This is a genomic window from Stappia sp. WLB 29 (assembly GCF_023507705.1).
Classification (GTDB): Bacteria; Pseudomonadota; Alphaproteobacteria; order Rhizobiales; family Stappiaceae; genus Stappia.
The window spans coordinates 453171-509124 of record NZ_JALBGD010000001.1 but is presented as its reverse complement, the minus strand read 5'-3'; the positions used below and the strand labels follow the sequence as shown (position 1 = coordinate 509124).

Here is a 55954-nt window from a genome sequence, read left to right as displayed (position 1 = left end):
GCGACCAACGCGCCGCTGGAGAAGATCTCGCTCACCCGTCCCTTCGAGATCATGCGCCGTCAGGTAACGGCGGGCGAATACGGGCGCTGCGTCGAGGCCGGAGGCTGCCTTGCCCTCGATGCGCCGCAGGATCCGGAGATGCCGGTCGTCGGCGTCAACTGGTACGACGCGGCCGCCTATGCCGCCTGGTTCAGCCGGGAGACCGGCGAGCGGTGGCGCCTGCCGACCGATAGGGAATGGTCGCTCGCCGCCGGCAGCCGCTATCGCGACGACGCGCTGACCGATGTTGCCGACGCGCAGGATCCCTCGCGCCGCTGGATCGCGCTTTACGAGGCGGAGACCGCACGCGGCGCCGGCGTCGATCCGAGGCCGCGGCCGGTCGGTCATTTCGGCAGCAACGAGCAGGGGCTGTTCGATATCGGCGGAAACGTCTGGGAGTGGACCGACAGCTGCTACCTGCGTCATCGCTTCGATCCGGTCACGGACGCAGAAACCGTCGTCGAGAATTGCGGCATCCGCATCGCGCAAGGCAGCCACCGGGCCTACATGACCACTTTCTTCCGCGATCCGAAGGCCGGAGCCTGCTCGGTCGGTATTCCGCCCGCCAATCTCGGCATCCGCCTCGTGCGCGACGAGCCTGGTGCCCTGCAAAGGCTGAAGACATGGATCGGCCTCTAGGCAGCATCGGGCCAGCCCTTGCGGACAGCGACGACGACGTGTTGTCGCGGCTGGCCCATGTGCTGCATGAGATGGGACTGCCTTGCGACTGCCAGGACCAGGTGGAGCGTGCGGTCTCGCTCTTTGCCGAGCTGGAGGCGCGGCGCGTGCGTCGGCGGTTGATGGAGGCGGCCCGCACCCGTGCGGTGCGGCTTGCGGGCTTCATCGGCTATCTCGACGACCTGCGCGAGGGGACAGGCGAGCAACTCGGTCCCGACGACTGCCTGCTGATCGCCGACACGTTCCGCACCATCGGCCGCACCGCCTCGGAAGGCGCCGCCTGCCTGGAGATGTTGGCAGGACGACTGGAAGCGACAGGCGGGGAAGCGGTCGTCGGGCAGACCTGACGCCCCGCACGGCTCTTGCCCATTCGCGCCGTTCTTTGTCCCGGCACAAAGAGCGCTCGCCGCCTATCGCCTAGGGCTGGGTGTCGCCAGCAACCAGGGGAGGGCTGTCCGGTTGCTCCGGCGACGCCCCTGCTTCTGCTGGCGGACGGAGACCGGCGATGACCTTTCACCCCACCACCTTGCACCGCAAGCCCGGTACCGGCGCTGCGCCCGCCATCGGACCCGGCCAGCCGGTCGTGCCGCAGTCGGTCAGCGGCCGGTTCCGTCGGTTGAAATGGGCGGCCGTCGGCCTGTGCCTCGCGCTCTACTACGTGTTGCCGTTTCTGCGCTACGACCGCGGACCCGGCCAGCCGACCCAGGCGATCCTGTTCGATCTGGCGCAGCTGCGCTTCCATCTCGCGGGCCTCGAGTTGCGTCCGCAGGAGCTCTACCTGCTGACCGGCCTGCTGGTGCTCGCCACCATCGTGCTGGTCCTGTCCAACGTGGTCGCGGGCCGGATCTGGTGCGGCTTCTTCTGCCCCCAGACCGTGTGGACGGACCTGTTCCTGTGGGTCGAGCGGCAGCTGGAAGGCGACCGCCGCGAGAGGCTGCGCCAGCTCTACCTGCCGATGACGCCGGCCCGCGCTTTGCGGCGGGGCGTCAAGCACACGATCTGGCTGGCGATCGCGGCCGGCACCGGCGGGGCATTCGCGCTTTATTTCGCCGACGCACCGACCTTGCTGCGCGAGATCTTCATGGGCGAGGCCTCCAGCGTCGCCTATGGCGCGGTGCTGACCCTGACGCTGACGACTTACACGCTCGCCGGCTTCGCCCGCGAGAAGATGTGCACCTACATGTGCCCCTGGCCGCGCCTGCAGGGTGCCGTCTGGGACGCGGAAGCCTTTGGCGTCGCCTATCGCGACTATCGCGGCGAGGCGCGCATGTCGGCTAAGAAGGCGGCGGCGGCCCGCGCCAACGGCCTGCCGGCCGGCGACTGCGTCGACTGCATGGCCTGCGTCAATGTCTGCCCGATGGGCATCGACATCCGCGAGGGGCCGAACCTTGCCTGCATCAATTGCGGCCTGTGCGTCGACGCCTGCGACACGACCATGCAGAAGCTCGACCGGCCGCGCGGGCTGATCGACTACGAGAGCTGGACCAATATCGAGCGCGGCCGCAAGGGAGAGGCCCGTGTGCCGGTGCGGCTGGTGCGGTCGAAGACGGCGGCGCTGGCGCTCGCCGGCCTTGCGACGGCCGTTGCCATCGTGATGGTGGTGGCGACCCGCACGACCCTGTCGCTCAGCGTTGCCCACGAGCGCAATCCGGTGGCGGTGGAGCTGTCGGACGGGCGGGTGCGCAACGCCTACGAGATCCGCGTCTCGCACGTCGCCGGGGCAGGGGGTACTTTGCTGCTCGGCATCGAGGGCGAGGTCGCCGGCCGTGCCGAACTGCGCACGGCCGGTACGGCCGATCCGCAGGCGGAGGGGATTGCCGTCCTGCTCGACGAGCGGGGCAGCCGGCGGCTGCGCGTGACCGTCACCGCCGAGCCGTCCGCTGCCGGACCGATCGCGTTCCGCCTCACCGACCCGGCGAGCGGGGAGAGCGTCATGGCCTCGGATTTCTTCAAGATTCCATAAGTTTCGCGGACTTTGCGCTGGCACAACGTTGCGGCGCAGCAAGGCGAATATTCCTTCAGACAACGGACCGCGGTGGTCCGCTCAATGGAGACCGAGATGAAACGCACACGGATGTTCGCCTTTGCCCTTGCCACCGTCGCCGCCCTGTCGGGGACCGTCGCCATGGCCGCAGAGCACGAGGTGATGATGCTCAACAAGGGCGCCAAGGGCGTCATGGTGTTCGAGCCGGATCTCATCAGGATCGCCCCCGGCGATACGGTGCATTTCCGCGCCACCAACCCCAGCCACAATGCCGAGACCGTGCAGGGCATGCTCCCCGAGGGCGCCGAAGCCTTCGTCGGCGCCATGAACAAGGACGTCTCGGTCACCTTCACGGAAGAAGGCGTCTACGGGATCAAGTGCAAGCCGCACTTCGCCATGGGCATGGTGGCTGCCGTTGTCGTCGGCGATCCGGTGAACCTCGACGATGCCAAGGCGGTCAAGACGCCGGGCAAGGCCAAGAAGGTCTTCGCGGAGCTGCTCGGCGGCCTGTAAGCCGCCGGCAGCAAAAACGGACGGGCCGGACGGCGCGCGGCCTCCCCCCTCGCGCCGTCCTTGTGGCAGCAGGGCATGAGGAGGCGGGACATGAGCAGATCCCTTCGCGACACCTACTGGCTGACCGGGGGCTTTCGCCCCTTCTTCTTCCTCGGCGCGCTGTCGATGGCTTTGTCGGTGCTGGCGTGGATCCCGATCCTCTCCGGCCACCTCGAGTTGCCGACCGCCTTCCTCCCGCGCGACTGGCACATCCACACCATGCTGTTCGGCGGGGTCTCGGCGATCATCGCCGGCTTTGCGCTGACGGCGGTCGCCAACTGGACCGGCCGGCCGCCGGTGGCCGGCGGCGAACTGCTCGCGCTCGTGCTCCTGTGGCTTGCCGGGCGTATCGCCGTCACGCTCTCGGCGCTGACGGGAGCCTGGGCGGCGATGGCCGTCGATCTCGCCTTTCCGCTCGCGCTGGTCGCCGTCTTCGCCCGCGAGGTGATCGCCGGCGGCAACCTGCGCAACCTGCGCATCGTGGTGATCGTGGCGCTTTACGGCCTTGCCAATGCCGCCTTCCATGCGGAAGCGGCGCTGACCGGCCTTGCCGACCATGCCGCGCGTGCGGGCATCGCCGTGGTGCTGCTCCTCGTCATGCTGATCGGCGGGCGGATCATTCCCGCCTTCACCCGCAACTGGCTGATGCAGCGGCGCAGCCTCGCTCTGCCGGCCGGTTTCACACGGCTCGACGGGGCGGTCATGCTGGTCTCCGCGGCAGCCCTCGCCGTCTGGATCGCGGTTCCGGGTCATCTTGCGACCGCATTGCTGATGCTCGCTGCCGGGCTTGCCAATATCGTGCGCCTGTCGCGCTGGTGCGGGCTGGCGACGCGCAGCGATCCGCTGCTTCTCGTCCTGCATCTGGGCTTTGCCACCGTGCCGCTCGGCTTCGTGCTGGAAGGCCTGTCGATCCTGCTGCCGGGCGTGCTGGAGCCCTCCGCCGCCGCCCATGTGTGGACTGCCGGCACCTTCGGCATGATGACGCTTGCGGTAATGACGCGGGCAAGCCGCGGCCATTCCGGCCATCCGCTGGCCGCCGGCCGGCTGGAAGTGGCGATCTACGCGCTTGTCGCGCTCGGCACGGCCGCCCGTGTTCTGGCGCCCTATGCCGGAAATCTGGGTGGCAACTGGATGGTGCACCTCTTCGCCTGTGCTGCGCTGCTATGGGCGCTGGCCTATCTGCTCTTTGCCGCCGGGTACGCGCGCATGCTGTTGTGGCAGTCGGGCCTGCCGGTGCGCCGACCATGACCGCGGTTGCCGGCGACAGGGTCAGCGAGAGGGCCGGCGGCCCGGATATGACCTGCGCGCTGCCGGTCATCACGCCCTGTGCCGCGCTGCGCCTTGCCGCCTTTCGCTTCTTCGCGATCCTGTTCGCCGCCTATCTGCTGTCCGGTTCGGCCCGTGCGGTGCTGGTCGATCCGGCCGCAGGAGCACTTGTCGGCGCGGCGCTGGAGGCTGTCTGGCTGGTCTCCGCCGGGCTGCTCGGCACCGCCTTGATGCCCTGGGGGCTGCTGACGCCGCGCCGGGCCCTCGCGCTCGCGATGCTGACGGGACTGGGCCTTGGCCTCGGCGATGCGCTGGTGGCGGTCTTCCTGTGCGGGATCCCCGTGCCGCGCCATTTCGCTCGCTTCGCGCAGGTCCATGGCGCCATCCAGGCGGCCGCCTTCCTCACCGCGCTCGTCCTGCCGCTGGCGGTGTCCTTGCAGCGCAGATAAAAATCCTCATGGTCGTGCGGATTTATAAGGTGGAGAGAGCTGGAAACCCGAAGTCCGCATGATCGTGTGGATTTGTTTCCTGTATGAGCGAGTTGTGCTATAAATCCTCACGAACGTGAGGTTTTCCATGAAAATTCCCATCAACGGCCCGCAGGATGTCGGCGCCGTCATACGTGCAACCCGCAAGGCTCAAGGTCTGCGTCAGGACGATGCTGCCGGTAGCATCGGCGTCAGCGAGAACTTCCTGTCCAAGGTCGAGCGGGGCAACCCGTCGGTGAGCTGGGCGAAGTTGTTCGAGGTCATGGACGGGCTCGGCATCCGCATCTCGCTGGATACACCCGTCGACATCGATCCGTTGCCGTCGGCCGGGGGCGGCGCGAAACGATGACCGAACGTTCGCTGGCGGCCTATATCAACGCGCGCAGGATCGGCGAGCTTGTCGACGCGGGAGGCGTGTGGTCCTTCCGTTACGCGGCCAGCTGGCTGCAGTCGCCGGGAAGCTACTTTCTCTCGCCCCACCTTGCTCCGGAAGGCGATCTCGTCACCGACGGGGCCAGCCAGCGGCCGGTTCAGTGGTATTTCGACAATCTGCTTCCGGAAGAGGGGCAGCGAAGCCTTCTGGCCAGCGATGCCAGGATCGACGAGGCCGATGCCTTTGGTCTCCTGGCGCATTACGGGGCGGAATCGGTCGGATCGCTAACGCTCCTGCCGCCCGGCCGCCTGCCGGCAGATACCGGCGAGCGCCGGCCGCTGACCTTCGGGGACCTGTCTGAGCGCATCCGCGGCTTGCCGCGGCTGCCGCTCACCCATGCTGCCCCTAAGCGGATGTCGCTCGCCGGCGCGCAGCACAAGCTGGCGGTCAATTTCGACGGTGAGGCATTCTTCGAGCCTGTCGACGAGACGCCTTCGACACATATCCTCAAGCCCGATCATCCTGACCCGGCCTATGCGCATTCAGCGGCGAACGAGTATTTCGTCATGCGGCTTGCGGCACGCATGCGCCTCCAGGTGCCGCGCGTGGCGAAGCTCTACATTCCCGAACCCGTCTATGTGATCGAGCGGTTCGACCGTGTCAAAACCGGAGCGGGCTGGGAGCGTCTGCATGTCGTCGACGCCTGCCAGTTGCTCAATCTCGACCGCGCCTTCAAATATCATCAGGGCAGCATCGAGCGGCTGGCCGAACTGGCAAACCATTGCCGCAGCGCGGCAGTTGCCCGCAGCCGACTGTTCGAATGGCTGGTCTTCAACGTGCTTACAGGCAATGACGATGCCCACCTCAAGAACCTGAGCTTCCTCGTATCCGGGGCGGGAGTGCAACTCGCCCCGCATTACGACCTGTTGTGTACGGCCGTCTATGACAGCCGTGCCTTCGATCAGGCTGGATGGCCCGACAGGACCACTCTTGCATGGCCTGTTCTCGGTGCCCGCCGGCACGCGGATATCTCTCGTGAAAAGCTTCTGGATGCAGCCGAAGCCCTCGGGCTCGCTCGCCGGACTGGCGAACGTATCCTCGCCTTCCAATCCAGCCGTATATTGGCCGTGGCACAGGAACTTCAGGACGAGATCGAGGCGAAGGACCGGGAGCGATACGCCAACGACCCGAGGGTCCTGACATCGATCACGGCAGAGGCCCGGACAATCCGTGCGGTGATCCACACGATCATCTCGGACACCATACGGCAACTCGGTTGAACGCATGCCCCGAAACGACAAGGCCCCGGACATCGGGTGATGTCCGGGGCCTCGTTTGGCTGTTTTCAGGCCGGGCGATCCGGCCCTTGCCTCAGCTGCAGCCGCTGGTGCTGCCGCAGGTGTCGCACTTCAGGCAGGTGCCGTTGCGCACCATGGTGAAGTTGGCGCATTCCGGGCAGCTCTCGCCCTCGTAGCCCTTCATGCGGGCCTGGGCGATCCGCTCGGCCGCGCTCGGCGCCTGCTGGGCAGGGGCGGGCGTGCTGATCTCGACCCGGGCTGCCGCTTCCGAGCCGCGGGCGAAGGCGGCAGCGACCGCCGTCGTCTGCGCGATCGGCGCATTTCCGAGCTCGGCTGCGATCGCCTTGGTCAGGCTGCCAGCCGGCTCGCCGCCGCCGACCAGGCGGAAGCGCTCGGTCTGGCCGCGGATCAGGCCGTGCGAGACCACACCCTGGTGCCCCTTGCCGCCACGCTCCTCGGCCTCGGCCGAGGCCTTGGCCGACTGGCCGAAGACCTCCGGCGGGACGTGGGCCAGCTCGTGGCGGTCCAGATAGGACACGGCCAGCTCGCGGAACACGTAGTCGAGCACCGAGGTGGCGTTCTTGATCGCGTCGTTGCCCTGCACCATGCCCGCCGGCTCGAACTTGGTGAAGATGAAGGCGTCGACATACTCCTCCAGCGGCACGCCGTATTGCAGGCCGAGCGACACCGAGATGGCGAAGTTGTTGATGAAGGCGCGCAGGGCCGAGCCTTCCTTGTTCATGTCGATGAAGATCTCGCCGAGGCGGCCGTCATCGTATTCGCCGGTGCGCAGGAAGATCGTGTGTCCGCCGATCTTGGCCTTCTGGGTGTAGCCCTTGCGGCGGGTCGGCAGCTTCTCCTGCTGGCGAACGACACGCTCGACGATCCGCTCGACGATCTTCTCGGCGACGATCTCGGCGCGCGCGGCCTGCGGCTGGGCGACCAGCGTCTCGACCGCATCCTCCTCGTCGTCGTCCGCATCGGCGAGCAACTGCGAGTTCAGCGGCTGCGACAGCTTGGATCCGTCGCGGTAGAGGGCGTTGGCCTTCAGCGCCAGGCGCCAGGAGAGCAGGTAGGCCTCCTTGCAGTCGGCGACGGTGGCGTCGTTCGGCATGTTGATCGTCTTGGAGATCGCACCGGAGATGAACGGCTGGGCCGCCGCCATCATGCGGATGTGGCTCTCCACCGACAGGAAGCGCTTGCCGAGGCGCCCGCAGGGGTTGGCGCAGTCGAAGACCGGGTAATGCTCGGTCTTCAGGAAGGGCGCGCCCTCCAGCGTCATGGCACCGCAGACATGGGTGTTGGCGGCTTCGATGTCCTGGCGGGAGAAGCCGAGATGCGCCAGCAGCTCGAACTCCGGATCGTCCAGCTTCTCGGCCGGCACGTTCAGCGCGCCCGTCAGGAAGTCGTCGCCCAGCGTCCAGCGGTTGAACACGAACTTGATGTCGAAGGCGGACTTGAGAGCACCGGCGACCTTGGCCAGCGCCTCGTCGTCGAAGCCGCGCGAGCGAAGCGTCGACGGGTTGATCGCCGGCGCCTGGTCGAGCGAGCCGTGACCGACCGCATAGGCCTCGATCTCGGCGATCTCGCTCTCGGAATAGCCGAGGGTGCGCAGGGCTTCCGGCACCGCGCGGTTGATGATCTTGAAGTAGCCGCCGCCGGCCAGCTTCTTGAACTTCACCAGCGCGAAGTCGGGCTCGATGCCGGTCGTGTCGCAGTCCATGACGAGGCCGATCGTGCCGGTGGGCGCGATGACCGTCGACTGGGCGTTGCGATAACCGTGTTTCTCGCCGAGCTCCAGCGCCCGGTCCCAGGCGAGTTTTGCCCGCTCGACGAGGATCGGCTGCGAGCAGGAGGCATGGTCGAGCGGCACGGGCAGGGTGTTCAGACCCTCGTAGCCGGAGGTCTCGCCATAGGCGGCGCGGCAATGGTTGCGGATGACGCGCAGCATGTGCGGGGCATTGTCCGCATAGCCCGGGAAGGGGCCGAGCTCGCCGGCCATCTCGGCCGAGGTGGCATAGGCGACGCCGGTCATGATCGCGGTCAGGGCGCCGCAGATCGCGCGGCCCTCGTCGCTGTCGTACGGAATGCCCGAGGTCATCAGCAGGCCGCCGATATTGGCGTAGCCGAGGCCCAGCGTGCGGTAGCGATAGGACAGTTCCGCGATCTCCTTGGACGGGAACTGCGCCATCAGCACCGACACCTCGAGCACGACGGTCCACAGGCGGACGCAGTGCTCGTAGGATTCCACGTCGAAATTGCCGTCGGCCTGGCGGAACTGCAGCAGGTTCAGCGAAGCGAGGTTGCAGGCCGTGTCGTCGAGGAACATGTACTCGGAGCACGGGTTCGACGCGCGGATCTCGCCGGAGGCCGGGCAGGTGTGCCAGTCGTTGATGGTGGTGTGGTACTGGATGCCGGGATCGGCCGAGGCCCAGGCGGCATAGCCGATCTGCTCCCACAGCTCGCGGGCCTTCAGCGTCTTGGTGACGCGACCGTCCTTGCGGGCGGTCAGGCTCCAGTCGCCGTCATCCATCACGGCGGTGAGGAAACCGTCCGTCACGCGCACCGAATTGTTGGAATTCTGGCCGGAAACCGTGAGATAGGCCTCCGAATCCCAGTCGGTGTTGTAGGTCGGGAACTCGATCTTGGTGAAGCCCTGGCGCGCGAACTGGATGACGCGCTGGATGTAGTTTTCCGGCACCATCATCTTCTTGGCGGCGCGGATCTCGCGCTTCAAGGCCGGGTTCTTCGCCGGATCGAAACAATCGCCGTTGTCCGCCTCGCAGTTGACGCAGGCCTTCATGATGGCGGTCAGGTGCTTCTGGCAGATCTTCGAGCCGGTGACGAGGGCGGCGACCTTCTGCTCCTCGCGGACCTTCCAGTTGATGTAGTCCTCGATGTCCGGATGGTCGATGTCGACCACCACCATCTTGGCGGCGCGGCGGGTGGTGCCGCCCGACTTGATGGCGCCGGCGGCGCGGTCGCCGATCTTCAGGAAGCTCATCAAACCGGAGGACTTGCCGCCGCCCGACAGCTTCTCGCCTTCGCCGCGGACGCGGGAGAAGTTGGAGCCGGTGCCGGAGCCGTACTTGAACAGGCGCGCCTCGCGGACCCACAGGTCCATGATGCCGTTCTCGTTGACGAGATCGTCCTCGACCGACTGGATGAAGCAGGCATGCGGCTGGGGATGCTCGTAGGCGGTCGCCGAGCGGGTCAGCTCGCCGGTCTGGAAATCGACATAGAAGTGGCCCTGGCTCGGGCCGTCGATGCCGTAGGCCCAGTGCAGGCCGGTGTTGAACCACTGCGGGCTGTTGGGGGCGACCTTCTGGGTCGCCAGCATGTAGCGCAGCTCGTCGTAGAAGGCCTGGGCATCGGCCTCGCTGTCGAAGTAGCCGCCCTTCCAGCCCCAGTAGGTCCAGGTGCCGGCGAGACGGTCGAAGACCTGGCGGGCGTCGGTCTCGGAGCCGTAGCGCTCCTCCTCGGGCAGCTTCTTCAGCGCCTTCTGGTCGGCTTCCTGGCGCCACAGCCAGGAGGGAACGGTGTTCTCCTCGACCGGCTTCAGGCGGGCCGGGACGCCGGCCTTGCGGAAGTATTTCTGCGCCAGAATGTCGGCCGCGACCTGCGAGAACTGGGCCGGAACGTCAATGTTTTCAAGCCGGAAGACGATCGAGCCGTCCGGATTGCGGATCTCGCTGGTGGCAACGCGAAACGCGATGTCGGCATAGGGAGACTGGCCCTCCCTCGTATAACGCCGCTCGATCTTCATCCAAGGCCCCTTTCGTGTCTCCGGCCGCCGGCCGGTCATATTTCGAGAACCCGGCCGTTCGGCCGGCATTGTCTGTCGCGGGCAAGGCCGCATGAATCGATGCCGCGGCCGGACCGCGGGCTTTCCCGTCGCGGATTGGCCGCGAGAGGGCAGGGCGGCCACGCCGCCTCGCCTGCGCATCATTCGATGCGCGGGTTGCCGTCTGCCTGCCTGTTTGAATGCCGCACCCTTTGGACGCGGTCGTTATCTTGGATGATGCCTATATATAGTAGGTCATCTGTCTTGTGTCACGATATATCGACAGCGCAAGGCGCAATTTCCCGATGTCGCGAACCGCCGCGGTCGTGACGCCGAAACCGGGAGACCCGGATACGCTGCTGCAGTTGAAGAGGACGCGGGGCACGCACGGCTTGTCGCCGGCCCCAACCTTGCTGCGATTACCTGACGCCCTGAAACTAGGGTGAATCGTCCGCCGGCGTCAAGCGCTGCGAGCAACCTGTTGTGGCTGCTGGCGTCCGGAGCCCCAAATATAGTGTGTCCGTGTGGATAACGAGGATGAGGGTCGAATCGGCCTTTTGCCGGCAAACGCAGCTCGAGCCCGGCCGGTGCCGGCGTGAGCGCTGCTTGCGGCTTGTTCCCCCACCTTATCCCCGTCGGGCAAGGCGGGCGCGCAGGGCACTTATCCCCGCCGAACCCTTGCAAAACGCGGGGAGGGGATTGCGATCCTCTATCCCCGGCCGCTCCGAAATGGCGGAAAACCGCCATTTCCGTTAAGAGCGATTTTGCGAGATTGCGCAGAATCGTCTCAATTCTTGAGAAATTAGCATCGAACGCGCCGCAATTTTAGAAAGTTTGTCCGAAAATCGTCTTGTCCCGTTCAATCGCGGGGAAATCCGGACGTGGTTCACTGGCATCCTCCGACAGAAGGATGACGCGCTTGGCCCGGATGACGCGGCACTACGCATACGGACTGGATATCGGCGACCTGGATGTCGTGGTCGTCGACGATTCGAAGCCGATGCAGGCGATCCTGCGCTCGACCTTGCTCTCGTTCCGGGTGCGTCGGGTGCGGACCTTCGATACGGCCGAGACGGCGCTGGAGATGATGCGGCTCGACCCGCCCAACTTCGTCATCACGGACTGGCGAATGAAGCCGACGAGCGGGTTGGCGCTGCTGCGCACGCTGCGCCAGCGCAAGATGGCGCCGCTCTGCTTCCTGCCGGTGGTGGTGTGCACCGCCCACGGCACGCGAACGCTGATCGACCGGGTGCTGCGCGACGGGGCCCAGCATGTGGTGGCCAAGCCACTGTCGCCGTCCGGCCTCTACGACCGGCTGATGTGGACGCTGCGCGACGGCCGCCAACTGGTGATGGGCGACGACGGGCGCTATGTCATCGAGGGTGTTGCCGACACGCTCGACGAGAAGGCACGCAAGTGGCAGCAGATCGGCATCGAGCGGGAGATCGTGGCGCCGAAATCCGGGGCGCGGCGCGATCTGGCTGCGACCGCCCAGAAGAAGGATGCGGGCGCAGCGCGCAACGGCTTCGCCACCGTGCGCCCGAAGCGGCCCCAACCGGCCGCCTGAGCCTATCGAGCGCAGGAAAGCCGGTCGCGGGACGCGCCGCCGCATTGCGAAACGGGCAAGGGTGCGCTATGCGAAAGCCAGACAGACAAACCGGGACGCCGCCTTCGATGAAAACGCTGCTGCAATTCTTCACCTGGTGGAACAGCGCGACCTGGGGCACGCGCTTCTTTACCTGGCGCAAGGGCGAGTTCGTCGGAAACGACGAGTTCGGCAATGCCTACTATCGCGAGCGCGGGGGGCGCCGCCGCTGGGTGATCTACAACGGTCTGGCCGAGGCCTCGATGATTCCGCCCGGTTGGCATGGCTGGATGCACCACCGTACCGACACGCCGCCGAGCGAGGTGGACTACACACCGCGCGTCTGGGAGGCGCCGCACCGCAGCAACCGCACCGGCACGCATGAGGCCTACCGTCCGAAGGGCTCGATCCTGACGGGCGAAAGCCGGCCCAAGGTCTCGGGCGACTATCAGGCCTGGACGCCGGAAGGCTGACATTGCTTCATGCGGCAGGTGAAGATCCTGCCGTAACGGATTGAAAAAACGCCGGCCTTCGTGGTCGGCGTTTTCGTTTCTGGGGGGCGGTTGAGGGCGGCCGGTGTGGGGCGGAGGGAAGCGCCATCTCAACGGCTGTCATACCTGCGAAGGCAGGTATCCAGTATCCGCCGGGGCGGATGGTGGCGCGAAGGCAGAAGCCGCTGAAGTCCGGCGGCTGCGCCGGGTGCTCTCTGGAACCGTTCGAGGTTACTGGATCCCGGTCTTCGGCTTCGCCGAAACCGGGATGACATCCTGTGGGTGGGACGAACGACATGCATTCCTTGCCGAGTTGATGACGAGGAGCGAAGGCGGTGCGAGGGGCGCTACCGCTCTGGCAACCAATAGGCCCCGGATCTCGCGATGCTCGTCCGGGGTGACGGCCGAGGGGGGTGGGAGATCGTGCCACTCTCTCGAACCGTCATCTTGGCCGCAGGCGCAGCCGGAGAGCCGGGGGCCATTGGCACCCTCGGCTGGGGGCGCCCCTGCCACTCCCTTCCGTCAGACCGTGCCGCCGAGATCGGCGCCGAGGTCCTGCAGTTCCTTGCCGCCCGCCATCAGGTTCTGCAACTCGTCGATGGTGATCTCGCCGCGCGCATGGGTGCCGAGCGTGCGCCCGCGGTTGAGCACGGTGAAGCGGTCGCCGACCGCATGGGCATGGCGGACATTGTGGGTGATGAAGATGACGCCGAGCCCCTTGGCCCGCACCTGATTGATGTATTTCAGCACCATCGAGGTCTGGGCGACGCCGAGCGCCGAGGTCGGTTCGTCGAGGATCAGCACCTTGGCGCCGAAATAGACTGCCCGGGCGATCGCCACGCATTGCCGCTCGCCGCCGGACAGGGTGCCGACCGCCTGCTGCGGGTCGCGCACGTCGATGCCGATGCGCCGCATCTCCTCGCGCGTCACCGTGTCCGCATGGACCATGTCCATGCGGCGGAACGGCCAGATGCCCTTGAGCGGCTCGCGGCCCATGAAGAAATTGCGGGTGATCGACATCAGCGGGATCATCGCCAGGTCCTGGTAGACGGTGGCGATGCCGGCGTCGAGCGCGTCGCGCGGGCTGTCGAAAGCGACCTCCTGGCCGCCGACGAGGAAGGTGCCCGCCGTCGGCCGATGCACGCCCGAAAGCGTCTTGATCAGGGTCGACTTGCCGGCGCCGTTGTCGCCGAGCAGGCACAGCACCTCGCCGGCATGCACTTTCATCGAGATGCCGCCGAGCGCGATGACCGAGCCGAAATGCTTGACGAGGTCGCGCACCTCGATCAGCGGGACGGCAGGCGCGGGGTCCGAATGTGCAAGAGCTGTCGCGGCCATGGTCAGCGCTCCCCCGTCGCCCGCTTGCGGATGAAGTTGTTGAACAGCACGGCGATCAGCAGCATGCCGCCGAGGAAGACCAGGTACCAGTCCTGGTCGATGGTGGTGTAGGTCAGCCCGATCAGCACCATGCCGAAGATGATGGCGCCGAAGAAGGCGCCGATGGCCGAGCCGTAGCCGCCGGTCAAAAGGCAGCCGCCGATCACCGCCGCGATGATCGCCTCGAACTCCTTCTGGAAGCCGCGGCGGGCATCGGTGGAGCCGGCATCGAGCACGGTGAGGATGGCGACCAGCGCCGCGCACATGGCGGTGACCATGAACAGGACGGTCTTGACCCGGGTGACCGGCACGCCGGAATTGCGCGCCGCATTGGCATCGCCGCCGGCGGCGAAGATCCAGTTGCCGAAGCGGGTGCGCAGCAGCACCCAGGTGGCGATAAGCGCGATGGCCGCGAACCACAGGATCTCGACCGGAACGCCGGTGACCTTGGGCGTGCCGTTTCGGAAAGTGTCGATGTAGTCGTTTGCGGCCAGCCAGGCGAACAGGCTCTCGAAGGCATCGCCCGAAAACAGTTCGAGGATCCAGCCCTCGCCCGCCGCCTCCTTGACGCCGCGCAGCTGGGTAGACCCGTCGGTCGCCCATTTCAGCCCGACCAGGGTGAGGCCTCGCAGGATGAACAGGAAGGCCAGGGTGACAATGAAGGAGGGCAGGCCGGTGCGCAGCACGATCTGGCCGTTGACCGCGCCGATGCCGGCGGCGAAGGCCAGCGTCGCGGCAATGGCGACGATGAGCGGCATGTCCCAGACCACCAGCACCGTGCCGAAGGCAAGGCCGGCGAAGGCGACCATGGAGCCTACCGACAGGTCGAACTCGCCGCCGACCATCAAGAGCGCGGCGCCGATGGCGAGAATGCCGAGTTGGGCGGCAGGCGCCATGAAGTTCATGATGCCGGCGAGCGAGAACATCGCCGGGTTGGCCACCGTGACGAAGAAAAGCGTGACCAGAACCAGCCCGGCCAGCGCGCCGAGCTCCGGCCGGCGCAAAAGCTTCGTCGCAAGCCCCGTCTTCCGCAGCCGCTCGTCGGCGCTGGCGACGGGAGAGGCGCTCGCCTGTGCTTCACTCATCGAACCTGTCCTTCAGATGCCGGCTATCAAGCCGGGGCCGGGCCTGGGCGCCCTGCCGGACTGCTCCGGCAGGGCGGTGTCGGGCGCGGGGATGCCGGATCAGCGAATGCCCTGGGCGGACAGTTCCACCACCTGACCGGCCTTGTCCTTGGTGATCAGGTTCGGACCCGAGGCGACATTGCCGCCGGGCATCAGGCCGAAGCGGGCATGGTTGGCCAGGAACACGACCGGCAGGTAGCCCTGCAGGAACTGCTGCTGGTCGATGGCGAAGGCGGCCTCGCCGTCGGCGACCGCCTGCAGGAAGTTCGCCGACATGTCGAAGGTGGCGACCTTGACCTGCTCGAGCATGCCGCTGTCCTTGACCGCCTGCAGGCTCGGCTCGCCGGCCAGCGCCGCGCCGAGCGCCATGATCGTGTCGATGTCGCCGTCGGAGGCGAGCGCGGCCTTCACCTTGGCCAGGATCTCGGCCGGGTCGTTGGTGGTGGGCAGTTCGGTGACCGAGCCGCCGAAGCCGTCGGCAAAGCCCTTGCAGCGCTGGTCGAGCGAGACGTTGCCGACCTCGTGGTTGACGCAAAGGCCCTTCTTGCCGCCCATCTCGGCCAGCGCCTCGCCGGCCTTCTTGCCCGCGTCGTATTCTTCTTGGCCGACATGGAGCGCAGCGCCGAGCGAGGCCGAGACGTCGGAACCGGAGTTCATCGAGATCACCGGAATGCCGGCGGAGACCGCCTTGCGGATCGAATCGCCGAGCGCGTCGGCATCCGGAATGGAGACGATCAGGCCGGCCGGCTCCTGGTTGACGGCGGCATCGATGAGCTGGGCCATCGCCACCATGTCGAAGGTCTCCGGTGCGCGATAGTCGACCGTGACGCCCATGTCCTCGCCGGCCTTCGCGACGCCGTTCTTCACCACAGACCAGAAGGGATCGGACGCCTGGCCGTGGCTAACCACGATAATGTTGATATCCTGGGCCATTGCCGGTGCAGTGCCGGCAGAGGCTGCCAGGCCGACGACGGCGGCAGCCGCCAGCAGACGAGCGACGAAACGTTTCATGTGTCTTCCTCCCATTGCCCCGCTTGCGGGGACTTTCTCGTCTTCCGCCTCCGCCGGCCGGCACTTCGCCGCCTTTGCGGAACGCGCTTTCCGGCCGCTCGCGCCTCCCGCGCTGCCTCCGGAAAAATCAGAATGACGCATTCCAAAACGCATCATATGGAATTTTTATTCCATTTTTGGCTTGGCGGTGTCAAGCTGAAATCGGCCGTGCCGCTGCGTCGGATGGCGCGGGCCGGAACGCGCGCAAGGAAAACCGGGATCGGGACGAGCAGGGGAGGACGCCGATGAGCGACAAGGATGTCGGCACGGCCGAGGAGGCGGCGCCGCCGCGCGACTATGACGGGTTGCGGGCGCTGCTGATCGAAAGGAAGCCGGCCATGCCCAAGCGGCTGGCGCAGGTCGCCGCGTTTGCGGTCGACCGGCCGGACGATGTGACCTTCGGCACGGTGGCGGTGATCGCCGAGCAGGCCGGCGTGCAGCCCTCGACGCTGGTGCGCTTTGCCCAGTCGCTCGGCTACCAGGGCTTTTCGGAACTGCAAGACGTGTTCCGCGCGCGGCTGCGCGAGCGCTGGCCGGAGTATGACGAGCGGCTGGAAGTGCTGAGGCGGCGCAGCGGCGACAGCAACGGCGCCCATGCGCTGTTCGGCGATTTCGTCGACACGGCGGTCGCCTCCCTGCTGCGCATGCGCAACTCGCTCGCCCCCGACGTGATGGAGGAGGCGGCCCGCGCCATGGCGCGCGCGCGGGTGATCTATCTCGTGGCGCAGCGCCGGGCCTTCCCGGTCTCGGCCTACATGGCCTACGCCCTCTCGAAGCTCGGCATGGCGGCGGTGCTGGTCGACAATCTCGCCTCTCTCGGCCCCGAGCAGGCCTCGGCCGCCGGGCCGCAGGACCTGCTGGTGGCGGTGAGCTTCACCCCTTACGCCTCGCTGACGGTGGATGTGGCCAATGCGGCGGCGGCGCGCGGCGTGCCGGTGCTGGCGCTGACGGATTCGCCGTTTTCGCCGCTGATCCAGTCGGCGAAGGTGGTGGTGGAGGTGGCGGAGGCCGACCTCGGCGCCTTCCGCTCGCTGTCCGGCACGTTGTGTCTTGCCATGGCGCTGTGCGTCGCGGCTGCCGAGATGCGCCGCGACGGGGTGGGCGAGGAGCGCTGAGCCGGCGATCTACCCGGCGGCGGGCCCACCCGTCGGCATGCTCGCCGGGCTGCGGTCGAACTTGGACGCGAGCACGATGGAGGATTGCGAGCGGCGCACGCCGGGGACCACGGCGATCTCGTCCAGCGCCTCGTCGAGATCCTCCAGCTGCGGCGCCTCGACCACCAGGAAGAGGTCGAACTCGCCGGCGATGGTCAGGCAGGTGCGGATTTCGGGAAATGTCGCCAGCCGGCGGATCGTCTCGCGCATCTGCTGCTGCTCGACGGCGAGCATGACAAGGGCGCGCACCGTGGTGCCGGTGTCGGGGCGGGCGAGGACGGCGGTATAGCCGGCGATCGCCCCGGTGCGCTCCAGCCGGGCGATGCGCTCATGCACGGTGGACCGTGCGACGCCGAGTCGGCGGGCGATATCCGCCGTCGGCATGCGGGCATTCATCTGCAGCAAGGCGATCAGCTTGCGGTCAAGTGCGTCCCGGCCTGTGGTCATGACGATCTGTCCATTCTCCCGTCGATCCGCCGGTTATAGCGGCAATACGTCGGAAGGGCAGGGGAAACGTCGGCGCGGGCGGTCAGGCAACGCGGGTGTCGTCGGCCGCGACGTCGGGATCGGTCTCGCAGCGCACGAGGTTGCGTCCTGCGCCCTTGGCGGCGTAGAGCGCGGAATCGGCGCGCGCGATCATCGATTGCGGGGTGTCGTCTCTGCGGAAGGTCGACACGCCGATGGAGATGGTGATGCGGCCGAGATTCTCGCCGGTGGAGCGCTTGACCAGCTCCTTGGACAGGACGGCGCGGCGAATGTGCTCAGCGACGGTGACCGCCTGGCGCAGCGAGGTGTGCGGCAGCAGGATGGCGAATTCCTCGCCGCCGTAGCGGCAGGCGACGTCATGGCCCTTGACGTTCTGCTTGACCGCCAGCGCGACGAGACGCAGCACCTGGTCGCCGGTCTGGTGGCCGTAGGTGTCGTTGAACTTCTTGAAATGGTCGATGTCGGTGAGCAGCAGCGACAGCGGCTCCTGGCTCTGCGCGGCGTCCTTCACCATGCGCTCGATCGTGTGATCGAAATGCCGGCGGTTGCTGAGCGTGGTGAGCTCGTCGGTGAGCGACTCGTAGCGGATCGCTTCCAGGCTCTCCTGCAGCTCCTCGATCTGGCGCCGCGACTCGATGAGCTGACCTTCGAGCTGGCGGTTCGACCCGGCGGTGTTGCGGGTGGCGAGAAGCAGGTGGGCGACGAGCTGCTTGAGCTGCTGCGGGTCCTCCAGCGTTTCCAGCTGAGCCTGCGCGCCCTCCAGCGACTGGCCGTATTCGGTGACGGATTCGACGCTCTGGCCGAGCATGTCGACCATGTCGCGGATCTCGTCGGAGATCTTCTCGCCGACCTCGTCGATGCGGTCGCCGAGCTTCGTCGGCGACAGGAAGCTGTTGTAGATCTGCTGCAGCTGCTCGGTGGTGACCGTGCCCTTGGCGCCGACGATCTCGTTGACCGCACGGTTCAGCGAATGGTTGAAGCCGGCCGCATAGGTGTACCAGAGCTCGTAGAAACGGGGATACGCCGGCAAGACATTCTTGCGGATATACTTGAGGGCGGCGTCACCGTACACGATGGTGCGCTTGTGATCGTCTTCCTGGGCCATGCGATGCTTCCACACGTCTCGGTTTTGTGCCAGGAGGATGCACGCGACCTCGATATCAATGTAGTTTCTATAATTCTCATTTAAGCCTTAAGGCACGGTTAAGCATACCTTAATGCTCCGTCAACGGAATCCGGCTCCAAAAAGCGGTTAATACAGTAAAAACGGCGCGCGCAATCTTTGCGCGCAGATTTCCGCCGTTCTCGCGAGCGCGTGCGGTGTGACGTGCCGGGCGGCATGGACGATGCACGGTTGCATTCTGCACTGGTGGGAAAGAATGGCCCGGCACCTTCTGCCGGACGGCAGGGCCAAAAGAAAAGGGCAGGCGCGAGGCCTGCCCTTTGTCCGTTCGGGTTAAGGCGTTGCCGGCGACTCAGCCCTTGGAGGGGCGAATCTCGCGCAGCAGGAAGGCCGGGACATGATCGCCGAGGCCGATGACCGGCGCGTCGTCGTCCTGCCGGCGGCGGTTGTTGCCGCCGCGCCGGTTGTCGGAGCCGCCCTTGCCGCCGGAGCGGTCACGCGAAGGGCCGGCATTCTGGTCGCGGCGCGGGCCGCGGTCGCGCGGCGCATTGCGCTGCTCGCCGCCGGAGGATGCGGTCTTTTCGGCAGCGGGCTTTTCTGCGGCAGTCTTGCCGGCTGCCGGCTTTGCCTCGGGCGCGGGCTTGTCGGCGCTGCGTGCCGGCTTACCGTCGGCTTTCGCCTCGTCCTTGACGTTGTCCTTGGCCTCGGCCTTCGGCGCGCTGCGGCGCTTGCGGGCGGGACGCTCGGCAGCCTCGTCCGAGGCGTCCGCTTCGGCCCTGCGACTTCTGCCGGTGGAAGAGGAGGAGGAGGAACGGCCGCCGCGGCGCGGGCGGTCCGCCGCCTCCGCGGAGAAGTCGATCTCTTCGTCCAGCCAGGGGATCTTGCGATCGATCAGCTTCTCGATCGACTGCAGGTACTTCTGGTCGCCCGGCGTCACCAGGGTGATCGCGACGCCGCTCCGCCCGGCGCGCCCCGTGCGCCCGATGCGATGGACATAGTCCTCCGCATGAGTGGGGATGTCGTAGTTGTAGACATGGCTGACGGCGGGAATGTCGAGACCGCGGGCGGCCACGTCGCTGGCCACCAGCAGGGTCAGCTCGTTCTTGCGGAACTGCTCCAGCGTCGCCATGCGCGAGCGCTGGTCCATGTCGCCGTGCAGCGCGCCGACGGAATAGTCATGGCGCTGCAGCGAGCGGAACACGGTCTGCACGTCGCGCTTGCGGTTGCAGAAGATGATCGCGTTGGTGAGGTTCTCGGCCTGGTCGATCATGCGGCGCAAGGTGGAGCGCTTGTCGAAGTCCTTGGAGCCGGAGGCGACGATGTTCTGCGTCACGGTCTCGGCGGTGGAGGAGGTGCGGGCCACCTCGACGCGGGCCGGATTGTGCAGGAACGTGTCGACGAGACGCTGGATCTCCGGCGGCATGGTTGCCGAGAAGAACAGGGTCTGGCGCGTCATCGGGATGAGCTTGCAGATGCGCTCGATGTCGGGGATGAAGCCCATGTCGAGCATGCGGTCGGCCTCGTCGATGACGAGGATGTCGACGCCCTGCAGCAGCAGCTTGCCGCGCTCGGTATGGTCGAGCAGGCGGCCGGGCGTGGCGATCAGAACGTCGACGCCGCGGTCCAGCTTCTTGTTCTGGTCGCCGAACGAGGTGCCGCCGATCAGCAGCGCCACGTTGAGCTTGTGGTTGATGCCGTACTTGTTGAAGTTCTCCTCGACCTGGGCGGCGAGCTCGCGCGTCGGCTCGAGGATGAGCGTGCGCGGCATGCGGGCCCTGGCGCGGCCCTTTTCGAGCAGCGTCAGCATCGGCAGGGTGAAGGAGGCGGTCTTGCCTGTACCGGTCTGGGCGAGACCCAGCACGTCGCGTTTCTGCAGCACGTGCGGGATGGCAGCAGCCTGAATGGCGGTGGGTTCGGTGTAGCCGGCCGCTTCAACGGCAGCGAGCACTTTCTCGCTCAGTCCAAGTGAGGAAAAGGACATATGACCTTGATGGTATGACAGGGACGAAAGCCATGACCCGACAGCGTCCTGGGGGGCTGGCACTTTGGCGCGCACACTACAGTTTCAAAATAAATTGTCAATGACACACAGTCGCAGGACGGTTCTCGGCAAGAATTTCGCTCAGGATCGCCCGGCGCGGCGCGGGTCAGTTACTTGCCGGCTGAAACAGGTAACCAGCAGCATCGTCGTTTTCCAGAAACAGCTCGTAAGTGGTGTCGCCCATGTCGACGAAGGCGACGACGCCGTGCGGGTCCGCCTCGCTGCGCAGCCCGGCGACACGTGCCCCCAACTCGCCCGCCTCGGAAACCTCGACCGGGGCCTTGCCCTCGCGCAGCACGAAGAGCCGGTCGCGCTCCGCCTCGCGGGCCACGACGAAGGCCGTGCCGGAGCCGTCCGGTCCGGGCAGCCGGGTCAGGCCCTGCAGCGCGGCCGGCAGGGCGGCGACGATGTCGGAGACCGGATCGGCGCGAACGGGATGGGCGGGCAGGGCGAAGAGCGAGACGGCAAGGCCGGCGGCGAGTGCAAGACGTGCGGTCATGGTGGGGTCCTCTTGCGGTTTGGCGTCCTGCCGTGCGGGGTGGCGATACGGATGTCAGGCGGGAGCGGCAACGACCGGCAGGGCCAGGGTCGTGCCCTCGTAGAAGTTCCGGTAGTCGGCGGCATAGCGGCGGCGCACGGACAGGCGCAGCGCCGGTTCGATCTCGGCCACCAGCGCGGCAATCGTCTCTCGATGCGGGTCGCGAATGCCCGGCAGCGGGCCGATATCGACGCCGCAGGCATGTGTCAGCTCGGCGCGCAGGGCCTGCCAGTCGGCCTCGCCGGTCTCGTGGCGCAGCACGCGGGAGGGCAGAAGGCGGGCCTTGTGCGTCAGGATCGCGGTCTGGGAGCGATAGGCGTTGGGGCTCTGCCAGTCGGGCATGGCGCAGACGCGGGCAACGAAGCCGGGAAAGTCGTCGCCCGGACGGAAGGCGCGGTCGGCACCGGGGGGCGGCGCGGCTTCCGTACGCATGCGGTGGAAGCAGGCGGCAAGGCGGGTGAGCGGATCGCGCACCACGGAAAAGACGAGGGCGCCGGGATGGCGGCGCACGAGTTGGCGCCCGGACAGGAGATTGAGCCCGTCGGCCCAGGAGGCGAGGGTGCCGGTGGCATAGGAGGCGCAGGCGTCCTCGCCTGCATCGGCGCCCCAATCGTCTGCTGTCTCGTCCTCGCAGAAATCGTCGGTATCGAACGGTTCGCCACCACTGCCGGCGGTCAGGCGCAGCAGGGCCTGGCGGATGTCCTCGCTCGCCGCGTTGGGGCAGCGGCCATAGGCCAGGCCGAGATGCGGCAGCACGAGGAAATTATGGTCCCGCAGCGGCCGGCGGCGGCGGAGATAGGCGTGAAGTATCGCCTTCAGCACGGCTGCGACGTCCTGTGACTGGGCCCGTGGGCCGCAGATGCGGTCACGGGCCTTGTTGCGGGGCACCTTCCGGCCATGCCGGGGTCTCGGGGGGGCCGGATTACGGGGTCTTCTCCAGCAATACTGCAGCAACTGTATGGCCGAAAGACGGTTTGGGACTTTCCCGTCTGCCGGCCCGGCCGCAGGGCAAGAACCTGCAATCTAGATGTCGAGTTCCTCGGCGAAGCGGGCATTCTCCTGGATGAACTGGAAGCGCGCCTCGGGCTTGTTGCCCATCAGCCGCTCCACCGCCGAGCCTGTTCCTTCCGGATCGGCGGCGCTGATCTCGACGCGCAGCAGGCTGCGTTTGTTCGGATCCATCGTCGTTTCCTTGAGCTGGGCGGGAAGCATCTCCCCGAGGCCCTTGAAGCGGCCGATGTCGACCTTGGCATTGCCCTTGAACTCGCGGGCGAGCAGCGCGTCCTTGTGGGCATCGTCGCGCGCATAAAGGGTGCGCCCGCCCTGGGTCAGCCGGTAGAGCGGCGGATTGGCGAGGTAGAGATGGCCGTTGCGGATGAGCTCGGGCATCTCGCGGTAGAAGAAGGTGATCAGCAGCGAGGCGATATGGGCGCCGTCGACGTCGGCGTCCGTCATGATCACCACCTTCTCGTAGCGCAGGTCGGCGTCGCGGTAGGTCTTGCCGGTGCCGCAGCCGAGCGCCTGGATCAGGTCGGCGAGCTGCTGGTTTGCGGCGAACTTGTCGCGCCCGGCGCTGGCGACGTTGAGGATCTTGCCGCGCAAGGGCAGGACGGCCTGGTTGAGCCGGTTGCGGGCCTGCTTGGCGGAGCCGCCGGCCGAATCGCCTTCGACGATGAACAGCTCCGAGCCGGCCGCCTGGTTGGAGGCGCAGTCGGCGAGCTTGCCCGGCAGGCGCAGCTTGCGCACCGCGGTCTTGCGGGCGACGTCCTTTTCCTGGCGCCGGCGCAGCCGCTCCTCGGCCCGGTCGATCACCCATTCCAGCAGCTTGTTGGCCTGGTTCGGCGAGGCGGTGAGCCAGTGGTCGAAGGCATCGCGCACGGCCGTCTCGACGATGCGGGTGGCCTCCGATGTCGCCAGCTTGTCCTTGGTCTGGCCGACGAATTCCGGCTCGCGGATGAACACGGAGAGCATGGCGCCGGCGGAGGTGACGATGTCGTCGCCGGTGATGACGGCGGCCTTCTTGTTGCCGGTCAGCTCGGCATAGGCCTTGAGGCCGCGCAACAGGGCATAGCGCAGACCCGCCTCGTGGGTGCCGCCCTCGGGCGTCGGCACGGTGTTGCAGTAGGAATTGATGAAGCCGTCGCCGGCGAACCAGGTGATGGCCCATTCGACGGCGCCGTGGCGGCCGGTATCTTTGGTGCGGCCGGCGAAGGTGTCGTCGATGACCCGCCGCTCCTTGCCGAGCGCGTCCTGGAGGTAGTCGCGAAGCCCGCCGGGGAAGTGGAAGGTCGCCTCGGCCTCGACACCCTCGCGCGTCGCGACCTCCGGGTCGCAGCGCCAGCGGATCTCGACGCCGGAGAAGAGATAGGCCTTGGAGCGGGCCATCTTGAACAGGCGCGCCGCCTTGAAGGCCGCACCCTTGCCGAAGATCTGCTCGTCGGGAACGAAGCGCACCAGGGTACCGCGCCGGTTCTGGACGTCGCCGACGCATTCCAGCGGGCCGGCCGGCACGCCGCGGCGGAACACCTGGCGATAGAGCTTGCGGGCGCGGGCGACCTCGACGGTCAGCTCCTGCGACAGGGCGTTGACCACGGAGACGCCGACGCCGTGCAGGCCGCCGGAGGTCTCGTAGACCTTGCTGTCGAACTTTCCGCCCGCATGCAGCGTGGTCATAATGACCTCGAGCGCGGACTTGTCGCGATGCTTGGGATGGGGATCGATCGGAATGCCGCGGCCGTTGTCGACGACGGTCAGGCTGCCGTCGGCGCCCAGCGTCACCTCGATCCAGCTGGCATGGCCGGCGACCGCCTCGTCCATCGAGTTGTCGATGACCTCTGCGAAGAGATGGTGCAGGGCGCGCTCGTCGGTGCCGCCGATATACATGCCGGGCCGCCGGCGCACCGGCTCCAGCCCCTCGAGCACCTCGATATGCTCGGCCGTGTAGTCGGAGCCGTCGCCGCGCTCGGCGCGCGGGGACGCGCTGCGGCGGGCGGCCGGGGCGCTCGGGCTCGGCGCCGGGCGGGAAGCCGGGTCGGCCTGCGGACCCTTGCCGGCGGGGGCGGCCATGCCTTCAGTGTCGAAGAGGTCGTCGTTGGTGGTCATGCTCTGTCCGGTCGGGGGCGCCAGGCTGCGCCCGAATCAACTGCGATTCTGCCAAGTGCGATGGATTCGGCCAAGGATCAAGCCTTCAGTCCTCCGCAGACAACCGTTTTTCAACGGATCGCCTGCATGATGGGCATCGTGGGCGTGAGGGGCGACCGTCAGAGAGCGGCGGCCCGTGCAGGAGGTAAGCGTCATGAATATCATTTCGTCCAGTCATGTAGCGCGTCGGGCCGACCTGGTGGCAGCGGGTGCGCTGCTCGTCTCGGCGCTGCTCAACATTCTCGTGGCCTGAGGGGCAAGCGGTGCCGGGCACCGGCCTTGTCGTTTGTGACGAGTCTGCAACAGTGTTGCCGGACTCGTGCAACGGGCGCGCGATCAGGGCAGCTGTGCCGCGTTTCGGCCATCTTTTAACGGCCACCGTGAGCCGTGCCCGATGCCGGTGGTCGCGATTGCGGCGACGGGATGACGGACACGGTCCTACTCTTGCCCAGTTGCCGGTCTAGGCTCCGGAACATCAGGGAAGAGAGGGCCCGCAAGGCGGCAGATGGCGACTGGCAGGTTCGCCGCAGGCTGGAAGCGGGCACTCCGGGAAGGTCACTTTCCGGATGAGGATCAAGGGGCAAAACAAGGGGGGGACGTGGCGCCGAGATGCGCTGCGCAACCTGACGGACCCGCCCGGTGCAAAGGTGTTCGAGCCTTGACCGACCGGTCGACGGATCCGCGAAGAAGGGACAGGACGCTTGCGCGAAAGGCGGGCTTTCAAGATGCGACAGGGCCGCGGCTGCGACCGGCATACGAAGGCGTGCGACCCGGCGCGGGCGCGAGGTGGTCAATGATACGGATCATCGGTTCAGGCCTGGCGTATGCCGTTGTCCTGGCGCTGGCAGCGCCGGTCACGGTACAGGCACAGGAAACGGCTGCGGAAGCCGCCGCCAAGCTGTCGGGTGCGGCCCCTGCCTCGCAGGACCTCTCGCCGGGCGAGGCGCTGCGCGTCGGTACGCAGTTCTACTATGCCGGCGAGAAGGAGCGGGCGCTCGATTCCCTGCGCTTTGCGGCCGAGCAGGGCCATCCGCTCGCTGCGTGGAAGCTCGGGCGGATGTATTCGCGCGGCGACGGCGTCCAGGAAGACGACATCAAGGCGTTCGAGTATTTTCGCCAGGTCGCCTCGAAATATGCCGACGACAGCCCGAGTTCGCCGCGCGCTCCGTTCGTTGCCAGCGCCTTCGTCGAACTCGGCTCCTACTATCTCACCGGCATCAACAACAGCGCGATCGAGCCGAACGTGGCGCGGGCGCGCGAGATCTTCACCTATGCCGCCTCCTATTTCGGCGATGCGGATGCCCAGTTCCATCTCGGCATGCTGTATCTCGACGAGCCGGAGCGCGACCCGCACATGGCCGCGCGCTGGCTGAAGCTGGCCGCGCAGAAGGGCCACCTGATGGCGCAGGCGCGGCTCGGCGAGCTGCTGTCGAACGGCGAGTTCGGCGGCAACGAGAACCGCACCGCCGGGCTGATGTGGCTGACGGTCGCCCAGCGCCGGGCGCATGGCGATGAGGCCGCGTGGATCGGCGAGGCGCAGGAGCGCAGCTTCGGCCTTGCCTCCGAGAAGATGCGCCGCCGTGCCGCAGCGATGGCCGACAACTGGCTGTCGAAGAACGGCGCGGTGGTCGCCGAGAAGACGCAGTAAGGGCGGGACGGGTTTCCTACGGCAGATTCGAAGGCGGGCAGGGGATTTCCCTGCCCGTTGTCGTTCGTGCGCTCGTTTCCGCCGAGCAGCAAGACGGGGGCAGACGGGGCTTCACGGGACTGCGGCCTGCCGCTGCCGCCGCTGCCGCAGCGTCAGGAATGCTCGCGAAAGCCCGGTGCCTGTGCTAGGCTTTTTCATGCGCAGGACCTGGCTGCCCCGCATCCGTATCAGACGGGCCCGTGACGGGCGGGCGGCGCCGGCTCTTCCGGGAGTCGCCGCAGGCAACTGGTTTGCGCGGCGTTCTCCCTCGCTCCGTCCTGTGTTTCTGTCGGCGTTCTGCCTGCCGAGCCTGGCCTCCGCCATGCTCCTGGTGCTGGCGTTCGCCGGCCCCTCCGCGGCCGTCGAGATCGTTTCCGGCGGGGAGAAGGAGAGGGCGGGCGCGGACACCATCGCCGACGGCAGCGCCGCCCTTGGCGGACCGGACTGCACCTGCCGCTATTTCGGGGTGAACTACCGGCTCGGCGAGACGGTCTGCCTGCGTAGCCCCGAGGGGCCGCGCCTTGCCCGCTGCTCGATGGTGCTCAACAACACCACATGGGAAACGCTGGACCGCTCGTGCCCGACTTCTGCCCGCGCGCCGATGACGCTCGCCGCAGCACCCCTGTGCCTGCCGGGCGGATAGGTGCGGGTTTCCGCCACCGCTCCGGGAACGAATAGGCCGCGGATCTTGCGATGCTCGTCCGGAGTGACGGCCGAGGGGATGCGAGGCCGTGCCTTCCCCTCGACTGTGATCCCGGGCAAGGCGAAGCCGACTCGGGATCCAGAGGTACCCTCAGCGAGTGCGAGGCGGACGGCGGGCCCAGCCCCTCAAGCGGCGAGGCGGACCCAGACGGGGACGTGGTCGGAGGGCTTTTCCCAGGCGCGGACATGGGCGTCGATGCCGGCGCCCTCGAAGCCGTCGGTCGCCTCCGGCGACATCAGCACGTGGTCGATGCGGATACCGTTGTTCTTCTGCCAGGCGCCGGCCTGGTAGTCCCAGAACGTGTAGACGTCCGCGTCCGTGTTGACCGCGCGCACCGCCTCGGTGAAGCCGAGGCCGACAAGCGCGCGGAAGGCCGAGCGGCTCTCCGGCTGGAACAGGGCGTCGTCCACCCAGTTCTGCGGATTGCGCGCGTCGATCGGCTGCGGGATGACGTTGTAGTCGCCGAGCAGCAGGAAGCGCTCCTCGTCGGCGAGGCGCGCACGGGCATGGGCGATGAGCCGCTGCATCCAGGCGAGCTTGTAGGCAAACTTCTCCGTGCCGAGCGGGTTGCCGTTCGGCAGGTAGAGGCAGCCGACGCGCAAGGGGCGGGCATCGCCGTCCTTTGTCTCGATCCGCGCCTCGATGTAGCGGGCCTGCTCGTCGCCGTCGTCGCCGGGCAGGCCGCGCACGACCTCGCTCACCGGGCTGCGCGAGAGGATGGCGACGCCGTTGAAGCCCTTCTGGCCGTGGGTCTCGACATGATAGCCGAGCGCCTCGAAGGCCTCGCGTGGGAAGCCCTCGTCGACCGACTTGATCTCCTGCAGGCAGGCGACGTCGGGCGCCGCCTCGCGCAGCCAGGCAAGCGTTACGTCGAGGCGCGCCTTGACGCCGTTGATGTTCCAGGTGGCGATTTTCAACGGCGTGGTCCCGTGATGCGTGGCGAAAGGGATCGCCGTCAGATGGCGAAGCTGGTGCCGCAGCCGCAGCCGGCGGTGGCGAGCGGATTGCGGATCTGGAAGGACTGGCCCATCAGGTCGTCGACGAAATCGATGACCGCGCCTTCCATGTATTGCAGCGAGACGGGATCGATGAGCACGCTGGCACCGTCGCGGGCAAGGACGATGTCGCCCTCTTCCTGCTCGGTGACCAGGTCGTATTTGTACTGGAAGCCGGAGCAGCCGCCGCCTTCCACCGAGACACGCAGGCTGGTGCCCGCCGGCTCGGACGACAGGATGCGGGCGATGCGGCGCACGGCGGCGTCGCTCAGCTCCACGCCCTGTGCCGTCGATGCAATGTGATCGGCCATGGTCGTCACTCTCTTTCGGGCCGCGGCGTTCTCCACGGTGGGAGCGCTGGCGGCGCTTGCGGTTTGCGGAAGGCCGCCGGCCTTGCGGCTCTTCGGCTTTCCGGCCCGCACAGTCGGCATCTTGGGGCGAAAGGGTGCGCGGCCTCTCGGTCTTCGCGCAAAATTCCGCCGCTCGCTCGCATGCCGCCCTGTGCAAGGCGTTACCGAATAGGTATGAACAGCGCGAGCATGCGTCAACAGTCTCGCATGGATGGCGCCGCAGTGCGAGCCCGCGACCGATGCCGGCGGGCGGCGTGCGAGACGCCTTCGCAACGACCCGGGGAGCCCTCATGACCGCACCGCTTGGCTATGGAGCCCAGCCGCGCGCGCCCTACGCCACCGATCCCGACCGCAGCGTGGGCCGGCTCGTGCCCGAGCCGGAAAGCCCGACCCGCACACCGTTCCAGCGCGACCGCGACCGGATCATCCATTCGACGGCGTTCCGGCGGTTGAAGCACAAGACGCAGGTCTTCGTCTATCACGAGGGCGACCACTTCCGGACCCGGCTGACGCATACGATCGAGGTGTCGCAGATCGCTCGCTCGCTGGCGCGCGCGCTGAGGCTCGACGAGGACCTGGCCGAGTGCCTGGCGCTGGCGCACGACCTCGGCCACACGCCCTTCGGCCACGAGGGCGAGGACGTGATGGACGCCTGCATGGCGCCCTATGGCGGCTTCGACCACAACGCCCAGTCCCTGCGGATCGTGACGCTGCTGGAGCGGCGCTACGCCGAGTTCGACGGGCTGAACCTGTCGTGGGAGACGCTGGAAGGCCTCGTCAAGCACAACGGCCCGTTGACTGCGGCCGACGGCACGCCGCTCGGCAAGTTCGCCAAGACAGGGCTGCCCTTCGCTATCGCTCAGCACGCGCTGAAGCAGGACCTGCGGCTCGACACCTGGCCGAGCGCGGAGGCGCAGGCCGCGGCGATCGCCGACGACATCGCCTATGACGCACATGATCTCGACGACGGCCTGCGCGCCGGGCTGCTGTCGCTGGACCAGCTCGGCGAGGTGCCGTTCTTCGCCGATATCCTGGCCGAGGTCGATGCCCGCTATCCGGGGCTGGAGGAGGCGCGGCGCATCCACGAGATCGTCCGCCGCTCGATCACCCGGATGGTGGAGGACGTGATCGGCGAGGCGGTGCGGCGGCTGGAGCGGCTTGCCCCGCAAAGCGTGGAGGACATCCGCCGGGCCGGGGAGCCGGTCGTGACCTTCTCGCGCGAGATGGCCATGCGGGAGAAACAGGTGAAGGCGTTTCTCTTCGCGAATCTCTACCGGCACGAGTCGGTGCTGGCGGTGCGCCGGGAAGTGGCGGCCGTCGTGCGCGAGCTCTTCGCCGCCTACATGGAAGACGCCGGCAGGATGCCGGAGGAGTGGCGACGCGGCCTCGACGAGGCCGATGCCGACCGGCGCGCGCGGCGCGTGTGCGACTTCATCGCCGGCATGACCGACCGTTTCGCCATCGAGGAACACGGGCGGTTGTTTGACCGCACTCCCGTTTTGGGATAGGTCGCCGCCGACCGTTTCGCTCGTTTTGCGCCAAGACACCGAAAGACCGACATGAACATCTTCAGCCACTATGCCGACCTGGTCCGGGCGGCAATCCGCGAGCTGCATCCGGGCGACGACGTCAGCGCCGAACTGTTGCAGCGCTGCGTGGTCGAGCCGCCGCGCGACAGCGCCCACGGGGATCTGGCCACCAATGCCGCGATGGTGCTGGCCAAGCCGCTGAAGACCAATCCGCGCGCGCTCGCCGAGCAGTTGGCCGCGCGGCTGGCGGAAAACGACGACATCGTCAGCGCCGAGGTGGCGGGGCCGGGCTTCATCAACCTGCGTCTCACCGAGGGCGTGTGGGCCAAGGTGGTGGCCGCGATCCTGGCGGCGGGCACGGATTACGGCCGCTCCACCATGGGCGGCGGGCTGAAGGTCAACGTCGAATACGTGTCGGCCAACCCGACCGGGCCGATGCATGTGGGCCATTGCCGCGGCGCGGTGGTGGGCGATGCGCTCGCCTCGCTGCTCGACTTCGCCGGCTACGACGTCACCCGCGAATATTACATCAACGATGCCGGCTCGCAGGTCGACACGCTGGCGAGCTCCGCCTTCCTGCGCTACCGCGAAGCGCTCGGCGAGGATATCGGCGCGATCCCGGAAGGGCTCTATCCGGGCGACTATCTGGTGCCGGTCGGGCAGATGCTGGCCGAGAAATATGCCGACCGCCTGCTGGCGATGGACGAGCGCGAGCGCATGGTGCTGGTCAAGGATGCCACCATCGACGCGATGATGGACCTGATCCGCGCGGACCTGGCGCTGCTCAACGTGCGGCACGAGGTGTTCTTCTCCGAGCGCACGCTGCATGCGCGCGACGGCGCCAACGGGTCGCAGATCGACCGGATGCTGGACGAGTTGCGCTCGCGCGACCTCGTCTACGAGGGCACGCTGCCGCCGCCGAAGGGCCAGCTGCCCGACGATTGGGAGGACCGCGAGCAGACGCTGTTCCGCGCCACCGATTTCGGCGACGACATCGACCGGGCGCTCAAGAAGTCCGACGGGTCCTACACGTATTTCGCGGCGGACGTTGCGTATTTCCTGTCGAAGTACGAGCGCGGCTTCAAGGAGATGATCTTCATCCTGGGCGCCGACCACGGCGGCTACGTCAAGCGGCTGGAGGCGGTCGGACGCGCCATCTCCAGGGGCGAGGCCAAGGTGATCGTGCGGCTGTGCCAGCTGGTGAAGCTGTTCCGCGCCGGCGAACAGGTGACCATGTCGAAGCGCTCCGGCGAGTTCGTGACGCTGCGCGACGTGGTGGAGGAGGTGGGCCGCGACCCGGTGCGCTTCATGATGCTGTACCGGAAGAACGACGCGCCGCTCGACTTCGACTTCCAGAAGGTGACCGAGCAGTCGAAGGACAACCCGGTCTTCTACGTGCAGTACGGCCATGCCCGCTGCCGCTCGGTGCTGCGCCAGGCCGGCGAGGAATTCGGCGCGGAGGCGGTTTCGCCGCAAGCCCTTGAAGGGGCTGACTTCTCACTGCTGACCGATTCGGGCGAGCGCGACATCGCCGCCAAGCTCGCTGCCTGGCCGCGGCTGGTGGAAAGCGCAGCGGAAGCACACGAGCCGCACAGGGTGTCGTTCTACCTGCACGAACTGGCCAGTGCCCTGCATTCGCAATGGAATAAAGGCAAGGATTCGCCGCAATTACGTTTTATTAACGCTGAAGATCGACAAACAACACTGGCCCGCCTGGGTCTCGTACATGCAATCTCCCTGGTTCTTGCCTCCGGCCTTGGCATTCTCGGCGTGGAGGCTCCGGAGGAGATGCGATAGGGCGGGATGGATCGCCGGTGCGCAAGGCGCGCCGCAGTCAGCGGAGAAGTCCCTAGCACCATGTCCAGTCGCTCGAACTATCCGGTCCAGGGCCAGCGCGGCGATCGATACCAGGCGGATGCTGGCCAGTCCGGGGACAATGCCGGGTTCGAAGAGGATCCGCTCGTCGAGCTGGCGCGCATCGTCAGCGAGGGCAATGCCCGCTACCGTCCGGTCGCGCTCGGCGCCGAGGGCGAGGCGCCGGCCGTCCAGGGCAGTGGCCAGGGCAGCTACGACGCCTCGCGCGACCTGATCGACCACGAAGCGTGGGCGCGCGAGCTCGAGGCCGGGCTGTCCGACGATTTCGGCACCTATGCTCCCGAGACCTACGAGAAGTCCCAGGACTACCAGGGGCAGGACTATCAGGATCAGGCTTACGCAGGTCAGGCCTACGAAGACCCGCATGAGGGCTATCCGCAGGACGAGGCGGAGGCGCTCGCCGACGACAGCTTCCCGCAGGATCGCCGCGAGGCGGAGACCTTGGCCCCGCAGCCCTATGTGGACGAGGTCTATGCCGACCGCGCCCTGGTCGACGAGGGGCTGGCCGATCCGCAAGACCCTTACGCCCGCCAGCCCTATGCCGAGGACGGCTACACGGACGAGAACTATGCCGAGCCGGATGCGGCAGAGGCACAGCCGCTCGATGCCTATGCCCGGCGCGCGGCCGAGGTGCGGGCGGCGCCGGCCTATGCCCCGGCGCAGCTGTGGGCCGGGTCTGCCACCCAGACGGACGATGCCGGCTATTACGACGAAGACGCCGCAGACGATTTCGCCGATGAGCTTGCCGCGGAAGAGGCTGCTGCGCCGGATCCGCTCGCCTCGCTGGAGGACGAGTTGCTCGGCGCGTTGCGCGGCCCGCGTGCCGCCGAGCCGGCCTGGGGGGCGGGCGCTGCGGCCGAGGCCGCGTCCGACGACTATGCCGAAGAGGGTGCCGCCGAGGGCGATTATCAGGACGACGAGTACGAGCAGGACGGTTACGAGGCGCGCCGGGACGAGGACGACGACGATCTGCTCGGCCTCGGCGCTGTGTCCGGTGCGCGTCACTACGGCACGGCTGCCGCAACTGGTGCTATGGCGGCAGGCGCTGCCTCGCCGCGCTATCGCGACGAGTACGACGAGGCGGTCGACGACATTTTTGTCGGGGAGACGGAAGCTCCGCCGCCGCCGGGCGGCTACGACCTCGACGAGGTGGCGCAGGCCATGCGCGAGGGCGATCCGCAGCTCGGCGGCCACGGCGTGCTGCCGCCGCATTCGGAGCGTGAGCAGGAGGCGGCCGAGCCGGCCGCGAAGTCGAAGCGCGGGCTCTATGTTGCAGCCGCCGTGCTCGGTGTCGTGGTGCTGGGCGGCAGCGTTTTCGCGCTGACCAACCTGGGCGACGACGAGATGTCCGGTCCGCCGCCGGTGATCACCGCCGACGGCGAGGACCTGAAGGTCTATCCCGACAGCCAGACCTCCTCGAGCGACGGCCAGAACAAGCTGATCTACGACCGCGTCGGCAGCGACGGCGACGAACGCCTCGTGCTGCAGGACGAGACCCCGGTGGCCTCGCTGCCGCCGGCTCCGCTGACCGGAAACGATGATGCGGACGGCTCCGGCGTTTCGTCCGGGCCGCGCAAGGTGCGCACGGTGGTCGTTCGTCCCGACGGCACCATCATTTCCGGCGATGCGCCGGGCCGGACCGCGCCGGGCGCTGCAACCGCGCCGGCAACCGACACCGCGACGACGCCGGCCGGCGATACCGCGCGCATTCCCGGCACCGGCCCCGAGGAGCCGGCAACGGCGAACGGACAACCGACGACCGACGCCAATGGCGTGCGCCAGGTCTCGACCATGCCGATCACCAACGGTGCGGGCGAGGGGGCGCAGAACCAGCTGACCTCGACGCTGGATGCGGCCGGACAGGCGGCGAACGGGGCGGCGAACCAGCTGTCGGGCGACGTTTCGACCCAGACACCAGACCAGACGCCGGGCCAGACGCCGGAACCGGCAGCCGCGAATGGCGGCACCGAGACCGCGGGCACCGATCCGATGGCTCCCAACGTGCCTCGCACCAAGCCGGACGATATCGATACGCTGGCGGCCAATGCGGCGGCCCCGAGCCAGGCGGAACCTGCCCGCAACACGCAGGCGCCGCTCGACCTGACGGCGCAGGCCCCGCGCGTGCCCGCGCCGACAGCTCCGGCCCAGCCGCAGCAGCCGTCGGCAACGCAGGCCTCCGCCCCGGCGACCGGCTCGATCCCGGCCGGCACCTATATCGTGCAGGTGTCGTCGCAGCGGACCCAGGAACAGGCACAGGCGGCCTTCGGCGACCTGCAGCGGCGCTACGGCGCGGTGCTCGGCGGCGTCTCGCCGGTGATCGAGCGCGCGGATCTCGGCGACCGCGGCACCTTCTACCGGGTGCGCATCCCGACCTCCTCGCGCGACGATGCGATCTCGCTCTGCGAGCGATTGAAGTCGGCCGGCGGCGACTGCTTCGTGCGCCGGAACTGACGGGCCGCGCCCTTGCGGCGAGAGGATAGAATTGCAAGCGGGCGGACCGGACGACGGGCCGCCCGTTTTCGCGACACGCGAGCCTTCCACCCAATGACCGGCGCTTTGAGGCGGCCGGGAAGACACGGGATTTTCAGCCGATGACCAAGGCCTTCATCACCGGGTGTGCCGGCCACGGCTTGAGCGAGGAGGAGCGGGCGTTCCTGGCGCGCGAGCAGCCCTGGGGCCTGATCCTGTTCGGCCGCAACTGCCAGTCGGGCGAGCAGATCGCCGCGCTGTGCGCCGAATTCCGTAAGTGTGTCGGCCGGGAGGACGCGCCGGTGCTGATCGATCAGGAGGGCGGACGGGTGCGCCGCCTGCGCCCGCCGCTGGTCGGCGACTATCCGGCCGGGGCGATCTACGGGCAGCTGCTTGCCACCAACCGCGAGGCGGGCCTGCGGGCCGCGTTTCTCGGCGGCCAGCTGATCGGCACGGATCTTCGGGAGATGGGCATCACCGTCGACTGCGCGCCGATCCTCGACGTGCCGGTGGCCGGGACGAGCCAGGCCATCGGCGACCGCGCCTATGCTGCGGAGCCAGAGGAGGTCGCGGCCATCGGCCGGGCCTTTGCCGACGGCCTGCTGGCGGCCGGCGTGCTGCCGGTGATCAAGCACATGCCGGGCCACGGCCGGGCGACGGTGGACAGCCACTATCACCTGCCCGTCGTCGAGGCGGGACTGGCCGAGCTGCAGGAGACGGATTTCGCGCCGTTCCGCGCCCTTGCCGACCTGCCGCTCGGGATGACCGCCCATGTCATCTTCACCGCGGTCGACCCCGAGCGCCCGGCCACCCAGTCGGCGCCGGTGATCGAGGAGATCGTGCGCGGGGCCATCGGCTTCGACGGGCTGCTCATGAGCGATGACCTGTCGATGAAGGCGCTCGGCGGCGAGGTGGGCGAGCGGGTGCAGCTGCTGTTTGCCGCCGGCTGCGACATGGCGCTCCACTGCAACGGCGAGATGGCGGAGATGGTCGCGGTGGCCGGCGCGAGCCCGGAATTGTCGGGCAGGGCGCTGGAGCGGGCGCAGGCCGCGCTGCGGGCCATGCCGCAACCGGCGCCGCTCGACCGGCGGGCTGCGCGCGCCGAATTCGACGCCTTGCTGGCGGAGGCGCGCGCTCTGTCCTAAAAGGGAACCCTGACAAAGTCCGGCCCGGCAACCGATCCGGGCGGTTCGGGCGAGGCAGCTGGGGGCAGGGGTGCAGGACACCTTCTTCGAGGATCCGGATCCGGCAAGCGTCGCGGCAGACCGCGCCTTGAGCGATCCGGCGCTGGTGGTGGATGTCGACGGCTTTGAAGGGCCGCTCGACCTGCTGCTGACGCTCGCCCGCAAGCAGAAGGTGGATCTCGCCCGCATCTCGATCCTGGCATTGGTCGAGCAGTATCTGGAATTCGTCGCCGAGGCGCGGCGGCTGCGGCTGGAGCTGGCGGCCGACTACCTGGTGATGGCCGCCTGGCTCGCCTACCTGAAATCGCGGCTGCTGATCCCCGAGCAGAAGGAAGAGGACCAGCTCACCGGCGAGGAGATGGCGGCAGCGCTGGCCTTTCGCCTGCGGCGGCTGGAGGCGATGCGCAAGGCGGCGGAAAAGCTGATGAATCGCAACCGGCTGGGCCGGGACATCTTCGCAAGGGGACGGCCCGAGGCGGTGTCGATTGCCCGGCGCAGCGCCTGGTCGGCGACGCTCTACGACTTGCTGATCGCCTATGCGGCGCAGCGCCAGCGGACCTCTGTCACCTCCGTCCAGGTGCGCCGCCGCACCGTCTGGTCGCTGCAGGAAGCGCGCGACCTGCTGATGCGGATTGTCGGATTGCATATGGACTGGATGCCTCTGGATGCCTATCTGTCGAAGTATATCGGTGATGGCAGCAAGGCGAGCACCGTGCGGGCCAGCACCTTTTCGGCAAGTCTCGAACTCGTGCGCGAGGGAGAGCTTGAATTGCGCCAGGCAGAGCCGTTCGCCCCGCTCTACCTGAGACGCAGGCCCGATCCGGGCGATCGCGGACCCCTTGAAGGTTCGCCAGCGTCGGAAACCGGCGAAGAGAACGAGGCGTGACGTGACGAGCGGCCGGGAGCAGGCAGCACAGGGCGAGAATGCAGTGCGGGACGAAACGGACGGCGAGTTGCCGCTCGACGACCTGCAGGCAATGCCGGAACCCTCGCCGGAAAGCGGACTGCGCATGGCGGAAGCGCTGCTCTTCGCCTCGCGCGACCTGCTCAGCGTCGAGGAGATCGCGGCAAGGTTGCCGGCCGGCACCAATGTTCGCGCTTTGATAGACACGCTTCGCCGCGCCTATGCGACCCGCGGCGTGAATGTTGTGGAAATCGGCGGAAAGTTCGGGTTTCGCACGGCCGAGGATCTCGCCTATCTGCTGGCGCGTGAGCAGGTGGAGGATCGCAAGCTTTCGCGCGCCGCGCTGGAGACGCTGGCGATCATCGCCTATCACCAGCCGGTGACGCGGGCCGAGATCGAGGAGATCCGCGGCGTGTCGACCTCGAAGGGCACGCTCGACGTGCTGATGGAAACCGGCTGGATTCGCATGCGCGGCCGGCGAAGGACGCCGGGACGGCCGGTGACCTACGGCACCACGGAAGGCTTCCTGGAGCATTTCATGCTGACTTCGGTCGGCGACCTGCCGGGGCTTGAGGAACTGAAGGGCTCCGGCCTGCTCGACAGCGCCGTGCCGGCCGGGTTCACCGTGCCGGTGCCTGACGATTCCTCCGACCTGCGGGACGAGGAAGACCCGATCGACGAGGCCGAATTGTTCGATTTGATGCAAGACGAAGACGAGCCGCACCATGACCGCGACGATTGACGCAAGGCAGGCCGAGGCGCCGGTCCGGCGCTGGGGCACGCGCGGCACCGCCGGTGCGACCATCGCGGCGCGGCTGAGCTTTGAAGCCGTGAGCCATTCCTACGGTCACCTGGCGGCCGTGCGCTCGGTCTCGCTGACGGTGGAGCCGGGCGAGGTGCTGTGCCTGCTCGGCCATTCGGGCTGCGGCAAGACCACCTTGCTGCGCATCGCCGCCGGGGTCGAGCGCCAGTCGTCGGGGCGGGTCCTGATCAACGAGCGGGAAGTGGCCGGGCCGCAGGCGTTCCTGCCGCCGGAGCGGCGCGGCGTCGGTCTGATGTTCCAGGACTATGCGCTGTTCCCGCATCTGACGATTGCCGAGAACGTCGCCTTCGGGCTGACGCATATGGGCCGGGCCGAGGCGCGCCAGACGGCGCTGACGGCGCTGACTCGGGTGGGGCTCGCCTCGCATGCGGGCGATCACCCGCACGCCCTGTCGGGCGGCGAGCAGCAGCGCGTGGCGCTGGCCCGCGCGATTGCGCCGCGGCCCGGCGTGCTGTTGATGGACGAGCCGTTCTCCGGCCTCGACCGGCGGCTGCGCGACACGGTGCGCGACGAGACGCTGGCGGTGCTGCGCGAGACGCGGGCGACCTGCGTGATGGTCACCCACGACCCGGAAGAGGCGATGCGCATGGGCGACCGCATCGCCCTGATGCGCAAGGGCCGGCTGGTGCAGGTCGGCAGCGCCGACGATCTCTACAACCGTCCCGTCGATATGTTCGCGGCGCGCTTCTTCTCCGAGCTGAACGAGCTGGAGGCGAGCGCCGGCGACAAGGAGGTGGAGACGGTGTTCGGCCGCTTCCCGGCCGAGGGCATCGCCCGCGGCATGGATGTCGACGTCTGCGTGCGCCCGCAAGGCATCCTGCTCGGCGAGCCGGGCGAGGGGCAAGTCGGGCGCATCATGCGCCGGCGGTTCATCGGCGAGGTCGATCTCGTCGAGGTGGCGGTGGAGGGGCTCGACCTGCCGCTCCACGCAAGGATTCGCGACGGCGGACGCTTCGCCGTCGGCATGGATGTCGGGGTGCGCCTCGATGCCAGAGACGTGATCGCCTTCCCGCGCGAAAGCGGGGAATAGGGCCGCAAGGGTCCGGTTGCGGTGGCGACCGCTTTGTTGCAATAGTGCCGCGCCGGAGCGCGTGCACCGGAAGACCAGGGAGTTGGGCGTATGGGTATCAGCATTTGGCAGATCCTGATCATCGCGGTGATCGTTGTTCTGCTGTTCGGCCGCGGCAAGATCTCCGAGCTCATGGGCGACGTCGCCAAGGGCATCAAGAGCTTCAAGAAGGGGCTCAACGAGGACGACGAGGCCGAGACGGACACCGCCGCCAGCCGCAAGACGATCGATCACAAGGCCGACGAGACCGTGGTTACCAGCAAGTCCGAGGACAAGTCCCAGGCGGGCTGAGCGCCGGGACGAGCCGGACGCGTGGCGCCATGCCGCCCCTTCGCGGGCGGCGTGCGGATGCGGCCATTGACCCTTCGAATGCGGAAGACGGATCGACATGTTCGATATCGGCTGGACGGAACTGCTTGTTGTCGCGGTCGTCATGATCCTTGTCGTCGGGCCGAAGGACCTGCCGCGGATGCTGCGTACCTTCGGCCAGACGATCGGCAAGGTGCGGCGGATGGCGGGCGAGTTCCAGTCGACCTTCAACGAGGCGCTGCGCGAGGCCGAACAGCAGGCCGACATCGCCGACATGAAGAAGCAGGTCGAGAAGGCGGCGAATTTCGATCCGCTCGGCGACATCAAGAAATCCATCGAGACGGATCGCAAGCCGCCGAAGCCGGCCGAGGCCAAGACCGCCGACACGGCGGCGGCCGAGCCGGCGGACGAGGCGGGCGGAAAAGGCACGACGCCGGCGGGCGCATCCGAGACCGGTACCGGGCCGGCTGCGCAGCCGCAGGCGACCCAGGCTTCGGCGGCGGGGGCCCCGGCAGCAAAGACCCCGGCGACACCGGGTTCCGCAACGCCGGGCGAGAGCGGCACGGCCAACACGGCGAGTGACAGGACGGCATGAGCCAGGAAGACATCGACGCCTCGAAGGCGCCGCTCATCGAACACTTGATCGAATTGCGCAGCCGGTTGCTGAAATCGGTGGTGGCGACGCTCCTTGCGTTCATCGTGTGCTTCTACTTCGCGCAGGACATCTACAACATCCTGATCATCCCTTACGAGAATGCCGCCGGGCATCCCGTGGAGATGATCTATACGGCGCCGCAGGAGCTGTTCTTCACCCAGCTGAAACTCGCCTTCTTCGGCGCGCTGTTCATCGCCTTTCCGGTGATCGCCGGCCAGCTCTACATGTTCGTGGCACCGGGGCTCTACAAGCACGAGCGCGGCGCGTTCCTGCCGTTTCTCTTCGCGACGCCGGTGCTGTTCGCCGTCGGCGCGTCGCTGGTGTTCTTCATGGTGATGCCGCTGGCCATGGGCTTTTTCCTGTCGATGGAGCAGGACGGGACGGGCGGCACGGCCAAGATCCAGCTGATGGCGCGGGTGAGCGAGTATCTCGGCCTCATCATGACGCTGATCTTCGCCTTCGGCCTGGTGTTCCAGCTGCCGGTGCTTCTGACGCTGCTCGGACGCGTCGGGCTGGTTTCGGCCGAGGGGCTGAGGTCCAAGCGCAAGTACGCCATCGTCATCGCCTTCATCGCGGCGGCGGTGCTGACGCCGCCGGATCCGATCAGCCAGATCGGCCTTGCACTTCCCACACTGCTTCTCTACGAAGTGTCGATCATCTGCGTCAGGCTGGTCGAGAAGAAGCGGGCCGAGCGGGAGGCCGCCGAGGCGGAGACCTGATCCGGGCCGCGACCGACGACCCGCCATTCCGGCGCGCCGGCAGCAATCCCGGGGTTTCTCATGTTCGACATCAAGTGGATCCGCGACAATGCCGCGGCTTTCGACCGCGCCATGGACCGGCGCGGACTGGAGCCGCAGGCGGCGCGGCTGATCGCCATCGACGACCGGCGGCGGGCGCTCGTCGCCGATCTGCAGCAGGCGCAGGAGCGCCGCAATGCCGCCTCGCGCGAGATCGGCAAGGCCAAGGCCTCCGGTGACGAGCAGGCCGCGCAGGCGGTGATCGACGAGGTGGCGAGCCTCAAGGCGAAGATCCAGCAGGGCGAGGAGCAGGAGCGGCAGATCGATGCCGAGCTGCAGGCCGCCCTGTCCGTGCTGCCCAACATGCCGCATGACGACGTGCCGGACGGCGCGGACGAAAGCGACAACGTCGAAGTTCGCCGCGTCGGCACGCCGCGCACGCTCGACTTCACCCCCAAAGAGCATTTCGAGATCGCCGGCGCGCTGCCGGGCCTTGCCTTCGAGCGGGCCGCGCGCATTGCCGGCGCGCGCTTCGTCATGCTGCAGGGGCGTCTCGCCCGTCTGGAGCGGGCGCTCGGCCAGTTCATGATGGACCTGCAGACCGGCGAGCACGGCTACATGGAAGTGTCGCCGCCGCTCCTGGTGCGCGACGAAGCGCTCTACGGCACCTCGCAGCTGCCGAAGTTCGCCGAGGACCTGTTCAAGACCACCGACGGGCGCTGGCTGATCCCGACCGCCGAGGTGCCGCTGACCAACATGGTGGCCGGCGAGACGCTGGACGAGGCGGACCTGCCCTTGCGCGTGACCGCGCTGACCCCGTGCTTCCGCTCGGAAGCGGGCTCTGCGGGGCGCGACGTGCGCGGCATGTTGCGCCAGCACCAGTTCTGGAAATGCGAGCTGGTGTCGGTGACCCGCCCCGAGGACTCGCTGGACGAGTTGGAGCGGATGACCGGTTGCGCCGAGGAAGTGCTGAAGCGGCTCGGCCTGCCGTACCGGGTGATGGCGCTGTCGGCCGGCGACATGGGCTTCGGCGCGCGCAAGACCTACGACATCGAGGTCTGGCTGCCGGGGCAGAACGCCTATCGCGAGATTTCCAGCTGCTCGGTCTGCGGCGACTTCCAGGCGCGGCGCATGAACGCGCGCTTCCGCCCGCAGGGCGAGAAGGGCCTGAAGTTCGTGCACACGCTGAACGGCTCGGGTATCGCAGTCGGCCGCGCGCTGATCGCGGTCCTTGAAAACTACCAGAACGCGGACGGCAGCATCACGGTGCCCGAGGCGCTGAGGCCCTATATGGGCGGCATCGAGACGATCGAGGGGCTTTGATGCGCATCCTGCTGACGAACGACGACGGAATCCACGCAGCCGGCTTTGCCGCGCTGGAGCAGATCGCCGGGGAACTGAGCGACGACGTGTGGGTGGTGGCGCCCGAGACCGATCAGAGCGGCGTGGCGCACTCGCTGACCCTGCACGACCCGCTGCGCCTGCGCGAGATGGGCGAGCGCCGCTACTCCGTGCGCGGCACGCCGACCGACTGCGTCATCATGGGCGTGCGCGAGATCCTGACCGACAAGCGGCCGGACCTGATCCTGTCGGGCGTCAACCGGGGCCAGAACGCGGCCGACGACGTGACCTATTCCGGTACCATCGCCGGCGCCATGGAGGGCACGCTGATGGGCATCCGCTCCATCGCGCTGTCGCAGGGCGTCGCCTGGTCGAAGGGCGCGCGGGCCGACTATTCCTGCGCGATCTCTCACGCGCCGAAGCTGATCGAGCGCCTGCTCGGCTTCAGCTTCCCGCCCGACACGCTGCTCAACCTCAACTTCCCGCCTTGCGCGCCGGACGAGGTCGAGGGCATCGAGGTGACGCGGCAGGGCAAGCGCAAGGTGAGCGAGCTCGGCGTCGATGCGCGCACCGACGGGCGCGGCGTGCCCTATTACTGGCTCGGCTTCCGCAACGCGGATGAGGATCCGCCGCGCGATACCGACCTGTCCGCTCTGGTGCACAACCGCATTTCGGTGACGCCGCTGAAGCTGGACTTGACGGCGCACGACCTGCTCGGCGAACTGAAAGACCTGCTGGGCTGAGAACGCGCGTTGCGTTCCCGGCCAGCGATGGCCGAGGGAGGGGCTGGTGAGCGACAACGGCGAGGGTCCGGACGACGGCGAGGACATGCGCAACGCCGCCGAACGGCAGGCCGAGGCCGACCGTGAGGCGACGGCAGCGCTCATCCTGCGCCTGCGCTCGCAAGGCATCCGCAACACAAGGCTGCTCTCCGCCATCGAACGGGTGCCGCGGCGCCTGTTCCTGTCCGCGGCCATGCAGCGGCATTCGGGCGAGGACACGGCGCTGCCGATCGAATGCGGCCAGACCATCTCCCAGCCGAGCCTCGTGGTGCGGATGACCGATGCGCTGGACATCGGCCCGGCGCACAAGGTGCTGGAGGTCGGCACCGGCTCCGGCTTCCAGGCAGCGATCCTCGGCCTGATGGCGGGGGAAGTGCACAGCATCGAGCGCTATCGCACCCTTGTCGACCTGGCACGCGAGCGACTGGCCTCGCTGCGCATCACCAGCGTGCGCGTGCATCACGGCGACGGGCTGGAGGGGCTGTCCGAGCATGCGCCCTACGACCGGATCATCGTGACGGCCGCCGGACCGGAGATCCCCAAGGTGCTGCTCGATCAACTGGCCGAGGGCGGCAAGCTGATCATGCCGCGCGGACCCAAGGGCAGCGTGCAGGAACTGGTGCTGGTGGAGAAGCAGGGCGGGCGCGTATCGGAAAAAGTGCTGGCCGAGGTTCGATTCGTGCCGCTGGTGGAAGGGACGGCGAGCCGGCTGTAATCGGCGGCCGGCGCTGCGTGCGGGCGGCAGGGCGCGTCCGGAGGTTCCGCCATAAAACGCAAATTGGTTTACGGGCGGCGCGCGACTTTAAGTCTTTATCAACGTTACCGGCATTTAATCGACATCATGATTTCAGGTGTCTTCAGTCCGAGTAGCGCCATGACAACGCAGGTTCTTCGCCCTTCTTCCCGACTGCTTACGCAGACCGCCGTCGTGATCGTGCTCGCCGCGCTCGCGGGAGCCTGCAGCGGCGGCGTCGAGCGGTTCGAGGATCCGATCTTCACCGGCAATACCGATAATCAGCGCGCGATGCTGGGCAGCGGTTCGCAGCCGAGCTTCGACAGCGTCGCGGCCGGGCCGCGCCAGTCCACCGGCGCCGTCCAGCGTTCGACGCTGCCGCCGCCGACCGGCGCGAACCAGCAGGTCTCGACCGGCTCCATCGGCTCTGCGCGGACCAGCACGCCGGCGACCTCCGGCACCTATGCCGGCGTGCCGGCAGCCACGAGCGCCCCGAGGGCGGTTTCCGCGCCGACAGCGCCGTCCGGCGAGGTGCGTAACGTGCGCGGCTGGACCACGGCCGGTGCGACGCAGGTCACCGCACGCCAGGGCGACACCGTCGCCAGCCTGTCGCGGCGCTACGGCATTCCCCAGCATGTGCTGGGCGAGATCAACGGCACCGACGCCAACGGCAGCTTTACGGCCGGCCAGCGCGTGACCATCCCCACCTATTCGCAAGGCGCGCCGAACATCGCCTCGGCGGCGCCCGCGCAGCCGACGACGCGCCTGCCGGCGGCCGGCGGCTCGCCGAGCGTGACCGGTTCGATCCCGGCCGGGGCCGGCCTTGCCGGCGCACCGCGTCCGCAGGCCAAGCCCGGCGCGCAGGTTCGCGTCGCCTCCCTGACCACGCCGCAGCCGGGCAGGGGTGTCGTCACCTCGCCGAAGAGCAAGCCGGCGGCACTGTCCAGCCGGCCGACCCAGCCGGCAGCATCCGCTCCGACGACCCCGGCGCGCCCTGCCGTGGTGCGCGACGAGCCGGCGCCGACCGCGCCGATCGCCGTGTCCCGCGAGACCTCGCCGGAGCCGGCGGCAACCGGCGAACGGCGCTTCCGCTGGCCGGCGCGCGGGCGGATCATCTCCGAGTTCGGCCCCAAGCCGGGCGGCGCGCATAACGACGGAATCAACCTGGCCCTGCCGGAAGGCACCGAGATCAAGGCGGTCGAGGACGGCACGGTGATCTATTCGGGCAACGAGCTGAAGGGCTTCGGCAACCTGGTCCTGGTGCGCCACGACGACGGCTGGGTCTCCGCCTATGCCCATAACAGCTCGCTGCTGGTCAAGCGCGGCGACGGGGTGCAGCGCGGCCAGACCATCGCCAAGGCCGGCTCCAGCGGCTCCGTGAGCCAGCCGCAGCTTCATTTCGAGCTGCGCCGCGGCAACAAGCCGGTCGACCCGATGAAGTATCTCGCGAGCCTGTAAGGGATTTCGCCTTCGCCGCGACATTAAGGCGGGCAAAAACGTTGCAGCGGACGCGCCCACCCGGCGCGTCCGTTTTCGTTTTCCACAAGCGGCGAGGGCGGGAGGCAAAGGCTCATTGCACAATCGTCACATGAGCGGCCGCTTGCGCTTGACTTGACGCGCGGCTCGCCGTACATCACCGCCACTCCCGGCGACCAAGCGTCGCCAAGAGGTGAGCGGGTGTAGCTCAGTTGGTTAGAGTGCCGGCCTGTCACGCCGGAGGTCGCGGGTTCGAGCCCCGTCACTCGCGCCACTCACCTTTTACGGGAGCCTTTCGCAGCGATGCGAAGCGGGCGAGCGGGTGTAGCTCAGTTGGTTAGAGTGCCGGCCTGTCACGCCGGAGGTCGCGGGTTCGAGCCCCGTCACTCGCGCCACTCACCTTTTACGGGAGCCTTTCGCAGCGATGCGAAGCGGGCGAGCGGGTGTAGCTCAGTTGGTTAGAGTGCCGGCCTGTCACGCCGGAGGTCGCGGGTTCGAGCCCCGTCACTCGCGCCACTCGCCCCCTTTCTTTCTCCTGAAAGTCCAGACTTTTCCAGACCGGACGCCAAGGCGACGGACAGGCCTTCGGGCCGCGTCTTCGCCTTGCGCAGCGCGTGGTCCTCTGTCCTGTGCACAAGCGCGGGGGCCGACACATTGTCGCACCATTTGCGTGGCGGGCTCGCGTTCGCAAGGTTTCGGGCCAAGATTTCGGGCTCGCGCGGGGAGGGGACATCGATGGCACGGATCACGGGTGCGGCACTGGCGGTTCTGGTTCCGGTCATGGGAGCGGCCGCTGCGCCGGCGCAGGCCGGGGTCCTGTGCACGATGGTGATCGAATCGCAGACCCGCTCCGTTCTGCTGGAGGAGGGCGACTGCGCCGCGCGCGTGACGCCGGCCTCCACCTTCAAGGTGCCGCTCGCGGCCATCGGCTACGAGGAAGGCGTGCTGGACGGCGCGCATTCTCCGGTCTGGACCTGGGCCAGGGGCGAGGTCGACTGGGGCGGCGATGCCTGGCGCGGCGATGTCGATCCCTCGCACTGGATGGAGCATTCCGTCGTCTGGTACTCGCAGCGCATGGCAAGGCAACTCGGCCGTGCGGTGCTGGAGCGGCACACAAGCGCGCTCGGCTTCGGCAATGCCGACTTCTCAGGCGATCCGGGGGAGGACAACGGGCTGGAGCGGGCCTGGATCGCCTCCTCGCTGACGGTGTCGGGGCGCGAACAGGCGCTGTTTCTCACCAAGCTCCTGAACCGCACGCTGCCGCTGTCGCAGAGCGCGCAGGCGCAGGCGGAGGCCCTGCTGCCGGCGCACGAGGCGGGAGCGGGGTGGATGCTGACGGGCAAGCCGGGCGGAGCCTATCCGCGGCGCGCGGACGGCAGTTTCGACCGCTCGCGCGGCTATGGCTGGTTCGTCGGCTGGGCCGAGGCGAAGGGCGAGGGCGAGGGGCGGCGGCTGGTCTTCGTAAGGCTGGTGCAGGACGAGACGCGCGAGCGCGGCTCGCCGGGCCGACGCGCCCGCGCGGCCTTCCTCAAGGAATGGCCGGCCATCGCAAAGCGCCTGCCCACGGGCGGTCCGCCGCTTTCGGGCAATAACTGACGCAGGGGCCTTTCGCGCCTGCAAAAAACCGCTTTCGATTACACCGTCGTCGGACTTGCGTTGCGTTTGTGCGTGGGCTAAGCGTGCCCCATGGGCACTGGCGGGAGCGTGCCTCCACGCGCATCCGCCGCAATCGCCGGGATAGAGGGACCGGCTGCGCGTCGCGCGGCCGGACACGCTGCATGGAACACAGGGTTCCGGCAGCGATAATGGCCCGGCGGAAGGACATTAGGACATGGAAGAGCTCCTGAGAGATTACGTTCCGATCCTCGTCTTCATCGGGGTATCGCTCGTCATCGGCCTCGCGCTTTTGATTTCGCCGTTCCTGCTCGCCTACAAGAATCCCGATTCGGAAAAGCTGTCGGCCTACGAGTGCGGCTTCAACGCCTTCGACGATGCGCGCATGAAGTTCGACATCCGCTTCTACCTGGTCGCGCTGCTGTTCATCATCTTCGATCTCGAAGTGGCGTTCCTGTTCCCCTGGGCGGTCGCGTTCGGCGACCTCGGCTGGTACGGCTTCTGGTCTATGATGGCCTTCCTCGGCGTGCTGACCGTCGGCTTCATCTACGAATGGAAGAAGGGGGCCCTGGAATGGGACTGACGTCGCAGCAGCCGCTCATTGCAGAGGCTCCGAAGGGCATCCTGGATCCGGCAACCGGCAAGCCGGTCGGCGCCAACGATCCGTTCTTCATGGAGATCAACGACGAACTGGCCGACAAGGGCTTCGTCGTCACCGCGACCGACAACCTGATCCAGTGGGCGCGCACCGGCTCGCTCATGTGGATGACCTTCGGCCTCGCCTGCTGCGCGGTCGAGATGATGCAGATGTCGATGCCGCGCTACGACGCCGAGCGCTTCGGCTTCGCGCCGCGGGCCTCGCCGCGCCAGTCGGACGTGATGATCGTCGCCGGCACGCTGACCAACAAGATGGCTCCGGCCCTGCGTAAGGTCTACGACCAGATGCCGGAGCCGCGCTACGTCATCTCCATGGGCTCTTGCGCTAATGGCGGCGGCTACTACCACTACTCCTATTCGGTGGTGCGCGGCTGCGACCGGGTCGTCCCGGTCGATATCTACGTTCCCGGCTGTCCCCCGACGGCCGAGGCGCTGCTCTACGGCGTTCTTCTGCTTCAGAAGAAGATCCGCCGCACCGGAACGATCGAACGCTGAACGCCGCCCGCGGAGTGCCGGCCCGGCCGGCATGACTCCCGCAAGCGACTAGACGGGTCAGGATCATGGACGAGACGCTCGCCGAGCTTGGCGAACATATTCAGGCGCATCTGGGCGATGCCCTCGACGGCTACAAGGTCGAGTACGGGGAACTGACGCTGCTCGCACGGGCTTCCGAGATCGTCCAGGTGGTGCGGTTCCTGCGCGACGACTCCAGCTGCCAGTTCGTCAACCTGACGGATCTGTGCGGCGTCGACTGGCCGCAGCGGGACAACCGCTTCGACGTGGTCTACCACCTCCTGTCGCCGAAGCAGAACCTGCGCATCCGCGTGAAAGTGGCGACCGACGAGGAGACGCCGGTCCCCTCCATCATCGACGTGTTCGCCGGTGCGGAGTGGTTCGAGCGCGAGACCTACGACATGTACGGCGTGCTGTTCTCCGGTCATCCGGACCTGCGCCGGATCCTGACCGACTACGGCTTCGACGGTTATCCGCTGCGCAAGGATTTCCCGCTGACGGGCTATGTCGAGGTTCGCTACGACGACGAGAAGAAGCGGGTGGTGTACGAGCCGGTGCGGCTCACCCAGGAATTCCGCGACTTCGACTTCATGTCGCCTTGGGAGGGTGCGGAATACATCCTGCCCGGCGACGAAAAAGCCAAGACCAATTGAGGCAGCCGATGGCAGAGGCTCAGGTCCGCAACTTCAACATCAATTTCGGTCCGCAGCATCCGGCGGCGCACGGCGTGCTGCGTCTGGTGCTGGAGCTGGACGGCGAGGTGGTGACGCGCGTCGACCCGCATATCGGCCTGCTGCATCGCGGCACCGAGAAGCTGATCGAGCACAAGACCTACCTGCAGGCGGTGCCCTATTTCGACCGGCTCGATTATGTCGCGCCGATGAACCAGGAGCACGCCTTCGCGCTGGCGGTCGAGAAGCTGCTCGGCATCACGGTGCCCAAGCGCGGCCAGCTGATCCGCGTGCTCTATTCGGAGATCGGCCGGCTGCTGTCGCACCTGCTGAACGTGACGACGCAGGCGATGGACGTCGGCGCGCTGACCCCGCCGCTGTGGGGCTTCGAGCCGCGCGAAGAGCTGATGGTCTTCTACGAGCGGGCCTGCGGCGCGCGCATGCATGCCGCCTATGTGCGGCCGGGCGGTGTGCATCAGGACCTGCCGAAGGAACTGCTCGACGATATCTGGGACTTCTGCGATCCGTTCCTGCAGACGCTGGACGACATCGAGGGGCTCTTGACCGACAACCGCATCTTCAAGCAGCGCAACGTCGATATCGGCGTCGTGTCGCTGGAGGACGCATGGGCGCGGGGCTTTTCCGGCGTTATGGTGCGCGGCTCGGGCGCGGCCTGGGACCTGCGCAAGTCGCAGCCCTATGAGTGCTATGCCGAACTCGATTTCGACATCCCGATCGGCAAGAACGGCGATTGCTACGACCGCTATCTCATCCGCATGGAAGAGATGCGCCAGTCCGTGCGGCTGATGAAGCAGTGCCTGGAGAAGCTGACGGTGGAGAAGGGGCCGGTCTCGTCGCTGGACGGCAAGGTGGTTCCGCCCAAGCGCGGCGAGATGAAGCGCTCGATGGAAGCGCTGATCCACCACTTCAAGCTCTACACCGAAGGTTACCGCGTGCCGGAAGGCGAGGTCTATGCGGCCGTCGAGGCGCCGAAGGGCGAGTTCGGCGTCTATCTCGTCGCCGACGGCAGCAACAAGCCCTATCGCTGCAAGATCAAGGCCCCCGGTTTTGCCCATCTGCAGGCGATGGATTTCATGTGCCGTGGACATCAGCTGGCCGACGTGTCGGCGGTGCTCGGCTCCCTCGATATCGTGTTCGGAGAGGTGGACCGGTAATGGCCGTTCGTCGCCTTCACCCTGAGCAGCCCGAGAGCTTCGCCTTCACGGCGGCCAATCTGGAATGGGCCAGGAACATCATCGCGCGCTACCCGGACGGCCGTCAGGCCTCCGCGGTGATCCCGCTGCTGTGGCGGGCGCAGGAGCAGCACGACGGCTGGCTGCCCGAGCCGGCGATCCGCTATGTCGCCGAAATGCTCGGCATGCCGGACATCCGCGTGCTGGAGGTCGCGACCTTCTACACCATGTTCCAGCTGGCCCCGGTCGGCAAGAAGGCGCATATCCAGGTCTGCGGCACGACGCCGTGCCAGCTGCGCGGTTCGGAAGACTTGATCCGGGTCTGCAAGTCGAAGATCGCGGCCCATGCGCACGAGCTGTCGGCCGACGGCGATTTCTCGTGGGAAGAGGTCGAGTGCCTCGGCGCCTGCGTCAACGCGCCGATGGTGCAGATCTTCAAGGACACCTACGAGGACCTGACGCCGGAGAGCCTGGAAAAGCTCATCGACGACATTTCCGCCGGGCGCGAAGTGACGCCGGGCCCGCAGAACGGCCGGCGCTTCGGCGCGCCGGAGGGCGGCCCGACCACGCTGACCGGCCTTTCCGACAAGACCCGCGGCGGCGACCCGGTCCCGCATGTGGTCAAGGGCGCGGAAGCGGCCTCGCATGCCTTTGCCGGCGCCTCGATCAATGCCGGCGGCAGCGACTATAACGGCGTCCCGGCGGCTGCCGAGGCGACCGGCACCACCAAGAAGGCGCCGGCCCCGCGGGCCGGCAAGCCTGCCGATCTCGCCAAGGCCGAGGCCAAGCCCGAGACGAAGACCAAGCTTCCGGACGCTCCGGCGGCGAGCGAGGCCGGCCCGAAGCCGTCCGAGGCCGGCAAGCCGGTCGCCGCGGTCAAGAGCCACGAGAGCCCGCAGACCAGCCTGGACCTTGCCGGCGGCGTTGCCGGCGAGACGCGGCCCGAGCTGCTGGAAGGCGCGCGCGGCGGCAAGGCCGACGACCTGAAGCGGATCAAGGGCGTCGGCCCGAAGATCGAGGGCATCCTCAACGAACTCGGCGTCTACCATTTCGACCAGATCGCCTCCTGGAACGAGGAGAACAAGGCCTGGGTCGACACGCGGCTGAAGTTCAAGGGGCGTATCGATCGCGAAGACTGGATCGCGCAGGCCGAGGTGCTGGCGTCCGGTGGCGAAACCGATTTCTCCAGGCGCGCCGACAATGGCGACGTGCCCACGAGCAAGTCCTAAGGGAAGGGGATCGCGATGCTGCAGGATCAGGACCGGATCTTCACCAATATCTACGGCCTGCACGATTGGGGCCTCGACGGCGCGCGCCAGCGCGGCCACTGGGACGGCACCAAGGGTCTGCTCGACAAGGGCCGCGACTGGATCATCAACGAGATGAAGACGTCGGGCCTGCGCGGGCGCGGCGGTGCGGGCTTCCCGACGGGCCTCAAGTGGTCGTTCATGCCGAAGGAATCGGACGGTCGTCCGGCCTATCTCGTCGTGAATGCGGACGAGTCCGAGCCGGGCACCTGCAAGGACCGCGAGATCCTGCGCCACGACCCGCATACGCTTGTCGAGGGCTGCCTGATCGCCGGTTACGCGATGGGCGCCATCGCCGCCTATATCTATGTGCGCGGCGAGTTCATCCGCGAGCGCGAGCGCCTGCAGGCGGCCATCGACCAGGCTTATGAGGCCGGGCTGATCGGCAAGAACAACAAGAACGGCTACGACTTCGACATCTATGTCCATCACGGCGCCGGCGCCTATATCTGCGGCGAGGAAACCGCGCTGCTGGAGAGCCTGGAAGGCAAGAAGGGCCAGCCGCGCCTGAAGCCACCGTTCCCGGCCAATGTCGGCCTCTACGGTTGCCCGACGACGGTGAACAACGTGGAGTCCATCGCCGTTGCCCCGACCATCCTGCGCCGGGGCGCTGCGTGGTTCTCGGGTCTCGGCAAGCCGAACAATGCGGGCACCAAGCTGTTCTGCGTCTCCGGCCACGTGAACCGTCCCTGCACGGTCGAGGAGGAGATGGGCATTCCCTTCCGCGAGCTGATCGACCGCCATTGCGGCGGCATCCGCGGCGGCTGGGACAACCTGCTCGCCGTGATCCCGGGCGGCTCCTCCGTGCCTTGCGTGACGGCGGAGAACATCATCGACTGCCCGATGGACTTCGACAGCCTGCGCGGGCTCGGCTCGGGCCTCGGCACGGCGGCGGTGATCGTGATGGACCGCTCTACCGACATCATCAAGGCGATCGCCCGCCTCTCGTATTTCTACAAGCACGAGAGCTGCGGCCAGTGCACGCCGTGCCGCGAGGGCACGGGCTGGATGTGGCGCGTGATGGAGCGCATGGTGGCCGGCAATGCCGCGAGGGAAGAGATCGACATGCTCTTCGACGTCACCAAGCAGGTGGAAGGCCACACGATCTGCGCCCTCGGCGATGCGGCCGCATGGCCGATCCAGGGCCTGATCCGCAATTTCCGGCCGGTGATCGAGGAACGCATCGACCAGTACGTGGCCAAGAGCCGCAAGCCGGCGCAGTCGCTGGCAGCGGCACAGTAAGGCGGCCAGAGAGATGGCCGCAGGAAACAGGACGACACGTTCGCGCGCAAAAAGGGCGCTGCGGGCAAGCCGCGAGGGCAGCAAGGCATGAACAAGACGATCTTTGTCGACGGCAAGGAGATCGAGGTTCCGCAGGACTACACGCTGCTGCAGGCTTGCGAGGCGGCGGGTGCCGAGGTGCCGCGCTTCTGTTTCCACGACCGGCTGTCGATTGCCGGCAACTGCCGCATGTGCCTCGTGGAGGTGAAGGGCGGACCGCCGAAGCCGGTCGCATCCTGCGCCATGAACGTGCGCGACCTGCGTCCCGGCCCGAACGGCGAGGCGCCGGAAGTCTTCACCAAGACCCCGATGGTCAAGAAGGCCCGCGAGGGCGTGATGGAGTTCCTGCTGATCAACCATCCGCTCGACTGCCCGATCTGCGACCAGGGCGGCGAGTGCGACCTGCAGGACCAGGCCATGGCCTATGGCGTCGACGCATCCCGCTACGCCGAGAACAAGCGCGCCGTCGAGGACAAGTATATCGGTCCCCTGGTGAAGACGATCATGACGCGCTGCATCCACTGCACGCGCTGCGTCCGCTTCACCACGGAAGTCTGCGGCGTCGCCGACCTCGGCCTGATCGGCCGCGGCGAGGATGCGGAGATCACCTCCTACCTGGAGAACGCGCTCTCGTCCGAGATGCAGGGCAACGTCGTCGACCTGTGCCCGGTCGGTGCGCTGACGCACAAGCCCTATGCCTTCCAGGCCCGTCCGTGGGAGCTGAAGAAGACCGAGACCATCGACGTGATGGATGCGGTCGGTTCTGCGATCCGCGTCGACACCCGCGGCCGCGAGGTCATGCGCGTGCTGCCGCGTCTCAACGAAGCGGTCAACGAGGAGTGGATCTCTGACAAGACCCGCTACATCTGGGACGGCCTGAAGACCCAGCGCCTCGACCGCCCGTATGTGCGCGTCGACGGCAAGCTGCGCCCGGCCAGCTGGGGCGAGGCCTTCGCCGCCATCGCCTCCAAGGTGAAGGCGTCGAGCCCGGAGAAGCTGGCGGCGATTGCCGGCGACCTGGCGAGCGTCGAGGAAATGTTCGCGCTGAAGAGCCTGATGACGGCGCTCGGTTCGGCCAATATCGACTGCCGCCAGGACGGGGCCGCGCTCGATCCGGCGCTCGGCCGCTCCTCCTATCTGTTCAACGCGACCATCGAGGGGATCGAGGACGCGGATGCGGTGCTGATCATCGGCTCCAACCCGCGTCTCGAGGCGCCTGTGCTGAACGCGCGCATCCGCAAGCGCATGCGCATGGGTCCGCTTCCCGTCGGCGTCATCGGCCAGCAGGCCGACCTGACCTATCCGTCGACGTATCTCGGCGCCGGCGCCGAAACACTGGCCGATCTGGTGGCCGGCAAGCACGGCTTTGCCGACGTTCTCAAGAACGCCGAGCGTCCGCTGATCATCGTCGGCCAGGGCGCGCTGTCGCGCGCCGATGGCGCGGCGGTCCTGTCGGCCGCTGCTGCGCTCGCCCGTTCGGTCGGGGCGGTCGGTGCCGACTGGAACGGTTTCTCGGTGCTGCACACCGCGGCTTCGCGCGTCGGCGGCCTCGACATCGGCTTCGTGCCGGGCGAGGGCGGCAAGGGCGTCGCCGAAATCCAGCAGGCGGCAGGCGAGGGCGCGATGGATGTCGTGTTCCTGCTCGGCGCCGACGAGATGGACATGGGCGCGTTCGGCTCGGCCTTCGTGGTCTATGTCGGCACCCATGGCGACCGCGGCGCGCACCGCGCCGACGTGATCCTGCCGGGTGCCACCTATACCGAGAAGTCGGGCACCTGGGTCAACACCGAGGGCCGCGTGCAGCTCGGCGACCGTGCGGCCTTCCCTCCGGGCGAAGCCCGCGAGGACTGGGCGATCCTGCGGGCGCTGTCGGCGCAGCTGGGTTCGGCGCTTCCGTTCGACTCGCTGCAGGACCTGCGCAAGGCGCTCTATGCGGCGCATCCGCTGATGGCCGGCATCGACGGCATCGAGAGCGACGGCGGCGCGGGCACTGCGAAGGCTGCCGATCTCGGCGGCAAGATGGCCGGCGAGGCGTTCCAGCCGGCGATCACCGACTTCTACCTGACCAATCCGATCGCGCGGGCCTCCGCGACGATGGCCGAGTGTTCGGCCCTCGCCAAGGCGCGCGCGGCAGAGGCCGCGGAGTAAACGGGGGCAATGATGGCGGACTTCTGGGCGGATTACCTCTTCCCGCTGATCATCATGGTGGCGCAGAGCGTGCTGCTGCTGGTCGCGCTGCTGCTGATCGTGGCCTACATCCTGTACGCAGACCGCAAGGTTTGGGCGGCGGTGCAGATCCGCCGCGGCCCGAACGTCGTCGGGCCCTGGGGCCTGTTGCAGTCGTTTGCCGACCTTCTGAAATTCGTGCTGAAGGAGCCGGTGATCCCGGCCGGCGCCAACAAAGGCCTGTTCCTGCTGGCGCCGCTGGTCACCGTGACGCTGGCGCTCACCGCCTGGGCGGTGGTTCCGGTCGCCGACGGATGGGTGATCGCCGATATCAATGTCGGCATCCTGTTCATCCTCGCGATCTCCTCGCTCGGCGTCTACGGCATCATCATCGGCGGCTGGGCCTCGAACTCGAAGTACCCGTTCCTGTCGGCGCTGCGCTCGGCGGCGCAGATGGTTTCCTACGAGGTGTCCATCGGCTTCGTCATCGTGACGGTGCTCCTGTGCGTCGGCTCGCTGAACCTGACGGACATCGTCCGGGCGCAGGAAACCGGCCTTGCCAGCGCGCTCGGGGTGCCTTGGCTGGCCTTCCTGAACTGGTACTGGCTGCCGCTGTTCCCGATGTTCGTGATCTTCTTCATCTCGGCGCTGGCGGAGACCAACCGTCCGCCGTTCGACCTGGCCGAGGCCGAGTCCGAGCTGGTCGCCGGTTTCATGGTCGAATACGGCTCCACGCCCTACATGATGTTCATGCTCGGCGAGTATGTGTCGATCGCGCTGATGTGCGCGCTGACGACCATCCTCTTCATGGGCGGCTGGCTGCCGCCGCTGGACTTCGCCCCCTTCACCTGGGTGCCGGGCTTCGTCTGGTTCCTGCTGAAGTCGCTGCTGGTGTTCTTCATGTTCGCCATGGTCAAGGCGATGGTCCCGCGCTACCGCTACGACCAGCTGATGCGCCTCGGCTGGAAGGTGTTCCTGCCGCTGTCGCTGGCCATGGTGTTCGTCGTCGCGGCGGTGCTGATGGCGATGGGGTGGGCTCCGACGGGCACGTAAGGGAGAGGGCGGCATGCCGGTCTCGATTGCAGGACTGATCGGCGCCGCCATCGGCCTCTATGTGGGCTGGATCGACTACAAGATCGTCGTCGGCGTCCTTCGGGCGGCGGCGGAACGGCAGAAGCAGCAGAGCGGGCGCGAAAGCCTGCTCGGGCGATACATGGGCCAGATCCGGATCCTGGTGATGGCCTTTTCGCTGGTCGGGTTTCCGGTGGTCGGGTACCTGGCCGGCAGTGCGCTCGCCGGATAGGCGGGCGGGGACTTCGCAGCCGGCGGCCGATGGGCGGCATGCCGGCGCAATCGAGGATTTGGCCGCTTGCGGTTCGCGCCCTTGTCGGGGCTTGCGGGACCGGCGGGCGGGCCAGAGGAAAACGTAACCACGGGGCTAGACGCCATGGCACTGCAACAGGCGGCAAAATCGCTTCTGCTGAAGGAGTTCGTCTCCGCCTTCTTCCTGGCGATGCGCTACTTCTTCAAGCCGAAGCCGACGATCAACTACCCCTTCGAGAAGGGGCCGGTGAGCCCGCGCTTCCGCGGCGAGCACGCTCTGCGCCGCTATCCGAACGGCGAGGAGCGCTGCATCGCCTGCAAGCTGTGCGAGGCGATCTGCCCGGCGCAGGCGATCACCATCGAGGCCGGCCCGCGCCGCAACGACGGCACGCGGCGCACGACCCGTTACGACATCGACATGGTCAAGTGCATCTATTGCGGCTTCTGCCAGGAGGCATGCCCGGTGGACGCGATCGTCGAGGGGCCGAACTTCGAGTTCGCCACCGAGACGCGCGAGGAGCTGTATTACGACAAGGAAAAGCTGCTGGCGAACGGCGACCGTTGGGAGCGGGAGATCGCCAGCAACATCGCCATGGACGCGCCGTATCGCTGAGGCGGCGGGAGTGGACGGCGCGCGGCCCGTGGTCTAAGACGAGGCCGCTGCGCGCCGGAAGCGCCCAATTCATCTGGAGCCGCGACGCGGCTGCGACTTAAACGGGGACGACGGGGGCACACCGCGACATGGTCCTGCAAGCCATCTTCTTCTATCTCTTCGCCGCTGTTGCGGTCGCGTCGGCCTTCATGGTCATCGCGTCCCGCAATCCGGTGCACTCGGTCCTGTTCCTGATTCTCGCCTTCTTCAACGCCGCGGGCCTGTTCATTCTGCTCGGGGCCGAGTTCCTGGCGATGCTGCTCGTCGTCGTCTATGTCGGCGCGGTGATGGTGCTGTTCCTGTTCGTGGTGATGATGCTCGACGTCGATTTCGTCGAGATGCGCCAGGGCTTCCTGCAATACATGCCGGTGGGCGGCCTGATCG

General features: G+C 67.6%; 51 protein-coding genes and 3 tRNA genes (2 of these 54 only partly in view). 42 read left to right on the top strand and 12 right to left on the bottom strand.

Going from position 1 to position 55954, the window contains the following annotated elements; all coding sequences use genetic code 11:
• From MNI96_RS02365 to MNI96_RS02330, 8 genes are all read left to right on the top strand, one after another.
• On the top strand, positions 1 to 678 hold the 3' portion of the coding sequence (locus MNI96_RS02365; RefSeq protein ID WP_249690033.1) for an SUMF1/EgtB/PvdO family nonheme iron enzyme. It extends 177 nt beyond the left edge of the window; the window shows 678 of its 855 coding nt (coding positions 178-855); the start codon falls outside the window, past its left edge; its stop codon occupies positions 676 to 678.
• Positions 663 to 1064, top strand: a complete 402-nt coding sequence (locus tag MNI96_RS02360; RefSeq protein WP_249690030.1) for a hypothetical protein — start codon at positions 663 to 665, stop codon at positions 1062 to 1064. Before MNI96_RS02365 ends, MNI96_RS02360 begins: the two co-directional genes overlap by 16 nt.
• A 158-nt stretch (positions 1065 to 1222) precedes the next feature.
• On the top strand, positions 1223 to 2680 hold the full coding sequence (gene ccoG, locus MNI96_RS02355) for a cytochrome c oxidase accessory protein CcoG (protein ID WP_249690028.1): 1458 nt from the start codon (positions 1223 to 1225) through the stop codon (positions 2678 to 2680).
• A gap of 96 nt (positions 2681 to 2776) precedes the next feature.
• Positions 2777 to 3214: a pseudoazurin gene (locus MNI96_RS02350; RefSeq protein WP_249690026.1), complete on the top strand. Its 438-nt coding sequence runs from the start codon at positions 2777 to 2779 to the stop codon at positions 3212 to 3214.
• Positions 3215 to 3304: 90 nt separating this feature from the next.
• A complete protein-coding gene (locus MNI96_RS02345; RefSeq protein WP_249690023.1) occupies positions 3305 to 4501 on the top strand; it encodes an NnrS family protein in 1197 nt (398 codons plus the stop codon).
• The gene (locus tag MNI96_RS02340) at positions 4498 to 4968 is read left to right on the top strand and encodes a hypothetical protein (RefSeq protein WP_249690021.1); all 471 of its coding nucleotides are present in this window, start codon (positions 4498 to 4500) and stop codon (positions 4966 to 4968) included. Before MNI96_RS02345 ends, MNI96_RS02340 begins: the two co-directional genes overlap by 4 nt.
• A gap of 127 nt (positions 4969 to 5095) precedes the next feature.
• Positions 5096 to 5356 carry a helix-turn-helix domain-containing protein gene (locus MNI96_RS02335; protein ID WP_249690019.1) on the top strand — a complete coding sequence of 87 codons (261 nt, stop codon included), beginning with the start codon at positions 5096 to 5098 and terminating at the stop codon, positions 5354 to 5356.
• A complete protein-coding gene (locus MNI96_RS02330; RefSeq protein WP_249690017.1) occupies positions 5353 to 6660 on the top strand; it encodes a HipA domain-containing protein in 1308 nt (435 codons plus the stop codon). Before MNI96_RS02335 ends, MNI96_RS02330 begins: the two co-directional genes overlap by 4 nt.
• A gap of 91 nt (positions 6661 to 6751) precedes the next feature.
• On the opposite strand, the gene MNI96_RS02325 is transcribed toward MNI96_RS02330, so the two are convergent.
• A complete protein-coding gene (locus MNI96_RS02325; protein ID WP_249690015.1) occupies positions 6752 to 10444 on the bottom strand; it encodes a vitamin B12-dependent ribonucleotide reductase in 3693 nt (1230 codons plus the stop codon).
• Between the two features lie 928 nt (positions 10445 to 11372).
• Here MNI96_RS02325 and MNI96_RS02320 point away from each other — a divergent pair.
• Both MNI96_RS02320 and MNI96_RS02315 read left to right on the top strand, forming a co-directional pair.
• The gene (locus MNI96_RS02320) at positions 11373 to 12029 is read left to right on the top strand and encodes a response regulator (protein ID WP_249690014.1); all 657 of its coding nucleotides are present in this window, start codon (positions 11373 to 11375) and stop codon (positions 12027 to 12029) included.
• Between the two features lie 107 nt (positions 12030 to 12136).
• On the top strand, positions 12137 to 12520 hold the full coding sequence (locus MNI96_RS02315) for an NADH:ubiquinone oxidoreductase subunit NDUFA12 (RefSeq protein ID WP_249690012.1): 384 nt from the start codon (positions 12137 to 12139) through the stop codon (positions 12518 to 12520).
• A gap of 540 nt (positions 12521 to 13060) precedes the next feature.
• Here MNI96_RS02315 and MNI96_RS02310 read toward each other — a convergent pair.
• From MNI96_RS02310 to MNI96_RS02300, 3 genes are all read right to left on the bottom strand, one after another.
• Positions 13061 to 13876 carry an ATP-binding cassette domain-containing protein gene (locus tag MNI96_RS02310; protein ID WP_249690009.1) on the bottom strand — a complete coding sequence of 272 codons (816 nt, stop codon included), beginning with the start codon at positions 13874 to 13876 and terminating at the stop codon, positions 13061 to 13063.
• Between the two features lie 2 nt (positions 13877 to 13878).
• The gene (locus tag MNI96_RS02305; RefSeq protein ID WP_249690007.1) at positions 13879 to 15000 is read right to left on the bottom strand and encodes an ABC transporter permease; all 1122 of its coding nucleotides are present in this window, start codon (positions 14998 to 15000) and stop codon (positions 13879 to 13881) included.
• A gap of 99 nt (positions 15001 to 15099) precedes the next feature.
• Positions 15100 to 15972: a sugar ABC transporter substrate-binding protein gene (locus tag MNI96_RS02300; protein ID WP_502960296.1), complete on the bottom strand. Its 873-nt coding sequence runs from the start codon at positions 15970 to 15972 to the stop codon at positions 15100 to 15102.
• 362 nt (positions 15973 to 16334) lie between these two features.
• Here MNI96_RS02300 and MNI96_RS02295 point away from each other — a divergent pair, with 362 nt between their 5' ends.
• The gene (locus tag MNI96_RS02295) at positions 16335 to 17204 is read left to right on the top strand and encodes a MurR/RpiR family transcriptional regulator (protein WP_249690003.1); all 870 of its coding nucleotides are present in this window, start codon (positions 16335 to 16337) and stop codon (positions 17202 to 17204) included.
• Positions 17205 to 17213: 9 nt separating this feature from the next.
• Here MNI96_RS02295 and MNI96_RS02290 read toward each other — a convergent pair whose 3' ends face one another.
• The 6 genes from MNI96_RS02290 to parE form a co-directional block, all read right to left on the bottom strand.
• Positions 17214 to 17690: an Lrp/AsnC family transcriptional regulator gene (locus tag MNI96_RS02290; protein WP_249690001.1), complete on the bottom strand. Its 477-nt coding sequence runs from the start codon at positions 17688 to 17690 to the stop codon at positions 17214 to 17216.
• Positions 17691 to 17772: 82 nt separating this feature from the next.
• The gene (locus MNI96_RS02285) at positions 17773 to 18834 is read right to left on the bottom strand and encodes a GGDEF domain-containing protein (RefSeq protein WP_249689999.1); all 1062 of its coding nucleotides are present in this window, start codon (positions 18832 to 18834) and stop codon (positions 17773 to 17775) included.
• A gap of 370 nt (positions 18835 to 19204) precedes the next feature.
• Positions 19205 to 20833, bottom strand: a complete 1629-nt coding sequence (locus MNI96_RS02280; protein WP_249689997.1) for a DEAD/DEAH box helicase — start codon at positions 20831 to 20833, stop codon at positions 19205 to 19207.
• Between the two features lie 166 nt (positions 20834 to 20999).
• On the bottom strand, positions 21000 to 21392 hold the full coding sequence (locus MNI96_RS02275; RefSeq protein WP_249689995.1) for a hypothetical protein: 393 nt from the start codon (positions 21390 to 21392) through the stop codon (positions 21000 to 21002).
• Between the two features lie 54 nt (positions 21393 to 21446).
• Entirely contained in the window at positions 21447 to 22253 is an 807-nt protein-coding gene (locus MNI96_RS02270; RefSeq protein WP_249689992.1) for a sulfotransferase family 2 domain-containing protein, read from the bottom strand.
• A gap of 201 nt (positions 22254 to 22454) precedes the next feature.
• Complete coding sequence (gene parE, locus MNI96_RS02265; RefSeq protein ID WP_249689991.1) at positions 22455 to 24533, bottom strand: DNA topoisomerase IV subunit B; 2079 nt, start codon at positions 24531 to 24533, stop codon at positions 22455 to 22457.
• A gap of 832 nt (positions 24534 to 25365) precedes the next feature.
• On the opposite strand from parE, the gene MNI96_RS02260 reads away from it, so the two are divergent.
• The gene (locus MNI96_RS02260) at positions 25366 to 26220 is read left to right on the top strand and encodes a tetratricopeptide repeat protein (RefSeq protein WP_249689989.1); all 855 of its coding nucleotides are present in this window, start codon (positions 25366 to 25368) and stop codon (positions 26218 to 26220) included.
• Between the two features lie 361 nt (positions 26221 to 26581).
• Positions 26582 to 26902, top strand: coding sequence for a hypothetical protein (locus tag MNI96_RS02255; RefSeq protein ID WP_249689987.1), 321 nt, complete (start codon positions 26582 to 26584; stop codon positions 26900 to 26902).
• Positions 26903 to 27087: 185 nt separating this feature from the next.
• On the opposite strand, the gene xth is transcribed toward MNI96_RS02255, so the two are convergent.
• Both xth and erpA read right to left on the bottom strand, forming a co-directional pair.
• Positions 27088 to 27879, bottom strand: a complete 792-nt coding sequence (gene xth / locus MNI96_RS02250) for an exodeoxyribonuclease III (RefSeq protein ID WP_249689985.1) — start codon at positions 27877 to 27879, stop codon at positions 27088 to 27090.
• 38 nt (positions 27880 to 27917) lie between these two features.
• Positions 27918 to 28268 (bottom strand): iron-sulfur cluster insertion protein ErpA, encoded by a 351-nt coding sequence (erpA, locus tag MNI96_RS02245; protein WP_249689983.1) that lies wholly within the window; start codon positions 28266 to 28268, stop codon positions 27918 to 27920.
• A gap of 329 nt (positions 28269 to 28597) precedes the next feature.
• Between erpA and MNI96_RS02240 the strand changes: the two genes are divergently transcribed.
• From MNI96_RS02240 to MNI96_RS02100, 29 genes are all read left to right on the top strand, one after another.
• Complete coding sequence (locus MNI96_RS02240) at positions 28598 to 29815, top strand: deoxyguanosinetriphosphate triphosphohydrolase (protein ID WP_249689981.1); 1218 nt, start codon at positions 28598 to 28600, stop codon at positions 29813 to 29815.
• A 51-nt stretch (positions 29816 to 29866) separates the two neighbouring features.
• Positions 29867 to 31633 carry an arginine--tRNA ligase gene (gene argS / locus MNI96_RS02235; RefSeq protein WP_249689978.1) on the top strand — a complete coding sequence of 589 codons (1767 nt, stop codon included), beginning with the start codon at positions 29867 to 29869 and terminating at the stop codon, positions 31631 to 31633.
• 60 nt (positions 31634 to 31693) lie between these two features.
• Positions 31694 to 34162, top strand: a complete 2469-nt coding sequence (locus tag MNI96_RS02230; RefSeq protein ID WP_249689976.1) for an SPOR domain-containing protein — start codon at positions 31694 to 31696, stop codon at positions 34160 to 34162.
• A 140-nt stretch (positions 34163 to 34302) separates the two neighbouring features.
• Complete coding sequence (nagZ, locus tag MNI96_RS02225; RefSeq protein ID WP_249689974.1) at positions 34303 to 35325, top strand: beta-N-acetylhexosaminidase; 1023 nt, start codon at positions 34303 to 34305, stop codon at positions 35323 to 35325.
• Between the two features lie 70 nt (positions 35326 to 35395).
• Positions 35396 to 36250 (top strand): segregation and condensation protein A, encoded by an 855-nt coding sequence (locus tag MNI96_RS02220; protein WP_249689973.1) that lies wholly within the window; start codon positions 35396 to 35398, stop codon positions 36248 to 36250.
• A gap of 91 nt (positions 36251 to 36341) precedes the next feature.
• Complete coding sequence (gene scpB / locus MNI96_RS02215; RefSeq protein ID WP_158196007.1) at positions 36342 to 37010, top strand: SMC-Scp complex subunit ScpB; 669 nt, start codon at positions 36342 to 36344, stop codon at positions 37008 to 37010.
• On the top strand, positions 36994 to 38121 hold the full coding sequence (locus MNI96_RS02210; RefSeq protein WP_249689971.1) for an ABC transporter ATP-binding protein: 1128 nt from the start codon (positions 36994 to 36996) through the stop codon (positions 38119 to 38121). The genes scpB and MNI96_RS02210 overlap by 17 nt, the downstream gene beginning before the upstream one ends.
• A 90-nt stretch (positions 38122 to 38211) precedes the next feature.
• Entirely contained in the window at positions 38212 to 38451 is a 240-nt protein-coding gene (locus MNI96_RS02205; RefSeq protein ID WP_158192402.1) for a twin-arginine translocase TatA/TatE family subunit, read from the top strand.
• A gap of 97 nt (positions 38452 to 38548) precedes the next feature.
• The gene (gene tatB / locus MNI96_RS02200; protein WP_249689968.1) at positions 38549 to 39064 is read left to right on the top strand and encodes a Sec-independent protein translocase protein TatB; all 516 of its coding nucleotides are present in this window, start codon (positions 38549 to 38551) and stop codon (positions 39062 to 39064) included.
• Entirely contained in the window at positions 39061 to 39843 is a 783-nt protein-coding gene (tatC, locus tag MNI96_RS02195) for a twin-arginine translocase subunit TatC (RefSeq protein WP_249689966.1), read from the top strand. Before tatB ends, tatC begins: the two co-directional genes overlap by 4 nt.
• Before the next feature lie 60 nt (positions 39844 to 39903).
• Positions 39904 to 41184 (top strand): serine--tRNA ligase, encoded by a 1281-nt coding sequence (serS, locus tag MNI96_RS02190; RefSeq protein ID WP_249689964.1) that lies wholly within the window; start codon positions 39904 to 39906, stop codon positions 41182 to 41184.
• Positions 41184 to 41945: a 5'/3'-nucleotidase SurE gene (gene surE, locus MNI96_RS02185; RefSeq protein ID WP_249689962.1), complete on the top strand. Its 762-nt coding sequence runs from the start codon at positions 41184 to 41186 to the stop codon at positions 41943 to 41945. The genes serS and surE overlap by 1 nt, the downstream gene beginning before the upstream one ends.
• 46 nt (positions 41946 to 41991) lie before the next feature.
• Positions 41992 to 42699, top strand: a complete 708-nt coding sequence (locus MNI96_RS02180; protein ID WP_249689959.1) for a protein-L-isoaspartate(D-aspartate) O-methyltransferase — start codon at positions 41992 to 41994, stop codon at positions 42697 to 42699.
• A 159-nt stretch (positions 42700 to 42858) separates the two neighbouring features.
• The gene (locus tag MNI96_RS02175) at positions 42859 to 44175 is read left to right on the top strand and encodes a murein hydrolase activator EnvC family protein (RefSeq protein WP_249689957.1); all 1317 of its coding nucleotides are present in this window, start codon (positions 42859 to 42861) and stop codon (positions 44173 to 44175) included.
• A 215-nt stretch (positions 44176 to 44390) separates the two neighbouring features.
• A tRNA-Asp gene (locus MNI96_RS02170) sits at positions 44391 to 44467 on the top strand.
• Between the two features lie 44 nt (positions 44468 to 44511).
• Positions 44512 to 44588, top strand: a tRNA-Asp gene (locus MNI96_RS02165).
• 44 nt (positions 44589 to 44632) lie between these two features.
• Positions 44633 to 44709, top strand: a tRNA-Asp gene (locus MNI96_RS02160).
• A 219-nt stretch (positions 44710 to 44928) separates the two neighbouring features.
• The gene (locus tag MNI96_RS02155; RefSeq protein ID WP_249689955.1) at positions 44929 to 45789 is read left to right on the top strand and encodes a penicillin-binding transpeptidase domain-containing protein; all 861 of its coding nucleotides are present in this window, start codon (positions 44929 to 44931) and stop codon (positions 45787 to 45789) included.
• Between the two features lie 235 nt (positions 45790 to 46024).
• Positions 46025 to 46390 carry an NADH-quinone oxidoreductase subunit A gene (locus MNI96_RS02150; protein ID WP_067215349.1) on the top strand — a complete coding sequence of 122 codons (366 nt, stop codon included), beginning with the start codon at positions 46025 to 46027 and terminating at the stop codon, positions 46388 to 46390.
• Positions 46381 to 46959 (top strand): NuoB/complex I 20 kDa subunit family protein, encoded by a 579-nt coding sequence (locus MNI96_RS02145; protein ID WP_249689953.1) that lies wholly within the window; start codon positions 46381 to 46383, stop codon positions 46957 to 46959. Before MNI96_RS02150 ends, MNI96_RS02145 begins: the two co-directional genes overlap by 10 nt.
• 65 nt (positions 46960 to 47024) lie before the next feature.
• Positions 47025 to 47630, top strand: coding sequence for an NADH-quinone oxidoreductase subunit C (locus MNI96_RS02140; RefSeq protein ID WP_283776284.1), 606 nt, complete (start codon positions 47025 to 47027; stop codon positions 47628 to 47630).
• A gap of 8 nt (positions 47631 to 47638) precedes the next feature.
• Positions 47639 to 48823 (top strand): NADH-quinone oxidoreductase subunit D, encoded by a 1185-nt coding sequence (locus MNI96_RS02135; protein WP_249689950.1) that lies wholly within the window; start codon positions 47639 to 47641, stop codon positions 48821 to 48823.
• On the top strand, positions 48823 to 50070 hold the full coding sequence (locus MNI96_RS02130; protein ID WP_249689949.1) for an NADH-quinone oxidoreductase subunit E: 1248 nt from the start codon (positions 48823 to 48825) through the stop codon (positions 50068 to 50070). Before MNI96_RS02135 ends, MNI96_RS02130 begins: the two co-directional genes overlap by 1 nt.
• 15 nt (positions 50071 to 50085) lie before the next feature.
• On the top strand, positions 50086 to 51390 hold the full coding sequence (nuoF, locus tag MNI96_RS02125; protein WP_249689946.1) for an NADH-quinone oxidoreductase subunit NuoF: 1305 nt from the start codon (positions 50086 to 50088) through the stop codon (positions 51388 to 51390).
• Between the two features lie 87 nt (positions 51391 to 51477).
• A complete protein-coding gene (gene nuoG, locus MNI96_RS02120) occupies positions 51478 to 53577 on the top strand; it encodes an NADH-quinone oxidoreductase subunit NuoG (RefSeq protein ID WP_249689944.1) in 2100 nt (699 codons plus the stop codon).
• Between the two features lie 12 nt (positions 53578 to 53589).
• Entirely contained in the window at positions 53590 to 54648 is a 1059-nt protein-coding gene (gene nuoH / locus MNI96_RS02115) for an NADH-quinone oxidoreductase subunit NuoH (RefSeq protein WP_249690389.1), read from the top strand.
• A gap of 13 nt (positions 54649 to 54661) precedes the next feature.
• Entirely contained in the window at positions 54662 to 54898 is a 237-nt protein-coding gene (locus MNI96_RS02110; protein WP_249689942.1) for a hypothetical protein, read from the top strand.
• A 144-nt stretch (positions 54899 to 55042) separates the two neighbouring features.
• Entirely contained in the window at positions 55043 to 55531 is a 489-nt protein-coding gene (gene nuoI, locus MNI96_RS02105) for an NADH-quinone oxidoreductase subunit NuoI (protein WP_067215330.1), read from the top strand.
• 128 nt (positions 55532 to 55659) lie between these two features.
• On the top strand, positions 55660 to 55954 hold the start of the coding sequence (locus MNI96_RS02100) for an NADH-quinone oxidoreductase subunit J (protein ID WP_249689940.1). 320 nt of this gene lie beyond the right edge of the window; only the first 295 of its 615 coding nucleotides appear in the window; its start codon is at positions 55660 to 55662; its stop codon lies beyond the right edge, outside the window.

Excerpts from the sequence above, each read along its gene's own strand:
- MNI96_RS02360 (WP_249690030.1), top strand. The coding sequence starts at position 663 with ATGGATCGGCCTCTAGGCAGCATCGGGCCAGCCCTTGCGGACAGCGAC.
- ccoG (WP_249690028.1), top strand. The coding sequence starts at position 1,223 with ATGACCTTTCACCCCACCACCTTGCACCGCAAGCCCGGTACCGGCGCT.
- MNI96_RS02350 (WP_249690026.1), top strand. The coding sequence starts at position 2,777 with ATGAAACGCACACGGATGTTCGCCTTTGCCCTTGCCACCGTCGCCGCC.
- MNI96_RS02345 (WP_249690023.1), top strand. The coding sequence starts at position 3,305 with ATGAGCAGATCCCTTCGCGACACCTACTGGCTGACCGGGGGCTTTCGC.
- MNI96_RS02340 (WP_249690021.1), top strand. The coding sequence starts at position 4,498 with ATGACCGCGGTTGCCGGCGACAGGGTCAGCGAGAGGGCCGGCGGCCCG.
- MNI96_RS02335 (WP_249690019.1), top strand. The coding sequence starts at position 5,096 with ATGAAAATTCCCATCAACGGCCCGCAGGATGTCGGCGCCGTCATACGT.
- MNI96_RS02330 (WP_249690017.1), top strand. The coding sequence starts at position 5,353 with ATGACCGAACGTTCGCTGGCGGCCTATATCAACGCGCGCAGGATCGGC.
- MNI96_RS02325 (WP_249690015.1), bottom strand. The coding sequence starts at position 10,444 with ATGAAGATCGAGCGGCGTTATACGAGGGAGGGCCAGTCTCCCTATGCC.
- MNI96_RS02320 (WP_249690014.1), top strand. The coding sequence starts at position 11,373 with ATGACGCGCTTGGCCCGGATGACGCGGCACTACGCATACGGACTGGAT.
- MNI96_RS02315 (WP_249690012.1), top strand. The coding sequence starts at position 12,137 with ATGAAAACGCTGCTGCAATTCTTCACCTGGTGGAACAGCGCGACCTGG.
- MNI96_RS02310 (WP_249690009.1), bottom strand. The coding sequence starts at position 13,876 with ATGGCCGCGACAGCTCTTGCACATTCGGACCCCGCGCCTGCCGTCCCG.
- MNI96_RS02305 (WP_249690007.1), bottom strand. The coding sequence starts at position 15,000 with ATGAGTGAAGCACAGGCGAGCGCCTCTCCCGTCGCCAGCGCCGACGAG.
- MNI96_RS02300 (WP_502960296.1), bottom strand. The coding sequence starts at position 15,972 with ATGGCCCAGGATATCAACATTATCGTGGTTAGCCACGGCCAGGCGTCC.
- MNI96_RS02295 (WP_249690003.1), top strand. The coding sequence starts at position 16,335 with ATGAGCGACAAGGATGTCGGCACGGCCGAGGAGGCGGCGCCGCCGCGC.
- MNI96_RS02290 (WP_249690001.1), bottom strand. The coding sequence starts at position 17,690 with ATGACCACAGGCCGGGACGCACTTGACCGCAAGCTGATCGCCTTGCTG.
- MNI96_RS02285 (WP_249689999.1), bottom strand. The coding sequence starts at position 18,834 with ATGGCCCAGGAAGACGATCACAAGCGCACCATCGTGTACGGTGACGCC.
- MNI96_RS02280 (WP_249689997.1), bottom strand. The coding sequence starts at position 20,833 with ATGTCCTTTTCCTCACTTGGACTGAGCGAGAAAGTGCTCGCTGCCGTT.
- MNI96_RS02275 (WP_249689995.1), bottom strand. The coding sequence starts at position 21,392 with ATGACCGCACGTCTTGCACTCGCCGCCGGCCTTGCCGTCTCGCTCTTC.
- parE (WP_249689991.1), bottom strand. The coding sequence starts at position 24,533 with ATGACCACCAACGACGACCTCTTCGACACTGAAGGCATGGCCGCCCCC.
- MNI96_RS02260 (WP_249689989.1), top strand. The coding sequence starts at position 25,366 with ATGATACGGATCATCGGTTCAGGCCTGGCGTATGCCGTTGTCCTGGCG.
- MNI96_RS02255 (WP_249689987.1), top strand. The coding sequence starts at position 26,582 with ATGCTCCTGGTGCTGGCGTTCGCCGGCCCCTCCGCGGCCGTCGAGATC.
- erpA (WP_249689983.1), bottom strand. The coding sequence starts at position 28,268 with ATGGCCGATCACATTGCATCGACGGCACAGGGCGTGGAGCTGAGCGAC.
- MNI96_RS02240 (WP_249689981.1), top strand. The coding sequence starts at position 28,598 with ATGACCGCACCGCTTGGCTATGGAGCCCAGCCGCGCGCGCCCTACGCC.
- argS (WP_249689978.1), top strand. The coding sequence starts at position 29,867 with ATGAACATCTTCAGCCACTATGCCGACCTGGTCCGGGCGGCAATCCGC.
- MNI96_RS02230 (WP_249689976.1), top strand. The coding sequence starts at position 31,694 with ATGTCCAGTCGCTCGAACTATCCGGTCCAGGGCCAGCGCGGCGATCGA.
- nagZ (WP_249689974.1), top strand. The coding sequence starts at position 34,303 with ATGACCAAGGCCTTCATCACCGGGTGTGCCGGCCACGGCTTGAGCGAG.
- scpB (WP_158196007.1), top strand. The coding sequence starts at position 36,342 with ATGCCGGAACCCTCGCCGGAAAGCGGACTGCGCATGGCGGAAGCGCTG.
- MNI96_RS02210 (WP_249689971.1), top strand. The coding sequence starts at position 36,994 with ATGACCGCGACGATTGACGCAAGGCAGGCCGAGGCGCCGGTCCGGCGC.
- MNI96_RS02205 (WP_158192402.1), top strand. The coding sequence starts at position 38,212 with ATGGGTATCAGCATTTGGCAGATCCTGATCATCGCGGTGATCGTTGTT.
- tatB (WP_249689968.1), top strand. The coding sequence starts at position 38,549 with ATGTTCGATATCGGCTGGACGGAACTGCTTGTTGTCGCGGTCGTCATG.
- tatC (WP_249689966.1), top strand. The coding sequence starts at position 39,061 with ATGAGCCAGGAAGACATCGACGCCTCGAAGGCGCCGCTCATCGAACAC.
- serS (WP_249689964.1), top strand. The coding sequence starts at position 39,904 with ATGTTCGACATCAAGTGGATCCGCGACAATGCCGCGGCTTTCGACCGC.
- surE (WP_249689962.1), top strand. The coding sequence starts at position 41,184 with ATGCGCATCCTGCTGACGAACGACGACGGAATCCACGCAGCCGGCTTT.
- MNI96_RS02175 (WP_249689957.1), top strand. The coding sequence starts at position 42,859 with ATGACAACGCAGGTTCTTCGCCCTTCTTCCCGACTGCTTACGCAGACC.
- MNI96_RS02155 (WP_249689955.1), top strand. The coding sequence starts at position 44,929 with ATGGCACGGATCACGGGTGCGGCACTGGCGGTTCTGGTTCCGGTCATG.
- MNI96_RS02150 (WP_067215349.1), top strand. The coding sequence starts at position 46,025 with ATGGAAGAGCTCCTGAGAGATTACGTTCCGATCCTCGTCTTCATCGGG.
- MNI96_RS02145 (WP_249689953.1), top strand. The coding sequence starts at position 46,381 with ATGGGACTGACGTCGCAGCAGCCGCTCATTGCAGAGGCTCCGAAGGGC.
- MNI96_RS02140 (WP_283776284.1), top strand. The coding sequence starts at position 47,025 with ATGGACGAGACGCTCGCCGAGCTTGGCGAACATATTCAGGCGCATCTG.
- MNI96_RS02135 (WP_249689950.1), top strand. The coding sequence starts at position 47,639 with ATGGCAGAGGCTCAGGTCCGCAACTTCAACATCAATTTCGGTCCGCAG.
- MNI96_RS02130 (WP_249689949.1), top strand. The coding sequence starts at position 48,823 with ATGGCCGTTCGTCGCCTTCACCCTGAGCAGCCCGAGAGCTTCGCCTTC.
- nuoF (WP_249689946.1), top strand. The coding sequence starts at position 50,086 with ATGCTGCAGGATCAGGACCGGATCTTCACCAATATCTACGGCCTGCAC.
- nuoG (WP_249689944.1), top strand. The coding sequence starts at position 51,478 with ATGAACAAGACGATCTTTGTCGACGGCAAGGAGATCGAGGTTCCGCAG.
- nuoH (WP_249690389.1), top strand. The coding sequence starts at position 53,590 with ATGGCGGACTTCTGGGCGGATTACCTCTTCCCGCTGATCATCATGGTG.
- MNI96_RS02110 (WP_249689942.1), top strand. The coding sequence starts at position 54,662 with ATGCCGGTCTCGATTGCAGGACTGATCGGCGCCGCCATCGGCCTCTAT.
- nuoI (WP_067215330.1), top strand. The coding sequence starts at position 55,043 with ATGGCACTGCAACAGGCGGCAAAATCGCTTCTGCTGAAGGAGTTCGTC.